Here is a 57,671-nt window from a genome sequence, read left to right as displayed (position 1 = left end):
TTGGGATACATATATGGGGATCAGTGACGACCACGATGGTTCGACACTCGCGCAGACTCAGTGGACGGAATTTCTTAGCTCTGCCGAACAGATTACTGCTATCGAAACGCAACTTGCTGCTATCGATGAAATTCAAGATCCCCTAGAAAAAGAGAGTACGCTAACAGGCTTGAATGGTTGGTTAGCGACCTTTAGATCTCACGCTATTGAGTCTGAGCAGTCACAGAAGCTTAAAGCCGACCTCATAAAATTTGAGGCTGAACTGTTTGAGAAAAAACAGAATCATGTGATGACTTACGTAAATGAAACAGGCGATGAAACAGAAGGGTCACTGCCCGTTTTAGGTTCAGCCGTTAGAAGTAATGGTAATGAACAAGTTAGGCTTTCTGCACATCAAGCACTATTAGATTTAGAGCAATGGCTGCTGGTTAACGGCTTTATTGAGCTGATCAAAAAACGTAACCAATTTGCTCAATCACTGGGGTTTAAAACCTTCTTTGATTACTCGGTGGTAAAAACCGAACAGATGACGACAGAACAACTGTTTACGATTCTGGATGACTTCGAAGCACGCACGCGTGATAGCCATCAACAAAGCCTAGCGAACTTAGCTAAGCAGAAAGGCAAAAGTGCACTCGAAGCTCATAACTTCACCTACGCTTTCGCTGGTGATGTTATGAATGACCTTGACCCGTATGTTCCGTTCTCAAAATCATTAAGACGCTGGATAGAGTCTTTTGGTCGCCTCAACATTGAATACTCTCAAGCGACATTGAAACTCGATTTACTTGATCGCAAAGGAAAATACCCTAATGGCTTCTGCCATGGCCCTATCCCTTCTTTCTATGACCAAGATGCTTGGGTTGCGGCCCAAGTTAATTTCACTAGCAACGCTAAGCCCGATCAAATAGGCAGTGGCTATGATGGGATTAACACACTATTTCACGAAGGTGGTCACGCGGCGCATTTTGCTAATGTAAAAATGAACGCCCCTTGTTTCTCTCAAGAGTTTGCGCCGACTTCGATGGCTTATGCTGAAACACAATCCATGTTCTGCGACAGCTTGTTAAATGACGCTGACTGGCTAAAACAGTACGCTCTAAATGCGGACGGGCAACCTGTGCCAGATGATCTAATTAAAGCCATCATCGACAATAAACAGCCCTTCCGAGCTTACCAAGAACGCAGCATTCTTGTGGTTCCATATTTCGAGCGAGCCCTGTACGAATTAGCTGATGAAGACCTCACGCCTGAAAAAATCACGGCACTTGCTCGTAGCAGTGAAAAGGCAATTCTTGGATTGTCTTGCAGCCCTCGTCCACTGATGGCGATCCCTCACTTATTGTCTGATGAAGCATCTTGCTCATACCAAGGTTATCTATTGGCTCATATGGCGGTGTATCAAACTCGTGCGTATTTCACTGATAAGTTTGGCTACTTAACGGATAACCCAGAGATCGGCCCTTTGTTAGCTAAGCACTATTGGCATAAAGGCAATAGCGTGAACCATAACGGTACAATCGAAAGCCTGACTGGGGAAGGTTTTAATGCCAAATATCTCGCTGACGAGTGTAACTTATCGCCAGAGGAGGCTTGGGCGATTGAGGAGCAAAAAATCAAACAGCTGTCGACAAGAGAACGTGCACCAGTCGCGGATTTGAATGCGAAGGTATCGATCGTTGATGGAGCAACTGAATTAGCGAATAATGCAAAGTCGAATGACCAAATGTGTGATGATTTTGAGCACTTTATTATTGAGCAATACGGTCGATAGATTGAGTTTTAATGCTAATGAAAAAGGCAAAAATGAGTAGTGACATAACTCATTTTTGCCCCAAATCTTCTCAGAACCAGTGAGAGGATGACCTAGCCAGTACAACAATAGACCAAGTTAATCTAATCCGTACTTTGATCTCTTATACGGAATTTTTCCGTAATTCGACCCCACAACTATATGCCGATTCACATAACAGGTTGATACCAGTTGAGTTTCATAGTAAACGGCAGCAACATAGACGGAATACAAAAACGGAAAAAATCCGTCTATAAAGCGTTATGCGCAATTATTAACAATGGAGTTATCTATTGAAACCTAGCACTGAACAACAACGTCAACGATTTGTGAAAGAGCTACTTAAGGATCTCAGCGAAGAGAATTTAGCTATTTTTGCTGGTGCAGGGCTATCGGCTCCAGCAGGGTTTGTTAGTTGGTCAGAATTGCTTCGGCCAGTAGCAGAAGAGCTCGAACTTGAAATTGAAAAAGAAACTGATTTAGTCGCTTTGGCCCAGTACCACTGTAATTCAAACCTGGCTAATCGTGGAAAACTAAATCAGTTACTCATTAATGAGCTATCTGACAATGCAACAATTACCGAGAATCATCAGATACTTGCAAGGCTTCCAATATCAACATATTGGACAACGAATTACGATAAGCTCATTGAAAATGCTTTAACAGAAACAGGAAAAATTCCTGATACAAAATATAGAATTAAGCAGTTGAGCTTTACTAAACGAGGGCGAGATGCCGTTGTTTACAAAATGCATGGAGACATTGAGCATCCTGATGAGGCTGTACTTACAAAGGATGATTACGAGGCATACCACGTCAAAATGCAGCCATTCATAAATGCACTTAGTGGTGACCTCGTAGCAAAAACATTTTTGTTCCTGGGTTTTAGCTTTACTGATCCAAACTTAGATTACATCTTAAGTCGTGTACGCGTTGCTTACTCTACGGATCAGCGGCAGCACTATTGCATTCAAAAACTTGTTGAGCCAGAGGATGGTGAACCAGAAGCTGACACGGAATACCGAGCACGAAAGCAAGAGCTATTTATTCAGGACTTACTTAGATTCGGCATAAAAACAATATTGGTATCTAGCTATACAGAAATAACGGATATTCTCAGGCAATTAGAGTGGGCTTTTAGAAGAAATACAATTTTCATTTCTGGTTCAGCGCATGAGTATGGCAGGTGGGAGCCCTCAGTTGCGGAAAACTTCATTTACTCTCTAGCAAAAGAAATATCAAGCTTAGGATTTAGAATTGTATCTGGTTTCGGTTTAGGTGTTGGTAGTTCTGTAATTACTGGGGCTCTAGAACATGTTTATATGAACGGGAGGCGCTTGGATTCTGACCAATTAATACTTAGGCCATTCCCTCAGACTGAAGTTGGTACTCGACCAATCGCGCAAGTTTGGCACGACTACCGAACAGACATGATTTCATTTTCTGGTATAGCCATTTTTCTATTTGGGAATAAATTGAAAGATGGAGAGGTGGTAGTTGCAGATGGATTGATCAAGGAATTTAAAATAGCAAAGTCAAATGGTTTGCTATTAATCCCTGTAGGAGCAACTGAATATGCAAGTAGAGAAATTTATTGCGAGCTTCTGAAAGAGGGGTATTTTGACAGTGATGCTTTCCCTGAAAGTGCAAGAAAATTTATAGACAAAATTTGCGACAAGGAATCTGAGTTGACCACGATTCAGAGTGAAATAATTGACTTACTAAAATCATTAAAATAAGGACGCTTAACATGCCTAAACGTAACTGTTTTTACAGCTTTCACTATTTGCCTGATAACTGGCGTGCGGGAACAGTACGAAATATTGGAGCAATCGATGGAAATAAGCCTACATCAGATAACAATTGGGAAACAGTTAAAAAAGGAGGGGATGCGGCGATAAAAAAATGGATTGCAAATGAAATGTCTGGAAAGTCATGCGTTGTAGTTCTTGTCGGCAGCAATACCGCAGATAGGAAGTGGATTAATCATGAAATAGTTAAGGGCTGGGACGATGGCAAAGGAGTCGTAGGAATATATGTCCATGGACTTAAAGATAGTGGTGGTAACACCTCATCAAAAGGTAGCAACCCGTTTGATTATATTGGTTATGGCAACACAGGGAAAAAACTATCATCAATAGTGAAGTGCTACAACCCTACAGGGACAACCAGCCAAGAGAAATATGATTGGATCAGCAAACACTTGGCTAATGCTGTAGAAGAGGCAATAGAAATTAGGAAAAATAACTAAATTGGATTTTTCTCAATAGCGCACAACAATGCGCTTCTGTCGGACAAATTTTACGCTGCGCTCCAAACTTGCCGCAGAGCGCAGCGTTACTTTTCCATACGTGAACTAATCCGTTGCATCCTAATTTAGTAATATAACTGACTAATTTTTGTCCAATAGTTACTTAGGACAAACCAACATACTACAATAGGAAATTTTTCCGGCTTAGTTATTCGTTATCTTCACTCAATGCAAATTTGATCTCGTCAGAAGAGAACCCCTTTCGACTTAGCATCGCGTAAGCCTTAGAGCGTTCTTTATGATCGTTTAGGTCATAAGGCTTCTTCTGCAACTGTTCTAAACAAGAAGAATAGAAATCTAGCTGCTCTTCATTAATCAATCGGTCGATGAGCGATGACAGCTCACTGGTGTCGATTTGTCGTTGTCTCAGTTCTTGCTGTATGGCAGTCAGTCCCTTGCCTTTACGAGCATACTTGAGCACCTCTTTTTCCAAATCGGCTTTCTCGGCCTTAATTTGAATGTTACTTTTCAGTTGATGCGCTTGTGGGTGCTGGTCAATCGCTACCTTAACTTGTTGATAGCTAAAGCCACGCTTTTGCAGTGTCGCAACCAGCTTTTCACGGCTCATGGTAAAGCTTGAATAGTAGTGGTTGATTCGGTCTATCAAGATGGTTTGTTCATCAATAGACTTTTCGAACGACACTTTATGGATTGCATCAGAAATCACTGAATCGGTCAGCCCCTTCTTCTTCAGTTTTTCGACAATGTATCGAGAACCGAATTCACCAGAGAAAGCTTGTTCCACGAATTGTTCTGCAAACACTTGGTCAGACTTGAGATACCCGAAGCCTTTCAATGTCCCTAGAGTTTCATCGATCCATTCTTGATTGTCGGTTTTCACTTTGAGCTTCGCCACTAACTCGCTTTCCGTCATGTCTCTCTGAGTTAAATGCCACATCGCAGAGTTCATAACACTTTCAATTCGCGTCGCTTTTCTTACCGTTGTATTTCTAGTATTCGTTTTTTGCTGTGAATCGTCCATTCGATTTCAACTTTCCAGATTAAGCCTACCCCATCATAACGTAATTCTAAGGTGGTTGAGTGACATAAAGAATGAAGCTCAACATAAGCGGCAGCCAATAAAAATGGACGCTTGTTCAGCGTCCATTTGATATCACATTAAGAATGATGGCTCTAAGCCATGCTTAGCTTTTTCGTAATAGCTTTTCATACTAGATCTTTCGTTTAGTTCTCTTCGTGATTGTAAATATGTACATCTCGTTGAGGGAATGGAATCGTGATGCCTTCTTCATCGAAGCGTTTCTTCACGGTTTCCGTTACATCCCAGTACACATCCCAATAGTCATCAGTCTTAACCCAAGGTCGTACTACGAAATCAACAGAAGACGTATTCAAGGTATGAAGCTTGATCATATGCTCTGGTTTTTTCAACACTAGAGGGTGTGCAAGAATGATGTCGTTCAATACCGCTTTCGCTTTATCGATATCATCTGAATAACCAATACCGAAAACCATATCAACACGTCTTACACGTTCTGCCGTGATGTTGTTGATCACGTCACCCCAAATCTTGTTGTTTGGGATCACCAAGCGTTGGTTATCAATGGTTTGAACAGTCGTCGATACTAAGCTCATGTCTTTTACCGTGCCTTGCACGCCTGCCACTTTAACCATGTCACCGACGTCATAAGGACGGTAGATCAAGATCATCAAACCCGATGCAAAGTTAGATAGTGTGTCTTGCAATGCGAAACCAATGATGACACCGGCTACACCGAAACCAGTAAGAAGAGGTGCTAGCTCTATCCCTATTTGAGACAGTGCGATAAGCAAACCAATAAACACGACCGCTTTAGATGCGATGGATACAAAGAAGTCCTGCATCAATACACTGAAGTCCATTTTAGAGTGCGAAACACTCTTACGAACGGTTTTGCGAGCCACGTTAGCAATAAGGCGAGTTACATACAAAATACCGAGAAACAGAGCAAGTTTAACGATAAAAGAAGGGGTATTTTCAAAAGCCCATGAACTGAACGAACGAAGCCAACCATCCAACAGCTCCAGTGCAACATCAACATCCAACACATCGGCGTTAATGTCACCTGTCGTCGCTAGCAAAACACGTTTGTACGAAGTCACATCCACGCCAAACGGTTCCATTAGCGTGATGGTTTCTTCTAAGCTCGCGACCATAACGCTAGTTCGCTCACTGAAGCGTTCAAGCTCAGTTTTAATCGTCGCTTTCTCTTCTTCACTTACATAAGATAACCGGCGTTCTAAATCTTGACGTTGTGTATCCGTGTATAGAATTGCATTAGTAAGATATTGAGAACGAGAAACAAGTGCCGTTTTGAGCTCACCTTCAGGAACAGCAACATCAACACCACGCTCTTTCGACCAATTTAAGGTCTTAGCAAGCTGCTGATAATAGACATCCATCATTCCGATTCGTTTTTGAATACGCAATTCAAGGCGTTTTTTAGCGTCACCTTCAGCTGAACGGTTTTCTTTACTCATTGAAACGATTTTAGTTTCATTCAACGACAGCAATTTTTGTAGCAGTTCGACCTGCTGAGCAAGAGTGACATCCAGCCCCTCTTTTTTATCTGACGATAGCTGTGAAAAAATCTCTTCGCGTAGGCCCTGATTCTTACGCCTTAAGATATCTTCAAGAAAGGGCTTCTCAGCATCATGCGCCGTTTCTAATGTTGCTAGATCGAGCATTAACTGATCTTGTACTTCTGCGATTTTCTCAACGCTCTGCGCATAACTTCCAAATGCGACAAACGCCAACATTAACAATAGACAACGCCAAACCTTCATCATATTAATTCCTATCACTGTCTAAATTGACCCTATAAATAGTAGTAAAAAGAATATGGATAACAAGCATTTAAACGTATGTTATGTTAAAAATTCGCAAATTATCAGCCTGCTTCTAATATTTGAGAGTTCCAATCCCCTCTTATGACCTGTAGAGTACGCATCCAACAAAGAACAACAGCCAATATCTTCATTCGAGCACAGCACTAAAGCGCCCTAAATACGATGTTGGCTCACAGCAAGAGAGCATAAAAATGAACAACGAACTTGATATTATTGAGTCTCTAGAAGAACTAGAGCAATTCCTAATTTCAGTGGAAGCTGGCGGTTTAGGCCTTGAAGGCGTTGAAGGTGTAGGCATGGCAACCAATAATTCAGATGGTCGTCACTTCGTTGCTGTATTCAATAGCAGCCATAAAGTTCTGCTTGCTCGCTGGATCACCAAAGAGGTGTTTGATAACGGTAAAGACTTGGTACGTAACGGCCCTCGCCGGACTCACTAAGCCTTTCCAATAGCACCAATGATTAAAGCCCAACACGTTCACTGACGATCTGTTGGGCTTTTTTGTATCGCCTGTCCCGTCCTGATAGTTAATAAACCACTCAATACAGAATAATTAGCGATAACTTTCAGTTGTTGTGAACTTTAGCTAGAACTCAAGGTCGTATTCGCGTGAATTGGTGTTTATGCGTCGTTTATCGTGTACCTGCCGTTTTCCGCGTTTATACATAGTTTCACTTTAACCATTTTATGACTTGTGGCACGAAGAGAACTTATCTAAGCTAACCACAATTCAATGAGCTTGCTTTAACGACTAACAGATTTGATTACTGACTAATTTGCTGAACACATCACTACTTTTCTTATCCACAAAGAACCGCCGACAAAAGCATTCGCTTTGGGCGCTCTTCCTTACCGGACTGGTTATCGTAACTTGTCTGGCGAGCACTCTGGCCGTAAAGAAAGTATCGTTATCTGCATCCGCTAATGGTCAATCAGTCCTAGTTGGTGCACAAACTCATACAGAAACCAGTAACCCTCAAACCGACATCGCTTCTTCAGAAAAAATGGCCACTCTATACGCCAGTGTTTTCGGCTTAGAAGCCTCAAAAATGTTAACGTCCCCCAATTCAAGTTCATGCAGCCTAAGTTCAAAAATGCTGACCTTTGCCGCCCCAAAAACCGGCTGGCTGATCCCATTCGTACTTATTATTGCTGTTGCGTTTAACTTACCTCCTCACATCTCGAGATTATCTAGAGACAATCATCGCTCTACTCGACCGACAAAACACCGATTGCATCTAAAGCACTGTATATTTAGAGAGTAAATAACCGGGCTACTACACCCTTTTATTTATTTTTTGGAGATACATTTGTGTACAACACACTACTAACTAAGTTTGTCGATTCATTGGCATTCTCTATGCGTACATGCGCGAAAACCTTAGTCACTGCCCTTTTGGTTATGACGTCATTTACCGCCTTGGCACAGACAACGGGCTGGCTTAGTGTGCCTGAGCATCCGCCTGTTAAAATGCGAATGATGTCGACGGGTGAACAGTCGGATGACGGCTCTAAGATCCAAACCGTGCTCGATGTCGTGCTCGACGGCGACTGGAAAACCTATTGGCGTAGCCCAGGCGAAGGTGGCATTCCGCCAAGCTGGGACTGGTCTGGTTCAACAAACATTGAGTCAGTAGATTGGCATTGGCCGATACCTAAGTATTACGAGCAGCTTGACGTCATGACGTTAGGTTACAAAAAGCACGTCAGCTTTCCTGTCACGTTAACCCTGAAAGACAACACAAAGCCTGCAATATTCAGGGCATCGTTTACCTTTCCGTCGTGTACCAATATCTGTGTGTTAACCGATTACGATATCGAACTGCCGATTGACCCACAAACCTTAGCGCTCGATGAAGAAGCGATGTTCTTGTTCAACCAAGGGATGAGCCAATCTCCACGAGAAGCTAACCGCACTTCAGTCAATGGTCTATTTTGGGACAAGAGCAAGCAGCAACTGGTTACTCAGCTGACAAGTAAAGATGGCTGGGATAAGCCGATGGTGTTGATTGACGGGCAAGAAGTGATTGATGACTTCTTCTCTCAACCAAGCGTCCACATCACCGGCAATACGATGACAGCCGTATTTGATGTGAGCAACTGGATAGGTGAAGTCGACTTAACGGACCGTACCGTGAGTGTCACTGTTTCAGATACTAATTTCGCCGAAGAGATGACGGCCCAGGTTGGCTCAGAACCGATCGCTTACCAAACAAGCAAAAACGGCTTTTTGGCGATGATAGGCTTCGCTTTAATTGGTGGTTTGATCCTCAACATCATGCCATGTGTGTTGCCAGTCTTAGGAATGAAATTAAACAGCATCATTCAAAACCAAGGTGCATCTAATCGTCATATTCGACTCTCATTCTTAGCTTCTGCGTCAGGTGTCATTACATCATTTGCGCTGTTAGCCCTAGGTATGACCGCTCTAAAAATGGGTGGTAATGCAATTGGCTGGGGAATCCAGTTCCAAAATGTTTGGTTCATCGGGTTCATGCTGATCATCACTTTGCTGTTTTCGATTAACCTGCTTGGGTTATTCGAATTCAGACTACCATCAGGTTTAAACACGTGGATGGCAACCAAAGGCGATGACTCACATTCAGGCCACTTTGTTCAAGGCATGTTTGCAACGCTGTTAGCAACGCCGTGTAGCGCGCCATTCCTTGGCACTGCGGTTGCTTATGCACTTGGAGCAAGTTACCAAGAGTTATGGGCTATCTTCATCGCGCTTGGTATCGGCATGAGTGCGCCTTGGTTGATCTTTGCGCTATTCCCAAGCCTAACCAAATTGCTTCCAAAACCTGGGGCGTGGATGTTCAAAGTTAAGCTGGTGTTTGGCTTAATGATGTTCATTACCAGCCTATGGCTAACAAGCCTTCTGAGTCCATTCATTGGTAAATTCCCTACTATCCTGCTGTCGCTATTTATCGTGATTTCAGTATTGGTTTGGATTGGCCGTAAGTTGGGTCGCAAGGTGCTTATTCCTATCGTCGCAACCACAACCTTGGTGTTTGGTGCTGCATTGATCGTAGGTAGTGTCACCGCTGATAACTGGGCAACTCCGATTGTTGACGATCTCGCTTGGCAAAAGCTGGATGCGAAGCAAATCCCTCAGCTCGTTGATCAAGGCAAAACGGTGTTTGTTGATGTAACTGCTGATTGGTGTATCACTTGTAAAGCCAACAAGATCGGCGTCATCCTTCAAGACCCTGTCTACAGCCACCTACAGCAAGAAGACATTGTTTTGATGAAAGGTGATTGGACAACACCAAGCGAAAGTGTCACTCAATACTTACAAAGTAATGGGCGATTTGGTGTGCCATTTAATATCGTCTACGGCCCGAGCTATAAAAGCGGTATTCCACTGCCTGTCATTCTCAACAGTGACACTGTCGTTCAAGCCATCGATGCTGCGAGATAACTGATGAAGACTCCCAACAATGAAGAGAAATCTAGCACGACTGCAGACAACGCAGTAAAGGGTGAGGCCAAAAAGCCAAGTCGTCTTAAGAAGTGGGGAAAGGAGCTGGTTTCAATGATATTGATCGTTGGCGTGGTTTCATTTGCCATGGACTTTTATCACAGCAGAAGTATGCCTCAGGGCGATGCGGTTCCAATTGTGGGTCAATCGCTCCAAGGCGAAGATATTGATGTTATCGAGCTAAGCAAAAATGGTAAGCCAGTCATTGTCTATTTTTGGGCGACATGGTGTGGTGCCTGCAAATTTGTAAGCCCAACCGTCAATAGTTTCAGCGATTCCCATCAGGTGGTTTCGGTCGCTCTATCGTCTGGTCCAGACGAACGTGTCCAGCGCTACTTGGATGCAAAAGAGTATGACTTCCCTGTTATCAATGATCTTTCTGGAGCAATCAGCAGAAGTTGGGGCGTTAATGTCACTCCAAGCATCGTCATCATCAAAGACGGAAAGATCAGCAGTATCGCAACAGGCGTTACTTCTCCTATAGGGCTGTGGTTAAGAACCTACTTTGCCTAACTCGCTCACAAAGAAAAACAGAGCAAAGCTAAGTGAATAAACCAACTCAGCCAGTTTAACAAACAATATTAATGTGAGCGCAACCTAATAAGCGCTCACGATTATCACGAATTAGAGAAAAGACAATATGAAAAAGCATCTGATAAGCGCACTGATTTTAGGCTCACTAATGAGTACTAATGCCTTCGCAGAATTAAACAAAGAACAAACTCAACAACTTGAAGAAATTAATCAATTCCTGAAGGAAAACCCATCGACGATCTCTGGATTGCATACCAGTTTAGAGCAGTACGTAGCAGGTCAAGAGCAAGCTAAGAAAGCCCAAGCGGAAAGCCATGATTGGTTGTACAACAATGACGCTCACCCGATCCTTGGCAATCCAGATGGCAAATCGGTCATCGTTAATTTTACCGACTACAACTGTCCTTTCTGTAAGCGCTTAGAAAAAGGGTTAACTCAACTGGCCTCTGAAAATAGCGACATTAAGGTCATCAATGTCAACCTATCATTTAAGCAGCAACAGGTTTCGGGTCTAAACACCAACGCAGCGCTATACGCGATGAAAGTATGGAAAGATAATCCAGAAGCGTTCCCAGAAGTTGATAGATTGCTGATGGCGAAAAGCGGTATTCACTCGAAAAGCTCACTAGAAGCCGTTGCCAAGAAGACGGGAACAGAGGCGGAACTAAAAACAACTCAAGAACAAAACCAGGTTCTAACCACTAACCATCAAACGTTCAGTGCACTCGGCTTAACGGGCACTCCAACCATGATGATGAACGGAAATGTTTTACCAGGGTATGTGCCTTACGACCGACTTAAAGATATCGTGGATGACGCTTTTTAGTCGAGTGTAGATAGAGATAAAGACTCGAAAGAGAAGTGAATAAAAGCCGACTCGCGCAACCCGCAGTCGGCTTTTTCATTGCTTCGAAACAATAGAACACTTTGAAACGACAGTTTTGAAGTCATGGTTTTGAAACAAAAAAAGTCGAAGTGTCACCATCTCGCAATAGATTCTTAATTTACCCTCGCTACGCTAAAAGCAGTTCTGTCGATGAGTCAAAGACGTGTTAACTCAAGACAACTGTCCTTTGACCGAGCCTTGCTCGGTCTTTTTTTACGTGTTTTAGATAACAACACAGTGCATTAACACGGAAACGTCAAACCGACTGAGCCTTAACTTAGCAAACGACAAACAAGCGCGCCCGGCTCCCTTAATGCATCCACGTTATAGCTGAGTACACGACCAGAAGATGGTGCGTGATAACGACGACATTCATTACCGAACGCATCATATTGGATGGCGAGCAGATCATCTTGTTCGACACTTTGCAAAAGCTCAACCTGCGGCAATACAAAACCACCAATATCAGCGCGGATAGAAACCACATCATTACCCTCTATCCAATCCATTCTCGGCAGTTGCATTTTGTCTGGGTTATTTAGGTTAATTTCGAACATTTCATAATAAGACAGCATGTTAAAAACACCGTCTACCGCACGTTGAATCATGTCAGGCTGAGTAAATTTCCCCATACCAACTTCCACCGTGATGCTCGGAATTCCACTTCGATTCCAAACCGTTTCTAAGATACCTGGATCGCCTGGGTCATTCAGAACACAATCTGGCGTCATCAACCTTGCCATTTCAAGGCATTGTTCAATTCGGTAGTCAGCAAAAACATAAAGTGGGTAGACCGCACCACGAGTTTGGGTATGTAGGTCAACGGCGAATGTCGCATTGTGTTTGAGTAAGCGATCCCACAAAGACGCAACAAAGCGCTCTGCCGCTAAGCCATTCGCATCACCCGGAAAAAGTCGATTAAGGTTGGCAGGGCAAGAGCCCGGATCCGAAGAGATAAAATCGCGGCTGTGGTTAAGCAAACCCGACAAGTTCACAGTAGGCACTATCGTGACCGTGCCTTTGAGAGTTTTACCGACTAAGTCTCTGATAATTTGCTGAGCAGCCAACACACCGTTGAGCTCATCACCGTGAATACCAGCGGTGATCATCAACTTAGGACCTGCTTGACTGCCTTTGAAAACAGAAACCGGCATGTTCTTGGGTTGCCCTAGCCCATCACTGGTGACTTGAAACCAAAACTGGTGCTCTCCAACGGGTAGGTCTTCAACATTCAAGGAGCCAATAACCTGCCTACCTTGTAAAACATCGCCTAAGTACTCTGTTTTCATCCAACGTCTCCATCTTGTTGAGCAAAATCTATTCTCTTCTAAGTTTTTGCATCATAGAGGATATCTTAATCAGTACAAACAGTTAATAAGATGAACAAGCTCTGACTTTCCCATAATACTCACGCATATCATCATCACTTCCCCTAAATAAAAGCTTGTGAAAGTCTGCACTTAAGAACCGATAAGTTATATAACCATTCACAAACCACTCAGTCTATTGAAATGAAAGTGCAATAAAATCAACACTTAAAAAGTTCCCTATTCACGAAAATGTAATTTTATAGAAATGAAAGCTTAATTTAGCTGCTCTAAATTAGCTTCATATCGAAACGGAGAGCACATTGCTCACGGATTTTAAAATACAAGGTAAGTGATTATGAAAAAGGCAGTTCTAGCTTCTGCAGTGGTAGCAGCACTAGTTTCAGGTTCTTCTCTAGCAGCAACAGTTTACAGCTCTGATGGTACAGAACTTAAAATTGGCGGTCGTGCGGAGGCTCGTTTCAACGTATCTGACAACAACGAAAGCGCATCTGACAGTTCTTTCAAAGACAAGTCACGAGCTCGTGTGAATATTTCAGGTAAATCTGAACTTTCTGACGGTTTATATGGATTCGGTAAGTATGAAGCAGAGTTCACTAGCGCATCAACAACAGAGTTCGAAGACGGAAGTGGCAATACTGTAAAAATTGAAAATGAATCTCTTACCAATCGCTACTACTACGCAGGTTTAGGAACCAAATTCGGTGAGTTCTCATACGGTAAGCAAGATTCTTCACAGGTAATGCTGACTGACATTACAGATACAATGGCAACATTTGGTGCAGATGCTGCTGATGCCGTTGATGGCAACAAAGATAAGCGTGAGAATAACTTCCTTTACTCTGGCGAGTTTGACGCGTTGACGGTACAAGCTAACTACATCGCTGCAAATGAAAAAGATGCAGATAGTTTTGGCCTTGCTGCTATGTATAACCTAGGCGCTTTTGACCTTGGTGCGGGTTATGTTTCTCAAAAGAATGGTAACTTCGATGACGATCAAATCAACCTTGTAGCTCAATTTTCTATGGATGCGTTTACGGTTGGTGGTCTATACACAATGGCTTCAGTTGCAGATAAAGATTACACAGGCTACGAGCTTTCAGCTATCTTCAAAGCAACTAAACAGCTATCACTAATTGGCGTATACAACTACGGCGAGTTCGATAAAGCGGCTGACGAAGAAGCAAATAACTTTGCTATTGAAGCGGTGTACAAGTTTAACGGCCACATTCGCACATATGCTGGTTACAAGTTTGAACAGCGAGACAATAAAGATGACCAACTACAAGCGGGCATCCGTTACGACTTCTAATCTAAATCGACTTTAGATACAGACTAAAAAGGTTGGGCAATGGCTCAACCTTTTTTCATATTCAAATATTCTGACTGACTTCATCAATGCTTTTTCTGGTTAAGTGGTGCTAAATCCGTATCATAGGTGAACCACATCAAATAATTAGAAGCATCATGTCACAACACCATCCGATCCAAGGCGCTAGCTGGATGCTAACCGCAGGCCTAGCCTTTGCCGTTATTAACAGCCTAACTCAAATTGCTAGCATTCATTTCGGACTTACTTCTACCACCGTCGCCGTCATTCAATACGCTATCGCGTTGTTCGCTATTCTTCCTTATCTGAAAACGCTGGGCATTCGTCGCGCGCTAAAAACCGACAACCTCAAATTGCACGTATTTCGTGTCTTCTTGTCTGTTATTGGTATTCAACTTTGGATATGGGCACTGGCTTACCCAGTACCAATTTGGCAAGGCATTGCCCTTCTCATGACGTCGCCACTGTTTGCAACCATAGGTTCAGGGCTTTTCCTCAAGGAGAAAGTTGGAGCTGCTCGCTGGAGCGCGACCTTAGCCGGTTTCGTAGGTGCGATGGTGATTCTAGAGCCATGGGCTGAAGACTTTAACTGGGCAACGCTATTACCAGTCGGTGCCGCATTCTTCTGGGCATGCTACTCACTGATGGTGAAAAAGCTCTCTTCGCAAGACAGCCCTTCAACCATGGTGGTGTACCTGCTGCTATTAATCACACCATTTAACATCCTGCTTGCCGCGCCAGATTGGCAGACGCCAAGCGGCGGTACAATTTGGGCTATCTTGATTGTTATCGGTGTTATGACGGCACTCGCTCAATGGGCGATAGTAAAAGCCTACTCGGTCGCTGATGCTTCGTTTGTGCAACCTTTTGACCACGCCAAATTACCGCTAAATGTTTTAGCAGGTTGGATTGTATTTAGTTGGGTTCCACCAGGTCGTTTATGGCTAGGGGCTGCTATTATTATTGCGTCAGTTGCATTTATAACGCACTGGGAAACTAAAAAACCTTCAAAAGTGAAGAAAGTTTAAGGTTGGTGAAATAAATAGTTCGACAGTCCGTTCTATATGGATAAGAGAATTCAAACGAGGCCGTAACCATGAAGAAACCAGTCAAGATTACACTATACCGTTGGGCAGGCAGCTGGGGTCCATTTAAAGTTAACATCCCATGTGGAGAATGTACCCTTACCAAAGACATTCTGAAGGATACTTTTGAGAATGAGTTGGCCGATGTCGATGTCGAACTGGAAGTGAAAGATTGGTTGTCTCACTGGTGGGAGCCGCTAAAACTAGGCTCTTGGCATGCTCCAATCCTTGTTGTTGAAGGCAAAGTGGTCAGCCAAGGTGAAGCGCTGAATCGCGGTGTGTTAATCCAATCGGTGATCAAAGAGTGGACCAAACGAGACAGCCTAAAAGGCAACATCGTTTATGGTAAGGCGACCTGCCCATTCTGTGTTAAAGCGAAGAAAATGCTGGATGAAGCGGGTGTTGAATACCAATACCACGATGTCGTAAAAGACAGCGCCGCTTTGTACCGTATGATTCCAGAGGTAAAAGCACACATTGGTGAGAAAACACCGGTCACCGTCCCGCAGATCTGGCTTGATGGTAAGTACATCGGTGGTGCCGATAACTTAGAAGCGTGGATGAAAGAGAATGGCTTAGATAGCATCCCTAATAATGTGGTCGACTTATCCAATCAATCTGCTGGCTGAGTTCATTAAAAGCCATTAGTCAGAAGCTTAATTGGTATTTTTTGTGTCCATCCACAACAAAACAAAGCGATAACTTTCACCAATCGCTAAAACGAAAAAGGCCTTAAACTTCATCGAGTTTAAGGCCTTTTAAAATTCCGTTTTTGAAAATGCTTATTTAGCCATTTTCTTCATCATTCGCTTAAAGAACGATGGTTTCTTTGGCTTTGAAGTGCCGTACAATGCTTCGTGCATCATGTTTTTTGCTGCCATTTGACCAAGGTATGCGTGGCCTAGTTCGTAATTCATGCTTATCTCCGCACATAATCAACTTTCTTTAGCGCGGATTCTACACTTAAAACGCCCAAAAACAAGATCTAAATCACACTTTAATGCAATATTAAGCATTCATTTGCAATTAGCCTAATTTTGTCTCTGTGCTAATCAGCATTGTTTTTGTATATCAATGAGTTAACCTAAATTCTGGTTTGAGCTTAATGCTCCATTCCTAATAACAACCCAAGACATTGATTTAGACACTGATAAAAAAAGCAGCTCAATAGAGCTGCTTTCTAAAATGCTTTACTGAGAAACCTAGCTGCGCTTTGGCTGTCTGTAAGTTTTACCGGCAATTTGGTATGTGTCTTTTTGCTTCAATTCAAACATCGTTTCAAAGAACCAAGCTGCAAATTTGATTAAGTCATCGCCTTCATTCATAACATGTTCGATGTACTCTTGCTCTTCGCCTTGTTCATTTTCTTGAAGCGTCACGTGGTAAATACGCTTTTCGCCTTCCACTTCAGCAAGTGCAAATTGACCAGTCAGTGATGCAGCAGCCTCAGCGACTTCTGTATCCTCATTGGATTTCAATAGCTCAAGCGCTTGAGGCAGGCCATCTAGTGCGCAGATAGCTTTTACCAGTACTTCAAATTCATTTTGCTGCATTTTGTTCTTACCTATTCAATGGACCGAAGCATTGTAGAAAACCATCAGCACAAATACAACGTATTAACGATGGTGCGTTAAACGATAGTGAATTTAGTGTTTAGCTATATTCCACTTCAACAGTATCGCCTTTGTTGTTCATTTTGGTTGAAGACCAAAGCACTCCGCCCATGGCTGCGCCAATAATGAGGTAGAACACGCCTAACTGTAGATGAGTCGTGACCCAACTTTCTACCAGATACCCACCCAATAAACCCGCTAAACACATCTGAATTGAGCCAGACAATGCCGACACTGCGCCCGCTTGTTTCTTATGAGGTTCTAATAACATGCTGATTGATAATGGGAACGAGATGCCTTGTGCTATCGCCAACCAAGTAAACGCCCAAACTAAGTTAAAGATGGATAACTCATGAGTAAGAAGCCAAGTTCCCGATGCCAAGATAATCAAAATAGCTAGGCTCATCAGTTGGGGCGTACTAAACCTACGATTGAGTAAGTTTAAAGCGACGCTACCTATCAGTAAGCCTGCCGAAGGGACAATCATTAATGAACCATATTCAGCGGCGGTCAGCCCCAATTGCTCTTGCATTAAGAATGGAAACAACGATAGCGATACCAAACTCGCCATGTAGCTCATCCAGTTGTAACTGGCACTGGTCAACACTTGGCGATTGGTCAACAAGCATCCGTAGTTATTCACCACTTGGCACGCATCAAAGCGGCTCTTTCCGTATGGCAAAGTTTCATGCAGAACAAAGTAACCCAGTGTGAATATCGCTAGTAGATACAATAAAACGAACAGGAACACCGCCTGCCAACCGAGGTGAAATGAAATCCAACCACCGAATACCGGCGCAATGATCGGCATAATCGACGCGGTGATCGAGATATAAGACAGTGCTTTGGTCAGTTGAAGGCCATCATAGCTGTCGCGCAGCACACTTCGCCCAAGAACCGAGGCACTACCCGCCCCTAGACCTTGCAACAAGCGACCAACCTCTAACGCCGTCATGTTGTCGGAAAAAACAACACAAACAACAGTACCAATCAAATAAACACCCTGACCTAACAAGAAGATAGGTCTTCTCCCCACGGCATCGGACATCGGCCCATAAAATAGCTGAGACAAGCCAAAACCCACAAGAAACAGCGTAACGAGCAGCTGTACATCTACCTGAGTCACACTTAAGTCTGAAGCAATTAGCGGCAATGATGGTAAATAGATACTCACCCCTACCTGCCCTGTAGCTATGATCATCATGGCTAAGAGTAGCGGTGTTTTTTTAAAGGTCGATTGGCTCAAAAAATTCCCTATTCGTTTGTTATTTGTTCATCAGATGAGTTTACATTCAAAACCAATAATTGATAATTAGCTAAATTGGAATTTAATTAAGTCCCAACAGGAAATAATATGGATTGGATTCTTAACGTAAAAAGTTATGTAAAAGTGGTGGAAGAAGGCAGCTTCAATGGCGCAGCGCGTAAACTCAATACCACCAGCTCAGCGATCAGCAAAAGAGTGAACTGGTTAGAAGAACGTATCGGCACTCAACTATTAAAGCGCACCACGCGCTCAATCAGCCAAACCGAAGCGGGGGCTCTCTTTTATCTGCGAGCCAAGGATCAGCTCGATAATTGGCAATCGATTATTGATGAAACCCGATCGGTTAACCAAACGCCTGCGGGCCTACTAAAGATAGGCGCAACCATTGCTGTTGGTTCTAAGTTTCTCGTGCAATACATGGACGACTTCTTAGAAAAGTATCCAGACATTAAAGTACAGCTTATCACCACCACGCCAGGTCAATTACCTGAGCTTGGCTTAGACCTGGTGATCAGTCGTGAACTGGAACAACTCAACTCGTTAAGCTTCAAGAAAACACCACTGTTCGAACACAAAGCTAGCTTTTATGCCGCACCAAGTTACTTGGCTAAACATGGTTATCCCATCAACGAGCAAGACTTAGAGCAGCACAACTCCTTAATATGGGGAGAGCGTCCTATTCGTGAAGTCACGCTAACTAAAGGACAGCGCATCACTTTGAACGGTAACTTTGCGACCACCAACCCTGAGGCTTTGTTTCATGCCGCCAAGCGAGGAATGGGCGTACTGTTAACCATCAAAGCGATGATCAAAGAGGATCTAAAGCAAGGGACATTAGTTCCAGTATTGCCAAATATTACCGCCGACGAAGTGATGGTTTACGCGTACTACCCTAAGCTTGATTACTCACATACGCGAACCAAGTTATTTTTGGACCATTTGAAAGACAGGCTAGACAAAGAGCGTAGCACGCAAGCTCTGTGAAATAAGTCACGTTTTAATTTGAAAAGTTATACAACACGGTCAATAATAAACTTGACGCATATAGATTATACAAGTTCGCACATATACAAGATAATACGTATACCGCTTACACAGTGAATCTGGTTAACTAGGGGTGGTGGCTATGACTCAACATACGCACAATAGCATGATAGACACAGAGCGCATTGGCCGTTTGCTGAAATTGGAAGGTATCGACCTTTTAGAGTCAGCTGTGCTTACTTTACATCAGACCTTTGATACTCAATACACCAGCATCATTGAGAAGAAGTACTTCCCTGACCAAACCGTTCCTTTGGTGATCGCCCATTCTGATCATTTATTGCATGACAAAATCAATGCGCGCCATGGTCACATCTACCAACAAGCCGTCAACCAAAGACACCCAGATTGCTCGTTTGCTCAGTACGTCGTCCAGTCATTGCCAACATCCGCATTTAGGCAGGAAATCACCTCACAAAACTCCATCGCGATCCCGACTCGAACTCAAAGTGGCGAAGTGATGGGCGTGCTGTTTTCAACGTTCACCTCGCCTCTTAGCCCTGATCAGCAACAAGACGTGATAAAGCACCATCAATTGTTCGCCGACATCATCATCCACACCTTGCGTGAAATGTGGTTTAACGATCGTTCCGAACAACTTGTAAATCAGCTTAGTTATGAGGTGTCACACGACAGCCTAACCGGGTTACTCAACCGAAGCTGTCTATCAGATACCTTAGAGTCGATTACTCAACAGAGCGTCACTCCATTTACATTGGCTTTACTCGATATCAATAGCTTCAAAGCCATCAATGACATGCACGGCAATTATATTGGCGATAAAGTCCTCCAATTTGTCGCAGAAACATTGCGGAGAACCTTACCCGAGAGCAACCTGACTTTCCGGACTGCAGGCAACGAGTTCGCCTTCATCACCTACCATTCTGATCCGATAGCCGTGTGCGAACAAATACTGGCCAAAATTAAGCAGGGCTACAGTAGCGTTGATATCAAGATAGATTTCGACGTCAGCATCGGTATTGCCAGTTCGGATGGAGACAACAAAGACGTTGAGCAAATCATCTTCAATACCAGCTTGGCGCTTAAAGAGTGTAAACACAGCCAAGATACTCATATTCAATGTTATGACACTCACTTAAGAGTTCGTTACCAAAGAAAAACCGAGCTAGTCGCAGCGCTACGAAGTGAGCTGGAAAACCCAATTTCACAAAGCTATATCCCCGACAGCAATGGAATGTACGTAGTGGTACAGCCGATTGTGGGTCAAGGTGAAACGCAATGGGAATATTTCGAGGTACTGACTCGCTGGAAAACCGCCAGACATGGAGACATCTCACCCGTAGAGTTTATTCAAGTGGCAGAAGAGTCAGGGCTGATTGTCGAATTAGGTGAACGCATTATTGAATTGGTGTGCCGCGCTAAAACCACACTAGAGCAAGGCTTGGGCTACAAGGTTAAACTTGGAATCAACTGCTCTGCGCACGAGCTTACTGATTCGAAACGTTATATATCCTACCTGACTCGAACCATTGAACAGCACCATTTTAAGGCGAATGAGTTTGTTATCGAGTTAACCGAAACCGTTCTGTTATCGCCAACACAAGAGACAAAATCCGCGCTTAACTTTCTGAGAGGACAAGGCTTCACGATTGCACTCGACGACTTTGGTACAGGCTACTCCAGTTTGAACTACATCCACAGCTACCCTATCGATTACATTAAAATTGATGCGACCTTTATTCGAGATTTGTTAACTAGTTCGACCTCAGAGAGCGTAGTATGGCTGATTGTTCAACTGGCCCATAGACTCGATGTATCTTTGGTTGCGGAAGGTGTTGAGAAGCGTGAGCAATTAGAAAAGCTGCACGCAATGGGGTGTGACAAAATTCAAGGATACCTCTACTCTCCACCTATGCGACCAGAAGCTATCGTTAGCTACGTCACTCACTCAGAACCTCTAGCCTAAACGCCGTTTACTACCTCAACCTAAAATCAAAAAGCCGCGAGCGTATCACTAAACATTTAAGTATTTAGTTCTGCACTCACGGCTTTAAAGGCTACATCATTACTCGCAACCATCTAGCTAACGGTTACCTTGACGACATATAGTCAGCTGCTAGCTATTATTCGATTGTTTTTCTAAAGCTTTCTTTAATAGCTTGTCGGCTTCATCTCTAGCAGCTACGAATGTCGCTTTTTCCTTTTTAGGCACAGAATCGGCCATTGGGATATTCGCTTTCATCGCATCAACAGGGCGACCACGTTCGATCAGTTCATAGTGCAAGTGAGCACCTGTCACTCGACCCGTTTTACCCGATAGGCCAATACGTTGACCACGAGATACCGTTTGTCCTTTACGAACAAGGATCTTGCTTAAGTGCAAGTAGCGCGTTTTATAAGTGCTACCGTGTTGAATCACCACATAGTTACCCGCATAAGGGTGTTTACGCGTCATGATCACTTTGCCATCACCCGTTGCTTGAACAGGTGTGCCAATTGGTGTCGCGAAATCCGTACCGTTGTGCGGTGAAATGCGGCCAGTCACAGGGTGTAAGCGCTTAGGGTTAAACTGAGAACTTTGGCGCCAGCTACTGCTCACTGGGTAACGTTGGAAAGCACGTTGTAAGCTATCGCCATTAGCATCGTAATATTGTCCGTCAGTGTGTAAGTATGCTGACACAACGCGGTTACGATTCATGATCTTAATTGCTTCAATTTCACGTTTTCCGGTTGCAACACCATCAACATATTGCGCTTTTTGAAGCACTTCAAACTGATCGCCAGCACGTAGGTCTCGGCTAAAGTTCAGCTTATCTTTAAGAAGAGTCACAATATGGTCAATCTCAAGACTGCTCAGGCCAACCTTGTTCGCCGACATAGAGAAGCTGCCTTGAATATCACCCACTAAAGGTTTTTGCTTCCATTCACCAGGAATAGAGATATCTTCAAACTCGTATGTACCATCTTCAAGCAGTCGGTAAACCACTTTATCTGCAACACTAAATTGAAGTTCCATTTTGGAAAGGTCGCCCGTCGCTTCATCACGCCAAAAACGCAATGTGTTACCTGGGCGAAGCGTGTCTAACGCAAGGAAGTTTAAATCGGTTTCCATCACGCTCATCATCGATTTGTAAGAAAATCCAAGCTGAGTGAAGATGCTACTCAAGTTATCGCCAGATTGAATTTGATACTCAAATGTCGGCGGCTCAATAACGGTAACAGAAGATGGTGACAGAATTGACTCAATAACGGTTGAGTCGGGCAAATCAAGATCTATCGTTTTCGTCAGATCCGATTGTGACGATTGCAAAGCAACACCAATCGCAGCAATAAGTGGCAGTCCCAAAATAGCTACTTTTTTTACAGGTGAAAGCTCAGCAAACGGAGAGGGAAATATTTTTGAATACACGGTAAACAGGTCTTTCTACGATATAAAGGCATAGGATATGCTTTTCAAACGCATAAATCATCAATGCATTGTCATAATATGATGTGAATCTTCCCAACTTAGCCTAAGTCATTGAGTTGCCGTAGATGAAGAGCCACTAGATAAGAAATAAAATTAACCGCTAAATTTAAAAATAAAAAAGCAGAAACGGCTAGTTTCTGCTTTCTATTGGTTTACGTTATTCCGTTTCGAATAATTAATAAACGAAGCGAATTAGTCGCTGGTTTTAAGAAAAGATTATGCGTTTACCGTCGACACTAAGCAGTTGTCTTCACCAAACTCATTTGGGATGTAACGGTCAGCATTCGCATCGTTCACCCATTGTTGGTCATCAACTAGGTAGCGGAATTGAAACTCGCCATCTTTAGGTAGACGAGTTTTAAACTTGTAAACCTTCCCTTTGGCCAGTTTTTTCATTGGGGTGGCTTTCCAATCAAGAAAGTCAGCAACGATGGATACAGAGTTCGCTTCCTGAGCTTCTAGCTCGAAGGTCACTTCAACTTCATCTTTCGTCTTAAAAAAACGTTTATTAATCATTCGCAAGCTCCATTTGTAATAATAAGCGGACACAAAGCTAACTGTGTCTAAATTTCATTCATCTAACTAAGATAATATGTAATTTGGCTCACATAAACAACAGATCCTTACATTCACGAAAACGTTATTGCTTACCAATTGATTGCGTATCAAAAGAAAAACTCATTAACACCTTTTCAGAAGGGGGTTCTGCAAATGATTGTTCCGCAGAATGCTGAGTAAAGCCGATAAAACCTTCCCCAGTAAGTTTATTCTGTGATTGCGAACCTGGCTGCTGAGCTACCTCCAATGTCTGAATTTGTATACGATCACCCAGTAAAAGTTGGTCGACTAACACCACACGGCTTCGTTGCTGGTCATGCTTAAACAGGCCTAGATAATAGAAAACACCGCTGCCTTGGTTAGATATCCACATCGGCGCGACAAAGAAACTCGCCTTGCCCAACGTGGCGGCTGAAAGATTATTGGTGTCTACCGTTACCACACCGCGCTCAACACCTGAGTCATAGCGTCCAAACGCGATGGCTCTAGGCTCATCAACTTCATTGATAAAAGCGTAGGCGTTAGTCTCAGGAACTTTAATTGTCCATGGATTGGTCGTCTTCAAATCAAAAACGGTTTCTACGACTGGGTCATAACTCACTTGAGAAGAAGGAAACTTCGCCAAGATCTCTTCATCACTTAAGCTAAAGCGATAAATACCCGCTACTATCACCACAACCAGCATGACAATTGGAATCAGTAGAATCAGAGGGATAGGTAAGATTTTCTTTTTCATGGGCAATTATATTCTTTTGTTTTCATCCAGTTGTGCAGACCATAAAGGGCTTTAGTATAATTATCAATACAGGGTTAACCAGAAGTGGAGCATGGATGGATATCAATCATATTAAAGACAGAAATATCAGAAGTTGCGAATGCCGCTGTGGAGCAGTCAACCTAGTATGCCGAGGTGAACCTCAACGTACATCTGTCTGCCATTGCTATGAGTGTCAGAAACGCACCGGAAGTGTGTTCGGCGTTCAGGCTCGGTTCCCAATAGAACAAGTTACACTCAGCGGTGAAGTGACCTCTTTTTCACGCATCAGCGATACGGGTAATGAAGTCACCTATCAGTTTTGTCCCAAGTGTGGCACCACCATGCTTTTGCAGTCGGTTGCCGCCGCTGATTTTTATATCGTCCCGCTCGGATTATTTAAAGAGCAAGACTTCCCACTGCCGAGCTTTTCGGTTTATGAAGAACGCAAACACGGTTGGGTTAAGTTCGACCACCAAATGAGCCATTACAACTAGTTCGTCATTGAGCGTTATCTTTATCTCGTTATTGACCGTTATCTTTATATAGCAACAGTATTAAAACAAACTGCAATACTGTTGCCTAAGATCAAATATCACCGCTTCACAGCGCTAGCGTATCTTTTGTCTAGCGTTATAATCTTGCTCCTCTATTTAACCCAGGGTGAACCACATGATTTCTAAGTTACCTCGCTGGGTTGAATACGGCGCCCTTTTGTTAGCTGGTCTTGCTGGCAGTGTTAATGCTATCGGCTTACTTGGCTTCCAACATCAAGCTATCTCCCATATCTCCGGCACCATGTCTTTGCTAGGCAGTAGCCTGCTTACACCGACCTCGGCTTCTGTTCACCTCCTATTGGTGATCATGAGCTTCATGTTAGGTGCGGCGTTCAGCGGGTTCTTTATTGAAAACCAAGCATTGAAGTTAGGACGCCGTTACGGTGTTGCACTATGTATTGAGGGTGGATTGCTGTTTTTGGCGCTGTGGACACTGTTGCAAGGCTATACTTCAGGTCAGTATTTCGCTTCAGCCGCGTGTGGTTTGCAGAACGCGATGATCACCACTTACAGCGGGGCAATCATTCGAACAACACACATGAGCGGGATCATTACCGATCTTGGGATCATGATTGGCGCTCGCTTAAAGGGGATGCCTTTTGACCGCCGTAAAGCCAAACTGCTAATTTTCATTGTGGTTGGCTTCCTGTTTGGCGGCTTAATTGGCGCTTGTCTGTTCCAACGCTTCGAAATCTTGGCATTGGCTTTCCCTGCCTCTTTTGCTTTCATTATTGCGTTTAGCTACTGGTTATACTTGACCTATCGAACTGAAACCCCAGTCAATTTATAAATATCTGGCAATATAACCTCAAACTACGTAACATCCGCAACACTTTATTCTAAACTCTTAATACGTTGCAGAGTAACCAGTATGAATATTTAGCGATATTTGATGAATAGTATTGCAAGCGATATTAATACTGGGTAATCTTGCACCCAATGAGAAAATACGGACGTTTAGTGAATAAAAATGCCAAGGATGTGGCTTTTTTACGTGTAGAAATTCGAGAACAATAACATGTCTAACAACACGAATACTGCTCAAACAGAGAAATCTAAAGGCAGTTTCTGGGTTTTCTTAATCCCATCATTGATTGGTTTATTCCTTTTCATGGCGCCAATCAGCTATCAAGGTGATCTAACCATCCCTGTAGCTATCTTAGCCAAATCAATTCAAGCGGTTTTCGGTGAATATCTAGTCCCTATCATCACTGCGATCGTTGCTTTCATGTCTGTAGCTTCAGTTTTAAGCACCATTTTTAAGCCTACATTCATTACATCAAATTCATTTTTAAACGGCCTTTTCAACCCATCTCCACTGTGGTTGTTGGTTCGTCTTATCGGTGGTGCTGCTGCATTCATGGCTTTCTTCCAAGTAGGCCCTGAGTTTATCTGGGAAGAAAACACTGGTGGTCTGGTTCTAGAAGGCCTACTTCCAACACTGTTCTCAGTATTTATCTTTGCAGGTTTACTACTGCCACTACTACTTAACTTTGGTTTACTAGAATTGTTTGGCACCTTACTAAGTAAAGTGATGCGCCCAATCTTCAACCTGCCAGGTCGTAGTGCTATCGATTGTATGGCTTCTTGGTTAGGTGACGGCAGTGTCGGTATCCTGCTTACAAGCAAACAGTACGAGAAGAAATTCTACACGCAGCGTGAAGCCGCTGTAGTTGGTACGACTTTCTCTGCAGTCTCTATCACGTTCAGTCTTGTGGTTATTGCTCAAGTAGAGCTAGAGCACCTATTCCTGCCTTTCTACGCAGCAATCTGTCTAGCGGGTATTGTGGCTGCGGTAATCATCCCTCGCCTTCCGCCACTAAGTATGAAGAAAGACACCTTCATTGATGGCAGCAAGCCGCACAAAGACGCTGACGCGATCCCTGCAGGTCACTCAACATTCTCTTGGGGTCTTGAGCTAGCAGTAAACAAAGCATCACAAGTTAAGTCAGCTAAGTCAGTATTTGCTGAAGGCATCCGTAACGCCGTGGATATGGTATTTGGCGTACTGCCTGTGGTGATGGGCCTTGGTACGATGGCACTGGTTATTGCGGAATACACATCGGTATTCTCATTCCTAGGTCAACCTTTTATTCCGTTCCTAGAGCTACTTGGTGTTCCTGAAGCGGTTGCGGCATCTGAAACCATCGTGGTTGGTTTTGCAGACATGTTCATCCCAGCAATCCTTGCGGCTTCTATCGACAACGAGATGACTCGCTTTGTTATTGCAGCAATGTCGGTAACTCAGCTGATCTACATGTCTGAAGTGGGCGCTCTGCTTCTAGGCAGTAAGATTCCAGTGAACATCTTAGAACTGTTTATTATCTTTATTCTACGTACGTTAATTACGCTTCCAGTTATCGCTGGTGTAGCGCATCTAATATTCTAAATTAGATACTACTTATGTAACTCAATAAAGATTCAGTTTATAAAGCCTCACTTTTGTGGGGCTTTTTATTTGCGAAAATATATACACAGTATTATTTGGAGTTCAATTAATTTATAAGCTCTGCATGTCATTTGATTTCATATCGTTTGTTCACCCCGCCTCTTTTTAATAGAAAACTGAACGCATAACTATCAAATTAATACATTCTTAATTCCTCCTTAAACTCCGTCTAGCCCCATTCCCCAACTCATTGAACCAAATACTAAAAGCAACAAATATGCGCTTTAGTGAATTTTGCATTGTTTAGGTTGTTGTATTTTTGTAGTCTATTTTGTGAAATTACATTCAAGTAAAATCCAATCTAGTCGATATATATAATTACAAAAACACGATTAACTTTAGTCTTCGCAAAGCCTGTGAGAAGGGGAAAACTCAATGAAATTTAGCCATAAGGTGGTTGCTGCATCATCAGCCTTGCTGCTAGTGACAGTATCATTGCTTTCAATACAACAACTTTACACTGTAAGAAGTGCAGTAGAAAACCACGTCAATGCGAGCCTGAAAGAGATGGTCTCGGGCGTGAAAAATACCGTCGTATCGGAGATGAACGCCAAGAAAGCGTTGGCTCAATCGACGACTGAAGTCATCGAGATCAACCCTGAAGATCGCGCTTACGTTAAAGAAATCTTAGAAAAGCCAAAGCTTAAAAACAGCTTCCTAGCGGTTGGTTTTGGTTATGAAGCAAACGGTTTCGTTATTGAAAATGATGATGGTTGGGATGCCGGTCCAGACTACGACCCACGAATTCGTCCTTGGTACATTGATGCTAAATCCAAAAACAGTTTAGTTGTTACCGCTCCTTATGTGGATGCATCAAGTAAGAAAGTCATCATATCAGTAGGTACTCCAGTTAAAGACAACGGCCGCTTTACTGCGGGTATGTTCTACGACCTAGAATTGACGAACCTTGCTACCTTGGTCAACCAAGTGAACTTGTTTGATGCGGGTTACCTGTTCCTAGTAACAGCCGACGGCACCACGATTGCTCACCCAAATGCGAAAAACAACGGTGAAACGCTATCAAGCTACATGCCACAAGCGACTATTCGTGAAGGCTCTCAAGAAATTGAAGTCGACGGCAAAATGTTCCTAGTTAATTTCACCCACATCCCTAGTGAAGATTGGTATATAGGTGCAATCCTCGATGAAGAGATCGCGTTCCAAACCGTTGAAGAATTGAAGAACAGCTCAATGATCTACTCGTTGATTGCAGTTATTCTCAGCATCATTGCACTGACTGTTCTGATTCGTGTGTTAATGCGTCCACTGGATGCGCTTAACCAAGCCATTCAAGATGTGGCGAGCGGTCAAGGTGATTTAACTAAGCGCCTAGATACCAACACAGACAAAGAGTTCTCTGACCTAGCGAAAGGCTTCAACACCTTTACTGAAAACCTGCAAAATCAGATCATTCAATCGAAAGCGATTGGTGTTGAAATTAAGCGTGGTACTGAAATCACGGTTAAAGGTGCAGGCGAATCAGCGAAAGCGATGAATACCCAACTGGAAGAGCTTGAACAGTTAGCGACTGCAATGAACGAGATGGCGGTTACTGCAACTGAAGTTGCAAACAATGCTCAAGGCGCAGCAGCGGCAGCCCGTGAAGCAGACGAAGCAACGCTAGACGGCACATCTGTCGTAAGTGACACCACTCAAGCGATTGATAACCTTTCAGCACGTATCGACCAAGCGGTTGCCGAAGTACAAGTACTTGAATCAGCAACAGCCAACATCGAAACAATTCTAAAAGTAATCAACGATATTGCAGACCAAACCAACCTACTGGCATTGAATGCGGCTATTGAAGCGGCGCGTGCTGGTGAATCAGGCCGTGGTTTCGCAGTCGTTGCCGATGAAGTTCGTACTCTGGCACAACGTACTCAAGAATCAACTACGGAAATCCGCAACATGATCGAGCAGCTCCAAGCGGGTGCAAGCTCAGTATCGAACGCGATGAACCAAAGTAAAGACACAGCCACTGACGCCGTTGAACGCGCTCAGCAAGCGAACTCTTCACTTGACCGTATCCGTGACGCGATTCAACGCATCTCAGATATGAACATCCAGATTGCTTCAGCGGCAGAAGAGCAGAGCTTAGTAGCGGAAGAGATCAATAACAACACTGTTAAGATCAAAGACCTTTCAACACAAGTATCAACAGCGGCCCAAGAAGCGAATACCGCAATGCAGCAGCAAACTGACAATGTTCGCCAACAAGACGAGCTATTGAATAAGTTTACGGTTTAACCAAGGTTTGGCTCAGTTGCCGTTTGGCTGAGTCGCCATTTGGTTTAGTTACCGAGCAATAGCTTAAAATAAAAAGCCCCGATTACTGATTGCCAGTAAGCGGGGCTTCTCTTTCTAGTCTATCCAAGTTAACTCGTGACAGGCTTCAATTCATTCGTCGTTAACATCATGCATTGGTTCGATTCCACCTTGATGGTTAAATCCTTACCAACACATTCAAACACATCATCCGACAGTAAATCGGTTACCGCACCAGTCCAATTTAATGAGGCTGTTTTGCTTCGCTTCGACTTGTTGATCACCACAATGCCTTTATCGCCACGGACAAACACCAACAAATCATCATTCGCTTCAACCACACGCATCGCTTCGCCATGAACATGGTTATGGAATTGAATCATGCTTTTCATGTAAGGCGCTTGCCAGTCGTTAAGCCAACGAGGCTGACCGCTCTTGTCCAGAATACCGCTGGTGCTCAGTTCACTGTAAACAAGCGGCACACCGCCGTCTCGACCAAGAATGAAAGCATGAGCCAATCGCTCATCCACTTCATCCATCACATGCTCCAAAAACACCTCGTTATTGGGAATATCATGAGTGACCGCAAACGTGATCGCTCGCATATTCGACAGAGCCTGACCAAAACAGTATGGGTTAATCAAAGACTTAAAGCTGCCCTGCTCTTCAAATGCTTTGAAGATGGTGTTGAACAACGGGAAATCGTAAGCGCCTAAGCGAGTGTGTTTAAGATAAGGCTCAAGGAACAGCTCATACTCTTCTTCTGTCGCGCCGCCATCGGTAATGATCTCACCGAAGATGTGCATTTCTTCGCAGATGTCATCCGTCCACACCTTGCGTAGGTGTGCCAGTGTCATATGCTTTGCCGCATCAATGCGAAATCCTTTCACACCAATCTCTTTCAGTGCTTTTAGGTAGGCTCTTTGTTGTGCCACCACATTATCGTTATCGAGTAGCGTTGGCAGGCCAGGATCGCTGGCGCCACCGGTAATACGCCCGTTTTGCACTTCCCACGTGTCTTTCCAGTTCTTGATACCAAACGCTTCCACGAAGTCGTTCTCATCAAAAAGAGGCTCAGAAAGGTCACCAAACAAACGTATGGATTCATAATAGTCAGCATCTTTTTGATAAGACGCCATGTCTTGCTGATTGGGATACGTTAGATCACCGCGGATACCCGATTCGTTGGCCATGTGGTTAAACACCACATCCACATAAGTACGAAGCCCATGTCGCTTTAACGTGTCGACCATCGCTTTAAAATCTTGTGTGTCACCCAACTGATTATCGATCACACGATAGTCTTGGGGCTGATAGCGTTGCCACCATTGAGTACCAGAATTTCGATCGCAACCTTTAGGGCCGCGCAGCGATTTCATCGCCGGTGATACTAAAACAGATTTATAACCCAACTCTTGGATCAGTGGGGCGTTCTTCATTACGTCAGCGTAGCACCAGTCAAAGGCATGCAATATGACATCTGTCGCTGGTTTGCTTAACATAGCTGAACTCTCCATGTTGTTCTCCTACCAAACTCGTTTACAGCTTTTTAGAAAAGGCAAAGGCTAAAAGGCAAAGCTGCAATAAATTTCCTCAAGAATGGCATTTATTATATGAGTTACTCATTAAAAACCCTCCTCCTCCTACCAATTACTCACGGTGGATGGTTGAGGGCGTAGCACCAATTATCGCATAACGTCTGGGATGAACACTCAACCGTAGTGCTTTAAAACGCGCACAAAAGTCACAAAAAAGGAGCGTATATACGCTCCTTTTATTCAATCTAACACATATTTATGACTAAGTTCTGTAAAGAACCTTCACCACATGCCAACCGAATTTTGTTTTCACAAGGTGTGGTACAAGCGTCTCGCCAGAGAAACAAACCTTATCAAACTGAGGCACCATTTGACCTTTTTTGAACTCACCTAGGTCGCCGCCCTTTTTACCAGATGGACAGGTTGAATGTTTCTTCGCTAGCGTTTGAAATTTAGCGCCCTTTTTAAGCTGCGTCATGATGTCTTCTGCTAGTTCTTTATGCTTCACCAGAATATGAAGCGCTGCTGCTGTTCTTGCCATGATAATTCTCAGTTTGTTGCTGTCTGCTTGTCGACTAACCATCGACAACGAGTATTTAGCGTGATTTTAACCCAAGAACCGCTATTCTTCACTCTATAACCGAAAACAACTGCCTTAAAGGCCATTAAAAACCGCATCGCGACTTGCTGCGGCTTCCATTTCCCTTTAAATTAATCCTTATAAATTAAGCGCGTATTAAGTAGGAGCCACTTATGGCCAAACCGATCAGTAAAGCGAGTCAGTCACAGGGAATGTTGATGTTCAAGTTGTCCCTCACTCAAAGTTTTGCGATTGGCACGCTTAAGGTCAGAGAAATCGTCCCTTTTCAGCCGATGACTCAGATCCCCTACTCCCATCATCACGTGATTGGTACAGTGACTATCCGCGACCTTACAGTTCCTGTGATTGATATGTCCGCTGCGATTGGCTTCCGTCCGATAACACCCGCTGAATACCAAGATTGTGTACTCATCGTTACTGACTGTTTGAGAACAGTTGTGGCGTTCTTGGTTCGTTCAATTGATAAAATCATTGAATGCGACTGGAAGAGCATTGAATCTCCACCCACCAGTGTGGGTCGCAATGTGTTTGTAACGGGTATTACACGTTTTGAAGACCGTATTGTGCAAATGCTCGATGTGGAACTGCTGCTTTCTAAGATCTACCCAGCTTATGAGAATGCTCATATCCCGATGCTGACCGATGTAGAAAGGGAACGCCTCAAAGCATTGAACATCTTATTAGTGGATGACTCTTTGATTGCACGTAAACAGTTATCTGATGCCTTAGACAGCATCAACATCCCTTACAGCATATGTAACAACGGCTTAGATGCCATCGACCTAATGCGACGCCAAGCCAGCGCTGGCAATGCCATTGATCTTCTGGTGAGTGATATCGAGATGCCGGGATTAGATGGTTATGAGCTTGCATTTGAAGTGCAAAACGACAGCGCTTTAAGTCACGCTTACTGTATTTTGCATACCTCACTGTCCAGTGAGATCTGTGTCGACCGTGCTAATCAGGTGGGGGCGCATGAAGCGCTTGAGAAGTTCAACGCGGGTGAATTAATCGAAGCTATGCTACGCGGCGCAAAAGTCTTAAACGGCGCCTCTACGGCTGCTTAGGCTCTGTTATAGAAGCTAAACCTGGCATAGTGCTCAATGGTTTAGCTTCTTAGTCTCTTCTTTCTTCAAATCTTAATAAGAATAGAGCTAACCGTTAGTCTTTGTTTTCTGGCATAGACTTTTTCGGCATAGAGTAGCTCTTACTCACAAATTCCACTTCCTCGACTTCATTCACATGATTGGTAAAAGAGGCCAATGCATAGAGAGTGTTCGCGACTAGGTTGGCGTATTTAAAAAGAATCGGGTCTGGCGACTTTTTGCTTTCATGATGTTCAATACTCACCAAAGCTCGCACAACTTTCTTAGCCTGACAACGACACAAGTGAAGTTCACTAGACACTCGGTGTCCACCGGGTAAGACAAAGCCTTTAACCCCCCCTTCTAACTGCTCACGGATACGATGATAATCTTGCTTGAGCTCGACCAATTCAGACTCGGTGATGGCAAGCTTACCGCGCACAGAGCCATTCAAATGGTAGATGTTTGGCTGCAAGCGTTGCAGGATCTCACGAACCTGAGGCTCTAGCTCTAAAGACAACACCAATCCAACTCGGCAACAAAGTTCATCCGACAAAATCTCAAAATCACAGATAGGACTGTCTTCATAAATAAACGGGTAACAGAACTCGTCCCAATCTCGACTTACTGGTTTCACGTACCGATCCTTACATATAAATAGTCATCAAACGCCAATATACCAAACTCTTTGATTTAGACATAAAAAAGCCCTCACATTGGAGGGCTCCTAAAGAAATCGATTAAACGAGATTACTCGTTAGATACTTTTTTGTGACCTTCTTGTAGGTGAACGAAATCCACCAGATCGTCGCCTGACACTTGGTATGCCTGACCAAAGCCTTTAACGAACAGGCCGTTCTCAGCTTTAAGGTTAAACAGAGAGAAGTCTTGAAGTTGGCTCAAACCATCAATGATTTCACCAAAACGCTCTTGCATCTGGCCAATCACTTGAGTCCAAAGTTCCGTTTCACGCTCCACAACACTTGCTTGAGCATCAAACGTTAAACGTTTACGTGCGTAAAGTTGCTTCGAGCTCTCTTCGTCTTCAATCATCATCAAAGAGACCTGAGGGTTCGCTTTCAAGTTGCGAGCATGACGAGCAATATCAGAAATTAGAACAAAGTAACCTTCTTGGTTCTGAACGAAAGGTGCGTAACTTACGTTCGGGCGACCTTCTTCATCAACCGTTGCAAGTTGAAGGGTACGGCACTCTTGGCGAAACTCTTTAATTTCTGGACCTAGGCGACCTTGTAGACGTTCTTGTTTTACTTGCTGTTCCATGGGTAATTCCTTTCTTCACTTTCTCTGATTTATTATTTTTGCCCAAGGTTGAGCGATCATTAGCGAACTAAACGATCCTCGAGCATTGATGTCTTGTTTAAGCCAGTTGGCAACCCTATGTAAGATTGCTGCTGATTATTTACTGTAAATTGAACTTAAGCTTGTTCTTTTAGCGCTTTGAAGCGTTCTACTTGGTCGGCAATAAGCTCACGCTTTTCGTTGCGGCCTAGGTAAATCTTAAAAATGTTCTCACCGGTTTCACTGAAGAAGCCGAAGTAATGACTTTCACGACCCATGAACGCCTTGCTCACCAAACCGATATGTTTAACGTTATCAAGTTTAAGGTGACCATGAAGCTCGCCCTCTTTGCCCATTAGGTTGTAGTAACCACGCGCTACCTTACCTTTCGGGAATGGCGCTTTAACTTCAAAGATAGAACCAAATGAATGCACGATAGTGGTCACAGGGCCCCAACCCACTAAACCTTCTAGAATCTCTTGAGCACGGCTGCCATCTAGCATTACCGCCATGTCGTTTGGAAAAGCAGCAACCACTTCAACCTCTGAAACACCTAGCTTCTCAGCAATTGCTGTTGGCAGTAGTTTTGGCTCTTCTTCTAAAATTAGAGCTACGCGTTGTTCTAGAGTTTCTGTCATTTCTAATGTTGTATCTGTCATTGAATATGTTCCGTATAAACGAGTAAGTTATAAACTAAAAATTCGATATTAAGCGTGCTTCAAACTTGCATGCGGGTGTACGCCCGAACCTGACGCTTTAGGCGCTGGGTGCATAGCTTGGTATTCAGCGTTAAGCACTTGAATCACACTCTGCGCTAGGCTTACCGCCCAAAAGCTGCCAGCAATAGTCAGGCTCAGATAATCTTCCGAAAGCTCAACTAAACCGTTCTTTTCCCAATGCGCGAACAAAGGCTTGAGGTAGTCGAACGTATCTTGCCCCATAAATCTCGGTAGCGTACTTCTTCTAACAACACCAGAATCGAAACCTGCCTTTAATGTTGAGAAGATAGGCTCTAATGAGCTTTGCTTAGTCATCATGGCAATAGGTAATTGACCTTGCTTTATAGACTCCATGTAGCTGTCTAAAGTTCGATGCTGCATCACACCATGACCGCCGATGTTGCCACCAGCGCCACAACCAATGGGTAGAACTTCGGCATAAGTTTTCGCTAAGCTGTTGTAAATGCTGCGTTCTCGATTATCACGAGTCCAGTGATTCACGCTTAGTTGCTTCACTTTATTTTTTGCCATGAACTCAACACCCGCCAAATACATACTCGCTTTATCTGGCGTATTGGCCGGTGGTGGGATTTTTCCTTTCTCAACGAGATTCAGCATAGGAGCATTGCCCGAAACGATCAGTTGGTAGAGGTCAATGCCGTGTGCGCCAGTAGACATGTAGTCTTCTAAATCTTGTTGGAACACTTCCATAGACTGGTGCGGTAATCCGTATAACAAATCAAGAACGATCGGAGCTTGTTCAGTGCGGCTCAATGAACTGATACGTTCCAACACCACTTCTCGGTCATCCAAGCGCTTAGCACTGCGTCGAACTTGAGTATTGAAACTTTGAATACCGAATGAGAAACGATTGAAGCCACCTTCAAGCGCACGATCAAACATCTCGTCGCCAAAGCGATTGATGCGTCCTTCCAAGGTCATTTCCACATCGTTTGCTAGTGGGAAATATTGACGAATGGCTTTACCAAGCTGCTCAACTTGTTGAGGTGACAAATCGGTGGGTGTTCCACCACCAATATAGACAGCGTGAAATAGTCCAGACTGAGCCCAAGGTGTTTTGGCTTTCTGCTTTAGCTCGACCATCAGTGCATCGAAATACTCATCCACTAATTTACGGCTGGCGGCATTTTGGAAGAAATTGCAGAACGTACAACGCACGCGACAAAAAGGAATGTGGATATACAAGCAACGCTTATCCTGTTTTTTCCCTTCACTCAGCATCAGTTCGTCAAAGAGTTCTAACTTCTTACTCGGGTCGACCGGAATTGAACTTCCTCCGGCATGGGCAGAATGCTTTTTAGCAAACGCAAAACGAAGCGGATCAGGGCTAGAAACACCCAAGATTGATTCGCCATACTTATAGATATTAAGACTCATATAATCTCTCTAAACACTTACATAGCAAAGTCTGGAAGACTATTCGCTAAAACTGAAATAATCATAAATAGACGCAAATGATAATGCAATTGATAATTGATCTTATTTAGATTCTAAGCAATAATCCGATACAGATTTTGGATTTGGTAAAGGATTGAGTGTGAACGTTCCTAGATATGTTATTGCAGGCGGTGCATCGTTAGTGATTCATGCGGCGCTATTATTTGTTGCTCAAGAATCCAAAGTATTCGCGATGCCTGCAGGTAGCCAATCGAACACGGTATCGATCAACTTCACTCCCAAGAGCGCGCCTTCTCCAGCTCAACAAAAAACCATCACGGAGCCGGTTGAACCAGAACCAATCCAAGAAACGGTCTCACAAGCTGAACCTAAACCTGTCGAACCCAAGGCCATTGAGCCAAAGCAAGCTAAGCCAACCCCAAAGAAAAAAGCGATCACCAATAAACCTCAACCAAAGAAAGTTGAGAAAAAAGTGATTGAGCAAAAGGTTGTCGAGAAGAAGCCGGTTCAAAAGAAACCAGTAACTGAGAAAAAGGTAGTTAAGAAAGAACGCCCAAAACCAGCCACTCAACCAGAGAAACTGGCCGACAAGAAAGTCGATAAGAATATGGACGAGTCTGCCAACCAGCCTCAGGAAGTAAATCAAGGCGTATCAAACCAAGAGCCGGTTTTGGTCACTAAACCTTCGTTCTCTGCGCGTCCTACCCCACCGAATTACCCTCGCCAAGCAAGACGCCGTGGCGTTGAGGGTGTCGCAACGTATGAGATCTGGCTAGACGCTGAAGGCAAACAAATTAAACAAGCATTAGTAAATTCATCAGGCGCGCTAATGCTCGATAACGCCGCATTAGATGCCATTAAACAATGGAAATTCTCACCTCACACTGTCAATGGTCGAGCGATTGCTCACCGAGTACAAATACCTGTTCGTTTTAGGTTGGATTAATCATGCAACAAATCAGTTACTTACAAGATCAACTTGGCTTAATGACTTGGCCTCTTCTTATCTGCTCAGCATTAACAGCAATGATCATCGCTGAACGTGTCTTCCAAGTCATGCTCAGCATTGGTGTGGGCAAACGTGCCATTCGTCGCGAGTTAAACCAAACCTCACCAACCAACAGCAAAGAGATTGAAGCGCTTGCTCAGTCGATTTCAGGTAAACGCCCGCTCTTGTACAAGGGCGTGTCAATGTTGCTTGCTCACCACTCTTTCTCAAAAGGGTTACGTGAAGATGCCGCTGGGATCTGGCTACAAGAAAAACGCCACCAGCTTCATGCAGGTTTAAGACTGCTTGGTTTGATCGGCGTGATCAGCCCACTCATCGGCTTGCTTGGTACGGTACTTGGTCTTATTGAGATGTTTAAAGGCGTTGCCGCGACAACAGGCAGCATCACGCCTAATGATTTGGCAGACGGTCTTGGATTAGCAATGCGAACCACAGCAGCAGGTTTGATGATTGCGCTTCCTGCTATTTCTGGTGCTCAGCTACTAGGGCTATGGGCAGATCGAGTGCTGGCTCAATTGGAGCATACATTGAACTATGTGAATGTGTGGCTAGAAGGCATGTCGATTCAAACCAATCAGTCTGATGATACTCAAGGTAAGCCTATCAACAAAACCTCTATCGGTGATGTGAGTCAAGCATGATTAAAACGCCCCACTCATCTCACACACAGAGCCTAGCGCCAGACTTAACACCGCTGCTCGACATCATTTTTATCGTGATGGTTTTTCTATTGCTTACGGCATCAGTAAAGCTGGAGTCACTGGAAGTTGAGCTGCCAAGCTCGGATGTCAAAAACGTTTCTGAAGTCCACAAGGATTCGATTAGCGTCAATATTTTAGACCGCGAACCCTACTGGGCAATTAACGGCCAAGAATACATCGACTGGGAAAATTTCAAGATTGCGCTGTTAGAAGAGACTGGTTCAACGGATAAAAAACCGATCATCATTGGCGCAGATAAAGCCGCTAACGTGGAGAACCTAGTGAAGTTGCTTTCATTCCTTCAAGAAAACGGAATACCAGCGACTCAATTGCTCACGGACGATGGCTAGAGCGACACTCAATTTTCACGAGGTTTGGCTTCTGGTTGATAAAACTAAACAAGCAGACTAAGCCTCTCTATCGATTCGAACTCACAATGCGAACGGACTGCTCACTGAGTATCTTCGCGATACAAAAAGAAAATATAAAGAACTTATTATGAACAACTTAAACGTGCTCAATAAATTAAAGACCAAGACACCTCTTCTTTCATTAGCTGCAATCAGCCTGGCACTTAGCGCACCCGCAATGGCCAACGACGCTGAACAACCTCGAATCATCAGTGCTGGCAGTGCCGTTACTGAATTGGTTTTGGCATTAGGTGCCGAAGAGCAGTTAGTCGCGATTGATGTGACCAGCCACTTCCCTCAAGGAGAAAACCTGCCAAAGATTGGTTATCACCGAAACCTGTCTGCGGAAGGCTTACTTGCCCTAGAACCAACCACATTGATTGGCTCGGATGAAATGGGACCAGACAACGCTATCTCTCAATTAAAATCGGCAGGCGTCGATGTAGAGATTGTTAACACTGAAGCAAACGTGGAAGGGCTATTAAAGCGTATCGACCAAATCGCAAAGATCACCCATACCGAAGACCACTCGCAGCAAGTGAAAACCGATGTGAATCAAAAGATCGCAGCACTGAAAGCGAACCAAGTACCAAGCAACGAAGCGAAGAAAGTTCTATTCCTGTTGCTGCATGAAGGTCGCCCTGCCAACGTTGCTGGCGGTGAAACATCACCAAACGCAATCATCGAGTTAGCTGGCGGTATCAACCCTGCCGCTCAGAGCTTAACGTCTTACAAGCCACTTTCAATGGAATCACTCGTTGAGATGCAACCTGATGTCATTTTAGTAAGCGGCCGTAGTTATCAAAAAATGGGCGGCGCAGATGCCATCCTGAAATCACTGCCTATGCTAGCGGCAACGCCTGCAGGTATGAACAAGCAAATCATTACCGTAAATGGCAGTGCTTTGGTTGGCGGGCTTGGCCTAGAAAGCCTCTCTGAAGCAAAGCGTCTAAACGCACTTATCTACCCGCTATAACTCAACCACCCTATTTCTGCTATCGCTAATTCGCTTCCCTCACCAACTGACTGACGCTGTTGTTGAAGGAGGTCGAAGTTAGCGATAGATATTGAGGCCCTTTATGTTGTTACGCTCCGTCCCACTGAAAACGTCGATGTTAGCTCTAGGTGCAACCCTAGCTTTTGTCGCGCTGTACTCGATCACTGTTGGGCCAATGAACATTAGCTTAGCGGACAGCGCCACAAGCTTAATTAAACCAAACAATGACTTAGCACCTCACATCAACTTAGTGATTCAAGAGATCCGCTTACCTAGAACCATCTTGTGCATGCTGATTGGTGCGATCCTCGCCTTGTGTGGTGCAGTGATGCAGGGTTTGTTTCGAAACCCACTTGCAGAACCTGGCATCATAGGTGTGTCTGCGGGCGCAGCATTAGGTGCTGCACTGGCTATCGTTTTGTTCTCTGAGCTATCGCTTCAATACCCTGCTTTCATGAACTTTGCTGCGGTTCCTGTGTTCGCTTTTCTTGGCGGCGCTTTAACCACGCTGCTGGTGTATAAGCTGGGTACAGGTAAATTCGGCACCTCTGTCACCATCATGTTGTTGGCGGGTGTGGCGATCAGTGCGCTCTCTGGCGCAGGTATTGGCTTCTTGAATTTCATTGCTGATGACCAAATGCTGCGCGATCTTTCATTGTGGTCGATGGGTTCATTGGCGGGCGCTAAGTGGTCAGGAATTTTGCTGGCAGCTGTCACGCTCGTTGGCTTGTTTGTTGTTTTCTACCGCCAAGCGATGTCTCTAAATGCTCTATTACTGGGCGAGTCAGAAGCGCAACACCTTGGTATCCCAGTTCAAAAGCTGAAACGAAAGCTGATTCTACTGACGGCTGCGGGCGTTGGTATCACAGTTAGCCTGTCTGGCATGATTGGTTTTATTGGATTGGTTATCCCACATTTAGGTCGCATGTTGGCAGGCCCTGACCACCGAGTTCTGTTGCCACTATCAGCGGTACTAGGCGCACTGCTGCTAACCGCCGCAGACATGTTCTCACGTGTGGTACTTGCTCCGGCTGAACTTCCTGTTGGTATTGTCACTGCGATTATCGGCGCCCCATTCTTCTTATATCTACTATTTCAACAGAAAGGGAGAATCCTTTAATGTTTCCTTCAGCTTTAAAAGCGACCGATATCGAAGTGAAGTTCGGCAGTAAAGTGATATTAGATGGCGTTTCTATTGAGATTGAAGCGGGAAAGGTAACCACACTGCTTGGGCCAAATGGCGCAGGTAAAAGCACGCTGCTTAAAGCTTTGTGCCAAGAGATATCAAGCAACGGCGATATCCAGTATTTTGGACACAGCAAAGACAAGTGGCCTTCTCACAAGTTAGCTAAGCACCTTGCTATGCTTCCTCAACACAGCACCTTGACCTTCCCATTCTTGGCACATGAAGTTGTCGAGCTTGGTGGGATTCCTCTGCAAGAATCCAACAAGAAGCTGACCAGCATTGCTAGCCAAAAAATGGATGTTGCTGATGTGACTCACCTGAGTGAAAGACTTTATCCTTCGCTATCAGGCGGTGAAAAGCAGCGAGTGCACTTGGCTCGAGTGTTAACTCAGCTTCACCACTCTGGTGACCAATGTATTTTGATGCTTGATGAACCAACCTCTGCACTGGATCTTGCCCACCAGCACAACACCTTAAAGATTGCGAGAGAATTAGCCGATAACCACAATGCCGCGGTTATCGTGGTTTTGCATGATCTCAACTTAGCCGCGCAGTATTCCGATCGATTGGTGGTATTGAAAGATGGCAATTTGGTGTGTGATGGCAAGCCTTGGGATGCACTGAAACCTTCGATGATAGAAGATGTGTATGGTTACAAAAGTATCGTAGAAAAACACCCAACCATGAGCTTCCCTCAGGTTCACCCCGCACAATAAGTCCGATTAAGGAGCGACTCGTTTTGAGTATTCGTTCTTGATAACAATGACGTAATCCTAAGCCTCGATTTGTTCGGGGCTTTTTATTGGCTCACAGCCACTCTCTCGGCTTAAACTCAATTTTATTAATAACCACAACAGCAAGCACCAAAACGACTCACCTTGAGCATTTGAGGCTCTAGAAATGAACTCTACTTGTTAGGGTTACTTAGCTTTTAACACTGAAGAGAAAAACGCACAAGAAGTGAAACGGCAGGCACAAAAAAAGCCCCCGCAGGAGCTTCTTTTATTGAGTGCTGATTATTGGCTCATACGAATCAATGATTTACCAATCAACCACTCTAGTTCTTTACCGCTAGTATCGCCAAACTGAGTTTCAGTCAGCTTGTATAGACGATCAATACCGTTTGCAGCGAACTCATGTGCGCTCTCAGCAGTAACGATATGATGAAAAAGTAAACGTAAGATTGCTAGGAACTCAGCGTCTTCAAGTGCTGCAACCCAGCTAGCTGAAAATGCGTCAAGGCCATTTTCGAAGTCAATATGTTCCACGAACATCTTGAAAATACGACCGTCTAGAGCAGCAGTAAAATCCGTTTTCTTTGGAAAGTGATGACTTATACCTGTACGAGAAACACCCGTTTGTTGACTCAACGTCGTGTATGACATCTTGTCGTAACCCAATCTTAGTAGCTGGTCTACAACGGCATCCATGATTTTCTGGATCGTGATTTCTGTATCTTCTTTACTACGCTTTGGCATATTCAGGCTCTTCTCTTTGTAAATCCATCTAACTCAATCAAATGAAGTCAGAATGAAAATCGTTATCAGCATTATGTGAGCAAGGTATTTTTTCGCAAGTATTTATAACTAAATTCACACAAATACTATGTACGAACAATTTTACAGTGATGCCTCTTTGGACACTTTGTCTAATTATTCTTCGAAAATCACCTTACAATCCTAAGTCGATAAGTTTAAATAACTACTTAGAATATGAAATACCCAACGAAAAATTCATTGTATAAATACCTATCAAGCGATAGATAGTCTTATAAAATCATTTCTGGCGCAACTAAGTGAATGATATTCTGACATATTAATAACATTCCTTTTCAACAAAACGTGAGGTAAATCACATACATATTTGGCGGCGCGAATATAGATATTCATCAAACACCTTAACAAACAACATAGCATACCAGTATAAATTAGTTCAAAGGTTTTAATTTTTGTAGATACAGTTCAAATTGCTCGTTAGAATAACCTCAGACTTTGTAAGAGGATTATTTATGAGCCAAGATATTGGTAACAACGATGTATGTGAGGCTTGCGGCTGTGCAGGCGAAATCGGGTTCATCATTAAAGAAGGCGACGATGTTGCTGAAGTAACGGTTTACGGAAACTCAAAAGCACTGATTGAAGCTGAGTTTGCTAAGTATGTTGAACTTGCTAAACAAGTGTCTAGTAACGTTGAGTTCGAAGCATCAGAGATGACTGAAGAAAGCACAGAGTTGCACGCTCGCTTTAAATTTGAAGTTAGCGCTGAGAAGATTATTTTTGAACTTAAGACTCGCTCTCTAGCGCGTTAATATAAGCATTTATATGCTTATTAAAAGACGAGTGAATTACTCGTCTTTTTTTAATTGAACCCAAGCCAGTGACCCATTTTGCTCAAAATCGTTTTCTGCAGCGCACTGAATCACTACGCCCCCCACCTCTAACACAGCCCCAATGCTATAAGCCTTGTCATCGTAATAACAAACTCGTTGCTGTTGACTGCCTTGTGTCACCACTACCGCAGCTTTACCGGGCGTTGAAATTACTTTATTGGCACTCGCAGACATTGAGCCAAACAATGAAGCGGCTATCAGAAAGACCTTAATAATTCGTATATTTACTCTAATCATTGATTTACCTATCATCTTTGCTCCATTCCTCGTTAATCTACCGCCAAATGGGTAAAACACTATGCGAGATTAATTTTTCCATTATAGTGTAAGCGTCTATCGTAATAAGAAGCCTGTTATGCTCAGAATAATTGCACTTATTATTGGTTCCTTAACCATAACAAATGTCAGTGCTGAACCACTCGATCACTATCAAATATTGAACCATCTCGATAATTACGGAAACTTATATCTACGAAATAAGCCTTATACATCACTTCCAACTGGCTTGGTGGTAGATGGTAATCTCAATATAGAGAATACTGCGATCACACGCCTACCCAAAGGGTTAGAAGTGAACGGCAGCCTTAAAGGCTCTAACAGCCAACTCGCTCGAGTCCCGAGCGGGGTTAAGATAAAAGGTTACGTCGACTTGATTGGCAGCCAAATCACCAGCTGGCCAAGAGGTGTAAGAGTGGGCGGCTTTATCAACCTCACCGACACTCCACTGGAAAGGCTACCGAATGGCTTTAGAGTAAAAGGCGATCTGAGCGTGATCCGCACTCCTTTAACCGAGTTACCCAACGGGATCGTGATTGACGGCGACCTTTATATAGGCGGTTCTGGGATTACAACATTCCCCGAGACCATGACAGTCAAAGGCAACATCTATCTGGGCGGCAACACCGTAACCAAATGGCCAACCAATCTAGATCTCGGTGGTGCAGTCGCTCGCTAATTCAGGCTAATGCTCTAATGCTCTAATGCTCTAATGCTCTAATGCTCTAATACGTTAATGCTCGATCGCAGCAACAAATGGTGATTCAGAAACAAAAAAGGAGCCCAAGGCTCCTTTTTCAATTCAATCAAGTTGCTAATCAACTAGCAAGCTAACTAACGCTCGTTAACCAATGTTCTTCACTGGGTTGGCGTAGCTATCGATCAAGTACTGACGCGCACCTTGTGGCAGGCTCGACAGTTTAGCTTCAAACTCTTGTTTAACGGCCGCTGTAATCGACTCATCTTCTTTTTCTGCTGCCAGCAAGTTTACTGGGAACAGTTTGTAGTTATCGTGGATCTGACGATCGATCTCTTCAGCAAGCGCTTCAGGGGTATCAAAATCTTGGTCGATAACCTGACCGAAGCCAACGTGAACGCGTCCTTTATTACCGATGATGCCTTGAATGATACTTTCGATATCTTCAAACTCACCCTTTTCGTAACTGCCGTTTACGTCTTTTTCGAAAAGCTCTATCGCTTTAGCCGTGTCACATGGGTCGTTCTCGTAAGAAATAGCCACAGGAACAATCTTCAATGACTTCACGTATTCAGGGAAAGCAATTTTTTGCTTACGTCCTTCAACGTGGAACATTTTCAAAATTGCTGGCTCAGTAAAATCGTTACCGTCTTTCGCACGACCTTCCTTTTGAGCGATCCAGATTGAGTTGCCCGTTTCTAGAGAGTGCTTAATGTAAGAAGACAACTGCCCTAGCGCTTTCATCATCTCACGCGGTCCTTTCAAAGAACGCTTTACGATGAAGCTCTTATTTAAACGCATCAATTCAGTCGCACATGGCTTTTTCAACAGGTTGTCTCCGATAGCGATACGACAAGTCTGATGATTATTTTGATGCAGAGCGTAATTTACCAACGCAGGATCCATAGCAATGTCACGATGGTTTGATACAAACAGATAAGCTTGGTTCGCATCCAGTGACTCGATACCAGTGTACGTCACACCGCTAGTGGTTTTCGCTAACGTGTCGCGTAAGTACTTTTTCACTTCAATCTGAATGGATTCAACGCTAGTCAGCTTGCTCCATTTCATTTTTAAGTACACACGCAAAATCGGGCTCATTAATGCTTTGAACCAAGACGCATGGTTTGAAAAACGGTAGTGCAAGATTGCACTGATAAATTCTTCATCATTAATAAGACGGTTTAGTGCCGCTGGAATTTCATCATCGCCGTAAGGGCGAATATCAACATATGGATCGGTTGGAGAGGTCATTTTTTAATTCATATAATAAAAAGCTGGCTCATTCTACGCGTTGTTTTGACTTCTCGCAGCTACAGAGCCCATACTTTTGACAAGGTCAGACCAGAAACATTGAAAATCCCCTGTTATTGTTGGCATTCTTTAAGATTAACGGTAATCTTGACGCCCCAAAATTAAGGTACTATCTATGAACTTCGCTATTGAATATACATCGGCTTACTTTTCACACTTGGTGATCACACCACGCAAGAAAGTACTTAAACATAGCCTTGTATCGGTTCAAAGTGGCTTGGTTTTGATTAAGTTAGGCAAACAAGAGTATGCCGTTGAACCAGGACAAAGCGTCTGGATTCCATACGACTGCCTAACGTCACTGACCTACTTTCCAAACACTCAGGTTAACCGTGTCGATTTTTCTGTTCGTTTGACGGATTCATTCCCAAGACAAGCGGGTTACATCACGCAAACGAACCTCTCTTCGGCACTACTAGAAAAGCTAGAACAAACCAAAGCTCGCGCTTCTAATGCCAATAATACGGAACAAGCGTTTAAAGATATGCTTTCTGTATTGAAGCAAGAAGTGTTGTCGTTTAAACCCCTGCTTTGCGAAAGTGCTCTTTCTCAGCGATTCAATCAATGGAACATTGATGATTCAAACCTGCCACAAGAGCACACTCTGGTGATGGTGATGCGAGAAGCGAAGAAGCGCATGCAGTCAGGTCAAAAACGTTCACTTGTGATTGATGATCTGTTCTCAGGTAAAGAAGAAGAGTTCGAGCAACTGTGTATGCTTGTTTTTGGTGAAGATTTATAGCTTGCCGGAAAGTGAGTGCTGGTATTAAAACTCGCAAGCCAGATACTAAAAAGCCGCAAAAACTGAGTTTTTGCGGCTTTTTTAATTCTTACTATTTAGACGTAGATAGCAATCTATCTGTGTATCTGCCTGTCTAAAATGGCAACTCAACCTGCATCATTAGGTCGGCGTCACGTGAGTCGTGCCAACGATAATCAAAGCGCATACGCGGCTGCCCTTCGACTTTCTCGCCAAAACCGATGCTGAGTTGAAGACCATGATTCATCAACCACTCTTCAGTCGACATATCATACTGCTCATCTTCAAGGTCTTCTGGAAACCACATACCCAAGCCAACATAGTTTGACTCAATGCTTTGTGTCAGCAATGGCGAGTCTTTGGTTTGAAGAACCCAGTCAGACCAATAGTCCGGTGTGCTTTCCGGTTCATCATCGCTCAGCCCACTGATTTCCATCATACGTTGGCCAAAAGACTCAATGCTGGTCGAGAAATCTAGACAATTGTCATCTTCATCAGAAGTCAGCATGATTGAATCTAAGCTAAAAAAATCACACTCAGCATACGCAGGCATACTACATGCTGCCATGATCAACGTCGCTGGTATCGCGCTCTTTAGCATAGTCCTCTGACCTCTTGATTAGTGAACTCACATTATCTGATACAGTCCACTATCTTGCAACATCTTTGTAACTGACTTTGTACTCAGTTTTGCAACATCGCTTCCACTTATCAGTGCATTACGTATGTCTGTGCTGCGAATTTTCACTTTTTCAGGGCAAGCCATTACAGACCACTGCTCGGTAATCTCATCTGATTTATAGAAAGATGAGAACTTAAAGAAGTTATCTGGGCCAATAACAAACGTCAGTTCAGCGTCACGATGTAACTTTTGCAGTTCACTGAGTACAGCAAAAGTCGTCACGCTTTCGCCGGGTGTAAATAAGCTCTTTTCGATCAACGAAAGCTCAACTTGATCCAGTGAAAGATCACTGATAAATGCATTAACTAACTGACATCTCGTATCAAAGTCTAGCATCTCTTTTCCCCAAGCATGGGCAATACTTGGAACGAGTAGAATTTTGTCAAAGTGAGCCAACGAATCAATCACACTTTTATGCCCTAGGCTCGGTGGATTAAACGCACTACCGAAAATGGCTATTTTTTCCATTGTTTATTACTGCCTTCTCTTTCTAAGCTTGTGCAAAGAGGTTTTTAAATCGGATGATTTAGGTATGATAACACTAGATTTTTAATTTGCTTGCAGGAAAGGAATACGAATGGAACAGTTAATTCGTGACGAAATGCGCGTACTACCTTCAATTGACCCTCACTTCGAAGTGACTCGTCGTGTGGACTTTATTAAAACGAAACTTCAGCAGTCAGGCTGCAAGTCTCTGATCCTTGGTATCAGTGGCGGTGTAGACTCAACGACCTGTGGCCGCTTGGCACAGATGGCCGTGGATAGCCTGAATGAAAACTCTGGCAGCAACGACTACCAATTCATTGCGGTTCGCCTACCTTACGGCGAACAAAAAGATGAAGATGAAGCACAACTTGCTCTCTCTTTCATCCAGCCTTCTCAATCTGTTTCTGTAAACATCAAAGCGGGTGTTGATGGGCTTCACGCAGCATCTCACGTTGCACTTGAAGGTACAGGTTTACTACCAACAGACTCAGCAAAAATCGACTTTGTTAAAGGTAATGTGAAAGCTCGCGCTCGCATGATCGCGCAATACGAAATTGCGGGTTACGTTGGTGGTCTTGTGATTGGTACTGACCACTCAGCAGAAAACATCACTGGCTTCTACACCAAACACGGTGACGGTGCATGTGATTTAGCGCCTTTGTTTGGCCTGAACAAGCGTCAAGTTCGTGAACTTGCAGCAACGCTAGGTGCGCCAGAGCTATTGGTTAAGAAAGTGCCTACTGCCGACCTAGAAGAGCTTGATCCACAGAAAGCCGACGAAGCAGCATTGAACCTTTCTTACGACCAAATCGATGATTTCCTTGAAGGTAAAGAAGTCCCTCAAGACGTGTCAGACCGCTTAGTAGGCATCTACAAAGCAACACAGCACAAGCGTCAACCGATCCCAACGATCTACGATTAATTGTTTGAATTAATCTTAGAATCAAAAAGGCCGGAAGTTCATTTCAGTGAACTTCCGGCCTTTTCTATTCAATGTGCTTTTCTTTCTGGCCTTCCGACCTACCGAGTTAGTCTACAACTTCGATATCAGTTTGAGGCACACTGCAACACGCCAGTATTTGCCCCATGTTGCGTTCATGCTCTTGCAACGCCGGTACATCAGGTTGATGAACTTGCCCAGACTCAAGGGTCACTTTACAAGCACCACAGAAACCCGCGCGACAGCTTGATGCGATAGACACACCTGCCGACTCAGCTTGCTCTAGTAGTGTTGATTGGTTGTTGCCTTCGAACAGGTAGCCGTTAACGCTCAACTGCAGTTGCTTCACCGCTTCTTCCGTTGATTGAGCAACACCAAACGCTTCTTGATGATAATGCTGAGGATTCAGCCCCATTTGAATCAGCAATTTCTTGGCATTATCCATAAAGCCGTCAGGGCCACACACGAATGCTTGGCGCTTATGAAGGTCCTCAATTTTGGCGACATGAGACACACTCAAACGACCTGACAAACCATCCCACTCTTTCGTTGGTTGGCTTAGTGAATAAATCACACTTAGACCAGCATGTTCGCGAGCGATCTTATCAATCTCAGCTTGATAAGGGATATCTTCTTCACTGCTGCATTGGTGATAGAACACCACATCATCAATCTGACCATGGTCGGCTAAGTAACGAAGCATCGACAACATAGGGGTGATGCCGCTTCCCGCTGATAACAGCAGTAATGGATGTGTTGGGTTATCTTCTAAGTAGAATGCGCCATCTGGATTCTGAGCAACTAGCGTGTCACCGACTTGGAAGTGATCATTGAGCCAGTTTGAGATTTGACCATCGTCCACTCGCTTCACGGAAATCGCCAAACGACCTGCGCGTGAAGGGCTAGAAGATAACGTGTAACGACGAGACACTTTCTCGCCATTAATCACCATTTCAATCGGTAGATGCTGCCCCGGCTGATAGCTTGGTAATAAATTGTTCTCTTTCGCTGGCTCTAGCCAAAAGGTTGTGAAGTCGCGAGCGATCTCTTCACGCTCGACGCAAGTTAAGTGCAGTGACTCGACCCAAGAGTCTTCGTAGTGTTCTTTCTCTTTGGTTTCAAGTACCTCAACAACGTCACCCGCTTTCACCAGACCTTCATTTTTCGCCACAAGGTTCTGACCAAAGAAAACGCCACCACGTTCATTGGCTCTGAACGTAGAAAAGGTATTGAGTGGCTCTTTTGTTGCTCTGAATTCGCCGCTCTCAACATCGACTGTCGTTAGGATACAGCGCTCACAAGGCTTCACCGCTTCGAATTCAACCTCACCAATTCGAATGCGCTTCCAACCATCTTCAGCAAACGCTTCAGTGTTTGAGACGACAAAATTGGTGCGGAACTGATCCATGGAATGCGTTTCAGGACTACGGCGATTCAACTCATCAAGCGAAGCTTGGCTGATGATTAACATCGGGTAACCATCGGCGAAACTGACATTCTGACCAAGCTTTTCTCGAACACGATTAGATTGCTCACCACAGAACAGAAGTTCTACGCGAACACCAAGCACATCGCTAAACCAATCATCCGCCTCGTCGTTGGTGGTATACGCAGTGAAGCTATCTTTCCACACTGTTGCAGGCGCTTCTTGCATCTTGAAGTTTGCATATTTTAGGCGCAGCGGTTCTTTGCCTTCGTAAGTAAAAATCAAACCGTCTGGCTGCAAGCTAGAAGACACCTTGACCATTTTAGGGTACTTACGCGCCGTCACCATTGAGCCGTCAGCCAAGGCCAACATAAAACGTCTGTCGAAGGTAAGGCCCTGTTTTTCGACCCAAGCAGAAGAGAGTGCAATCCCACCTACTGATTTAGCCGGAAACACATTAATTTGAGATAAGGAGGGCTGTTGACCTGAAAGCTCTTGCTCCAAAGCCTTTTGATCCAAAGGTGACTGCGACATAACGATTCCAATGTTTTGTTGTTTGTCCCAATGCTAACAAATGGTTATAAATAGATAAACTGGCAGGCATTAAACACTTGATACTAAGTAGGCATGATTAAACTAATAGAATGGCATTATGTTCCGGCAAACCTAAAACTCTTGAAACTAACGATGATGCTTTACACACTAAAAGTAACCCGAATTTATTCACGCTATTTTTAAGTAGATCAGCAATATGCTGCACCTTGTTTCGACAATTGACTCAATGAGCCAGGTTTGCCTAAGTGATAGCCCTGAAAATAATCTATGCCCTGCGATTGTGCAAAACGTAAATCTTCATGGTTTTCTATACCTTCAGATAACAATTCAATCTGATACTTCCGAGCTAAAAATCTAAGACGCTCCCAAAAGGTCGAATTATCACTCCGGTTTCTCATTAACGACCGATCTATTTTCACTATGTTCGGTTTAACAACCCTAATCAGTGCTTCACCAGTGTTATAACCACTGCCATAGTCGTCTATCGCGATTTTAATTCCAAGACCACGACATACTCCAAACTGGGACATCATCCTTTTCTCGTCAATGCCAACCGGGTATTGTTCATTCTCAGTAAGCTCAATCCATAAGGTTATACCCAACTTATTACATGCTTGCCAAATTGGGGAAATATCACGTAGAAAAGTGAAACTTAAAACGTGATCAGGGGAGATATTAATAGTCAGAAAATCAATCATTTTCTTCTGAGACAATAATTCCTCGGACACTCTTAACAAGAATATTTGAGTAAACCATGCAATCTTCTTAGAGTCTAACAGACAGCGAATTGACGATTCAACATCGTGCCCTTTTTCCCAACGTAACAAAACCTCAGCACCGACAGTTCCATTGCCATTAGTTATCGGTTGAAAAACAGGATAAAACAATCCCTGATTAACATCGTCAATAAGTGCTTCGGCTTGTAAATTTTCAGACAACATATTCGTATTCATAAACAAACCTCTTTTTGTGATTAATCCATACTACAGATCAATAACTAGCAAGGATTAGCATGAACAAATCATATGTAGCTTTACATGCCTACTTCTTAACCGTGAAGACAAACTGCATAAGTAGTTAAACGAACTCCTGTACAAATACACAATGCCGTTTCAAAACGGTAATCTCGAGTCTGTTACTTTTAGATAGGTTATTAAAAACGCCATAAACTATCATAGATGACTATACTTCAATTAGATCAAATTACGCTTAGGGATAATGTATGTTTGGTGACTATTTAAAGGAATTGAGAGTCTCACTAGGTCTTACTCAGAGTGAGCTTGCTGTTAAGTTAAACCTTGCAAATGAAGAGTTTCGCTCTGTAGACGTGGTAACTCTCAGTCGTTGGGAACGAGGAAAAACCAAACCAACACTTGCAAAATGCCTAAGAATCTTGCGTTGTTTACAGGTTGACCTGAGTGACTTTTATGAATTAATACCGAATCCAAACGAAACAAAGCTACTAGACGAGATTGAACAACTTCGTTTTAATAACAGGGTAACGAAGCTTTCATCATTAAGTTATGAAGAGCCACAAGAGCCACAATCAACTTTAATTACTGAGATGCCACTTCTTTTGAAAGATGATGACAAGATACTATCTAGCCTTAAAATCTTTTACGAAACAGCCATCCATACACCGAAGGGTTTTTTCGACATTAATCTATATGACTACCAACAAAACAAACGAGCTATTTTAAAAAGATTTATAACAGAAAGCGGGCAGTTGGTAGGTCACTCAATTAGTTTTATATTCGAAAGTGACTATTTTGACAAAGTTACTCATTCAAAAATCATTGATATCGACCTGACAAAATCTGTCAGTTATAAAAATTCGACTAAGTTATCGGTTTGTAATTATAATCGTTACTCTTCTAATTTCCAGATATTTCGATGTATGTTAGTTTCTCAATTTATAAACCTAATTCACTATTCAAATGTTCAACGTTATTATTTCTTTAGTGCATGGTCTGAAATCGGACAAATTTTAGAGCAACTTGGATTTAAGAAAATAGCATTTGATATTGAGTCAGAAAAAGGAGGTTTTAAATTAGGCAACCGCTCATTCGAACATTGCTTATACGAAATTGATACAGCGACACTTCTTTCTCAACCCGAAATAATAACCCTCATAAAAACAACCCAGTGGGATAACCAATACTCAATCAAAAATCATTAGGCATAGCCAAACAGCCTTTAAATTAAGATGCCTACCATCTTAAGTTTCTACACATAATAATACTTCGCCTTATGCAAAAGATTGGAGAAAACTACTGTGTTTGGCGAATACTTAAAAAAATATCGAATCGCGAATGAACTAACACAAAGTCAAGCAGCTACAAAGCTCAACTTACTCGGAGGAGATCTATCGAACATTGACACAGTTACACTTAGTCGATGGGAAAGAGGAAAAACTAAACCAACTCTTAGCCGTAGTATTCGTGTTTTGCGAGAATTTACCAACGATCTTGAGCCTTATCTATCTAAAGTTAGTCATTTACTACATCAAGACCCTAGTTCTAAAAATAGAGTTGATCAATTCGACTCTCTGATGGAAGAGAAATACCGTAGTTTAAATAATTTGATCGCCAGAGCAAATTATCAGTCAACATCGATGATCGAACACAATCCTGTTTGTGAATATCCGATTGGAAATTCTAATGATAGTGAGATTGTAAATTCTGTACTTGTTTTTCATGAGAAAACCTCTGATGAGAATATTAAGCATGGACTCTATAAAATCGATTTTTTAAACTATTGCAATGAAAAACATTTCATTGCCTATAAATATGTCGACAGCGTCACAGGGGAGCTATTAGGACATAACATAGGCACTATATTCACGACTGAAGGTATGATCTCCGAAATTGAAACACTTTCTCAAAAGTCGATTAATGAAATAGATTTAAGAAAAACCGTTCCTTATAATAAAAGCCGAAAATTAGCTTATTTTGCGGTGAGCCAGCATTCGCTGTACGAGCGACCTTTTCGTCTACAATTAAATAGAGAATTCAGGTTTCTAGCAAAACACGCTAACATTACCGACTACTACACAACAGTTGCTATAAAGAGCTCAGCAGAAGTACTCGAAAAAATGGGATTTTCTGTTGTTTCGTACGAGAAAAAATCAACCAACGGTGCAATCAAAATTGGTAAACACTATTATTCTAAAGCTTTAATGCACATAAAAACAAGCCAGCTATTTACTCAACCCGAGTTCTTGAACTTGCTTACAGGCTGTCAAACCTGTTCAAACCCATGCTCAATTAGCTCTCAGTGTTGCTAAGCGGTCTCTTTCCGCGCACATTAACAGGAGTACCAATCCATCGAAAGATGGATAAACTCCTGCTTGCTTCAATCTTTCAAAACACAACTCTACAGTTTTGACATTCGTATTCGATATTATTGAACCAATATACCTCATTATTTTCCCACTTAAATTATCAGTACAATCTATATACTATGTAATTAAGCGATTGAGTATTAAAGCATATGGTAAAAAGTTAGAATCTAATATGCTATGTTCGCTTGACTACATGTCAACCTCGCGAACAATTACATCATCTACTTCATTGTTTAGTAATGTTACATAACTGCTCTGAGTCATGCCTCTTACAGCTTTCGTGTTTTGCATGCCATCCACATTCGTTAGACTTTTGTCAGAATAAATTGCTCGTATATCTCCATCGACTCGGCCTGAAAACGTGACATCATCAGCACTAATAGAAGCAATCGCTGAGGTTGCAAAAAATAAAAACGAACATAAAACGACCTTAATATTGACAAACGACTTCATAAACACCTCAAATGCAATTGGTTACATATGAGAGTTTAGCTTATTCGCAGAAAAAAAGAAGTCCAATGCCTACCAGCCACTCTTGCATCCGTGATGTTAGATTTGTAAACATTAATTTGTTCAGAAAAGTCCATTCATAACGATCATTATATAGCATGGATACGGCCACATCAATTCACCAGACTTATGCATATTATGCACTGGTTAGCGATTTGATGGCAGTTAAACCTTAGGGAGAGACCGAAGAGTAAAACGCTAATACATATCTTGCAAGTCTTCATAGTAGTTTAATGGTTTTACATTAAGAGAATTAAATTTTATCTAACTTCGTAATATTTAATACCTGAACCTAAGATCTGGTATGTAAACCATGATTCTTGGCAACACTTGATTATTCACATCAACGTAAGCTATGTAAGATCATAGATGAATAGTTAGACAGATTTAATCGAGTGCAAAAAAAAAGCATCACCATACCTTATAAGAAATAGGTCTAGTAATACTTTAATATTGATCAGGTTACCGGTAAGAGCTTATTCTAATACTTGGCCAGGAATGATCAAATCAGGATTTTCAATATCATTACTCTCAATGATCTCTTCTAAATCGAAGCCGAACTTTCTACGTAGTTCATATAACCAATCACCTTCTTGTACGACATAAGGTAATGTCGGCTTAACAGCAACTTCGGATATACTGTTAGACATAGTATCGAAGTCACAGTCCGTATCAGTTGGGTCAGATGTGCAATCCGGAGCTTTCGTAATTTCAAGTGACGAAGGGCGAGGTTCAACTTGGTCAGACTCAATCTTACGCTTACTGTCATTGAAATAATAAGATAATCCAACCACGGCTTCTCGTTGATTTTGCCCAAAATCATCATTCAACGTTTGATTAAGTGCGATACTCGCACCGAAATATTCATTCAAAGCATACTCAGCAAGGTACTCTATTGTTGGATATTTATCTTCAAATCCGACTCCAACCTTTAAATCAATTTCTTCTCCATCATGTATACTATAAAGCAAACCTAAATCAGGTATGTACTCAGAATCATCTAATAATTTATAATGTTTGATACCTAGATTCAATTGAAGTCGGTTATATTGGTAGAGAAAATAAATAGATTGAGAATTCTCAAACATATCTCCATCAAAATTATAGCCATAGTTTGCCCCTACCCCCAAAATATGAGCAGTTGGCTTCTCAGCAACCGCTGCACCGCTGGTTAGTACTAGAAACATAAAAAAAATATTATTAATTAGTCGGTTCACAGGTTCACCTCATAAACAACATTAAACGACCCTTGGTAATTACCTGAACTGAGTGCATTTCCATCGACATCAAAACTAACATCGTATGCTACATCAACTTTGTTACTACCTTCTCCATTCACTGTAATCACTTCTGAATCAGGAAAAGATGCGGTATTAAGTACTCCGTCTTGGACAATCACCTTGTCAGGGCTTTTGCAGCCAATGGCACACGTGATTGTGTAGGGTATCTTTTCTAGCGAGTTATCAATATTTGTAAGCTCATAGTCACCTGACGTAGGGCTAAATGTCATAATAACGCCTGTAGGTAAAGTCCCTAACAAGCTAACATCATACCTCGTTGTACCAGAGATCCTTTTTGTTGCAGTATCATACTGGGGTTCAATATTCCCGTCTCCAAGTACCGTTAATGATTCAAGGATCGCAGCTTGATAATCAATCGTGATAATTAACGTCTCCGGCACTCTGGTATAAGTCATCGTACCGGTTTGACTTGTAAAAAAGTAAGTGGGTGAAAGGTTAATTGATGCCGTAAAAGTTCCAGATCCAACAGGGGCTGCGAACACATCATTACTGATATTAGGCAAAGCGAAAGCAGGTCGATAAAACTTAAAAGGCTCTATTCGGCTTGTTGCTGTGTAACCCATTCGCGACACACACAAAGTCGACTCTTGGCCCACTTTCGCACTCGAACCACTTATATTTGTAGCTGCACACTCATTGGCAACTCCCATTCCCACATTTGACCCGTAGTCTTTTGATGTGAAATAACTAGCCGAGCTACCCAAATTGTACTCAACGCCTAACAACTCCAGGCTGGTGTTAAAACTTTCGCCTGTAGAATGATTAACAAAGCTAACGTTATTAACGGGTTGGTTATCCATCGTTGCGGGATACCACTCTGTCGTTGGTTGCTCTTGCGCTATCGTCCATGCAGATGGAGATATAGCTTCACTACCGAAATAACTATTTGGCGCCGCATTGTTCCAAACCACAGAGTTGTTTGCTGTAATCGTTCCGTATACATCTGCAGCATGGCTACTATCTAAAGCCGTGAATAATAGCGCTATACTAATTAGGCTATTTCTTTTTAATAGTGATATTTTTGTTATAACTGTAATCATGGTTGGCTACCTTAACGGATAACGAATCGACATTTTGCAGGCCTTCTGCTAATTTTATGGTTTTCTTTCGACCAGATAGTATTGTATTAGTTTGTTTACATTTGTTACTAACAGAATTCGGTTTACAGTTATCAAACTGTATGTAGAAAAATGTGTTACCATTATTTTCCACATAAACTTCTGAACCGTTATATTTAACTTTGTAGTCAACATTAGTATTTTTTGCAGGTACAATATAATAAGGAGCATAACCATAATTAATACCAATTATACTTTCTTTTTTATCTCCATCGATAACGCTAGGCATGAAAGTCACTTGATAAACTTTGTCCTTCTCTAAATCATCACAATTAACCTGACATAAATTCTTTACTGATACACGACGTCTTTCCCCCGGATTTAATATCAGTTTATTGGGTAATAGCGCAAGATCCCATAAAGGTAAATTATCTTTTGTTAGCTCTACCTTTTCTAACTCTCCGTTTTCAACCTTTACTTGGCTAACGTTACCTTTTATATATTCAGGTTCAGTTTTCGAACTAGTCAGAGTAAAAACTTCATTACCATCTTCTCCAGCTATAAGAAGCATTTTATCTATGCTAAATGCATGGCTAAAAGAGGTCGTCATTAATAGAATCGAAGTAAATATTACACGTTGCATAATTTTCTCTATGTTAGTTATAAGCATATGGCGTCATCTCCATATGAACTGCATAATTAATGAGTTCATCAACATACAGTTTGTTTGCCGTAGTTAGTTGCTCAGGAGACTTAGCGAATATATACAAATAACCGCCAAGCTTTTTGTTTATAATTTCAACACCTGAGTTGTTCAGTTTGTTCTGATAGTTCAATACAATATTACTATCCTTGTATTGCCCTAAGTAGTAATAATAAACACCATCAACTAGGGCTATCTGATAACCTTCACTATTTTCTTCGAATGATGGCATACAGAAGTTATTACCTAAATTCAAATTATTAACCGATGATAACTCCGGTATTACACATTGGTTTTCCTTAGATATAATTTTGTAAGGTTGTTTATCTTTCACCTTAAATTGATACACACCTTCAACAAGCTTGTCAGTAGAAACACAACCTCCACCGATACATTCAACTCCGTCTATTGGATTTCCATTTATATCACTAAACGTCGATATAAATGATTTCAACTCAGACAACGACGTATCCAAACGGATAACAGTTCCTGGATAACTAGTAGCCGACGTATAAGACTCACCATTGTTGTAAAAATCAGAGGCTTCCGTATCAAGCTTGAATTCATATTCATAGAACTCTTTTAATGGATATACCGTCAAAGCATCTCCACTAACATAAGCATTGCTTTGTTTTCCATTCTGCTCGGAGTTAACTACCGCCAAGAATTTTCCATCCGAAGACAGTTCCCCTGTATCATTATTCGAAATAAAATAAGAAGATGACTTTT

The 57,671-nt window shown here is 42.9% G+C and carries 56 protein-coding genes (2 of these 56 cut by a window edge); 29 read left to right on the top strand and 27 right to left on the bottom strand.

Annotated elements, in window-relative coordinates:
• The 3 genes from AB4185_RS09450 to AB4185_RS09440 all read left to right on the top strand — a co-directional run.
• Nucleotides 1–1,774, top strand: partial view of a M3 family metallopeptidase gene (locus AB4185_RS09450; protein WP_372135375.1) — the 3' portion only. Its footprint begins 74 nt before the window's first position; the window shows 1,774 of its 1,848 coding nt (coding positions 75–1,848); its start codon lies off the left edge, out of view; it ends in the stop codon at nt 1,772–1,774.
• 311 nt (nt 1,775–2,085) lie between these two features.
• The gene (locus AB4185_RS09445) at nt 2,086–3,531 is read left to right on the top strand and encodes an SIR2 family protein (protein WP_372135374.1); all 1,446 of its coding nucleotides are present in this window, start codon (nt 2,086–2,088) and stop codon (nt 3,529–3,531) included.
• 11 nt (nt 3,532–3,542) lie between these two features.
• Nucleotides 3,543–4,043, top strand: a complete 501-nt coding sequence (locus AB4185_RS09440; protein WP_017050425.1) for a TIR domain-containing protein — start codon at nt 3,543–3,545, stop codon at nt 4,041–4,043.
• A gap of 208 nt (nt 4,044–4,251) precedes the next feature.
• Here the strand turns inward: AB4185_RS09440 and AB4185_RS09435 are convergent, their stop codons facing one another.
• Both AB4185_RS09435 and AB4185_RS09430 read right to left on the bottom strand, forming a co-directional pair.
• Nucleotides 4,252–5,085: a RecX family transcriptional regulator gene (locus tag AB4185_RS09435; RefSeq protein WP_371724962.1), complete on the bottom strand. Its 834-nt coding sequence runs from the start codon at nt 5,083–5,085 to the stop codon at nt 4,252–4,254.
• Nucleotides 5,086–5,288: 203 nt separating this feature from the next.
• The gene (locus AB4185_RS09430; RefSeq protein ID WP_017064335.1) at nt 5,289–6,893 is read right to left on the bottom strand and encodes a mechanosensitive ion channel family protein; all 1,605 of its coding nucleotides are present in this window, start codon (nt 6,891–6,893) and stop codon (nt 5,289–5,291) included.
• Nucleotides 6,894–7,144: 251 nt separating this feature from the next.
• On the opposite strand from AB4185_RS09430, the gene AB4185_RS09425 reads away from it, so the two are divergent.
• From AB4185_RS09425 to AB4185_RS09410, 4 genes are all read left to right on the top strand, one after another.
• The gene (locus tag AB4185_RS09425) at nt 7,145–7,393 is read left to right on the top strand and encodes a hypothetical protein (protein ID WP_017062732.1); all 249 of its coding nucleotides are present in this window, start codon (nt 7,145–7,147) and stop codon (nt 7,391–7,393) included.
• A gap of 921 nt (nt 7,394–8,314) precedes the next feature.
• A complete protein-coding gene (locus AB4185_RS09420) occupies nt 8,315–10,378 on the top strand; it encodes a protein-disulfide reductase DsbD family protein (protein WP_372135377.1) in 2,064 nt (687 codons plus the stop codon).
• A 3-nt stretch (nt 10,379–10,381) separates the two neighbouring features.
• A complete protein-coding gene (locus AB4185_RS09415; protein WP_102332666.1) occupies nt 10,382–10,951 on the top strand; it encodes a protein disulfide oxidoreductase in 570 nt (189 codons plus the stop codon).
• 127 nt (nt 10,952–11,078) lie between these two features.
• Entirely contained in the window at nt 11,079–11,798 is a 720-nt protein-coding gene (locus tag AB4185_RS09410) for a DsbA family protein (RefSeq protein ID WP_102332667.1), read from the top strand.
• A gap of 332 nt (nt 11,799–12,130) precedes the next feature.
• On the opposite strand, the gene AB4185_RS09405 is transcribed toward AB4185_RS09410, so the two are convergent.
• Nucleotides 12,131–13,147, bottom strand: a complete 1,017-nt coding sequence (locus AB4185_RS09405; protein ID WP_372115280.1) for a succinylglutamate desuccinylase/aspartoacylase family protein — start codon at nt 13,145–13,147, stop codon at nt 12,131–12,133.
• Between the two features lie 376 nt (nt 13,148–13,523).
• On the opposite strand from AB4185_RS09405, the gene AB4185_RS09400 reads away from it, so the two are divergent.
• From AB4185_RS09400 to AB4185_RS09390, 3 genes are all read left to right on the top strand, one after another.
• A complete protein-coding gene (locus tag AB4185_RS09400) occupies nt 13,524–14,498 on the top strand; it encodes a porin (RefSeq protein ID WP_017064330.1) in 975 nt (324 codons plus the stop codon).
• Between the two features lie 155 nt (nt 14,499–14,653).
• Entirely contained in the window at nt 14,654–15,544 is an 891-nt protein-coding gene (locus AB4185_RS09395) for a DMT family transporter (protein WP_017068384.1), read from the top strand.
• A 68-nt stretch (nt 15,545–15,612) separates the two neighbouring features.
• Nucleotides 15,613–16,230 carry a glutaredoxin domain-containing protein gene (locus tag AB4185_RS09390; RefSeq protein WP_017062739.1) on the top strand — a complete coding sequence of 206 codons (618 nt, stop codon included), beginning with the start codon at nt 15,613–15,615 and terminating at the stop codon, nt 16,228–16,230.
• A gap of 153 nt (nt 16,231–16,383) precedes the next feature.
• On the opposite strand, the gene AB4185_RS09385 is transcribed toward AB4185_RS09390, so the two are convergent.
• From AB4185_RS09385 to AB4185_RS09375, 3 genes are all read right to left on the bottom strand, one after another.
• A complete protein-coding gene (locus AB4185_RS09385) occupies nt 16,384–16,518 on the bottom strand; it encodes a hypothetical protein (RefSeq protein WP_010431176.1) in 135 nt (44 codons plus the stop codon).
• A gap of 285 nt (nt 16,519–16,803) precedes the next feature.
• Nucleotides 16,804–17,154: a hypothetical protein gene (locus AB4185_RS09380; protein WP_017057980.1), complete on the bottom strand. Its 351-nt coding sequence runs from the start codon at nt 17,152–17,154 to the stop codon at nt 16,804–16,806.
• Between the two features lie 100 nt (nt 17,155–17,254).
• Nucleotides 17,255–18,460, bottom strand: coding sequence for a multidrug effflux MFS transporter (locus tag AB4185_RS09375; protein WP_372135373.1), 1,206 nt, complete (start codon nt 18,458–18,460; stop codon nt 17,255–17,257).
• A gap of 108 nt (nt 18,461–18,568) precedes the next feature.
• On the opposite strand from AB4185_RS09375, the gene AB4185_RS09370 reads away from it, so the two are divergent.
• The gene (locus AB4185_RS09370) at nt 18,569–19,465 is read left to right on the top strand and encodes a LysR family transcriptional regulator (RefSeq protein ID WP_102332670.1); all 897 of its coding nucleotides are present in this window, start codon (nt 18,569–18,571) and stop codon (nt 19,463–19,465) included.
• A gap of 142 nt (nt 19,466–19,607) precedes the next feature.
• Complete coding sequence (locus AB4185_RS09365; protein WP_372135372.1) at nt 19,608–21,452, top strand: putative bifunctional diguanylate cyclase/phosphodiesterase; 1,845 nt, start codon at nt 19,608–19,610, stop codon at nt 21,450–21,452.
• A gap of 150 nt (nt 21,453–21,602) precedes the next feature.
• Here the strand turns inward: AB4185_RS09365 and AB4185_RS09360 are convergent, their stop codons facing one another.
• From AB4185_RS09360 to AB4185_RS09350, 3 genes are all read right to left on the bottom strand, one after another.
• A complete protein-coding gene (locus tag AB4185_RS09360; protein ID WP_372135371.1) occupies nt 21,603–22,895 on the bottom strand; it encodes a peptidoglycan DD-metalloendopeptidase family protein in 1,293 nt (430 codons plus the stop codon).
• A gap of 276 nt (nt 22,896–23,171) precedes the next feature.
• The gene (locus AB4185_RS09355) at nt 23,172–23,471 is read right to left on the bottom strand and encodes an isoamylase early set domain-containing protein (RefSeq protein ID WP_009845720.1); all 300 of its coding nucleotides are present in this window, start codon (nt 23,469–23,471) and stop codon (nt 23,172–23,174) included.
• 124 nt (nt 23,472–23,595) lie between these two features.
• Nucleotides 23,596–24,249, bottom strand: coding sequence for a hypothetical protein (locus AB4185_RS09350; RefSeq protein WP_017064322.1), 654 nt, complete (start codon nt 24,247–24,249; stop codon nt 23,596–23,598).
• 32 nt (nt 24,250–24,281) lie between these two features.
• Here AB4185_RS09350 and AB4185_RS09345 point away from each other — a divergent pair, with 32 nt between their 5' ends.
• From AB4185_RS09345 to AB4185_RS09330, 4 genes are all read left to right on the top strand, one after another.
• Nucleotides 24,282–24,764 carry a GFA family protein gene (locus AB4185_RS09345; RefSeq protein WP_170926836.1) on the top strand — a complete coding sequence of 161 codons (483 nt, stop codon included), beginning with the start codon at nt 24,282–24,284 and terminating at the stop codon, nt 24,762–24,764.
• A 175-nt stretch (nt 24,765–24,939) separates the two neighbouring features.
• Nucleotides 24,940–25,614, top strand: a complete 675-nt coding sequence (locus AB4185_RS09340) for a YoaK family protein (RefSeq protein ID WP_017062746.1) — start codon at nt 24,940–24,942, stop codon at nt 25,612–25,614.
• Nucleotides 25,615–25,842: 228 nt separating this feature from the next.
• The gene (locus AB4185_RS09335; RefSeq protein ID WP_372135370.1) at nt 25,843–27,213 is read left to right on the top strand and encodes a YjiH family protein; all 1,371 of its coding nucleotides are present in this window, start codon (nt 25,843–25,845) and stop codon (nt 27,211–27,213) included.
• Nucleotides 27,214–27,648: 435 nt separating this feature from the next.
• Nucleotides 27,649–29,520 carry a methyl-accepting chemotaxis protein gene (locus AB4185_RS09330; RefSeq protein ID WP_372116390.1) on the top strand — a complete coding sequence of 624 codons (1,872 nt, stop codon included), beginning with the start codon at nt 27,649–27,651 and terminating at the stop codon, nt 29,518–29,520.
• Nucleotides 29,521–29,648: 128 nt separating this feature from the next.
• Here AB4185_RS09330 and AB4185_RS09325 read toward each other — a convergent pair whose 3' ends face one another.
• Both AB4185_RS09325 and ppiC read right to left on the bottom strand, forming a co-directional pair.
• Nucleotides 29,649–31,055, bottom strand: coding sequence for an alpha-amylase family glycosyl hydrolase (locus AB4185_RS09325; RefSeq protein ID WP_017062749.1), 1,407 nt, complete (start codon nt 31,053–31,055; stop codon nt 29,649–29,651).
• Between the two features lie 283 nt (nt 31,056–31,338).
• Nucleotides 31,339–31,659, bottom strand: a complete 321-nt coding sequence (ppiC, locus tag AB4185_RS09320) for a peptidylprolyl isomerase PpiC (protein ID WP_017630085.1) — start codon at nt 31,657–31,659, stop codon at nt 31,339–31,341.
• Nucleotides 31,660–31,829: 170 nt separating this feature from the next.
• Between ppiC and AB4185_RS09315 the strand changes: the two genes are divergently transcribed.
• Entirely contained in the window at nt 31,830–32,744 is a 915-nt protein-coding gene (locus AB4185_RS09315) for a chemotaxis protein (RefSeq protein WP_017062751.1), read from the top strand.
• A gap of 94 nt (nt 32,745–32,838) precedes the next feature.
• Here the strand turns inward: AB4185_RS09315 and AB4185_RS09310 are convergent, their stop codons facing one another.
• From AB4185_RS09310 to hutW, 4 genes are all read right to left on the bottom strand, one after another.
• Nucleotides 32,839–33,399: an ATP:cob(I)alamin adenosyltransferase gene (locus tag AB4185_RS09310; protein ID WP_017062752.1), complete on the bottom strand. Its 561-nt coding sequence runs from the start codon at nt 33,397–33,399 to the stop codon at nt 32,839–32,841.
• 113 nt (nt 33,400–33,512) lie between these two features.
• Nucleotides 33,513–34,043, bottom strand: coding sequence for a heme utilization protein HutZ (gene hutZ / locus AB4185_RS09305; RefSeq protein ID WP_372135369.1), 531 nt, complete (start codon nt 34,041–34,043; stop codon nt 33,513–33,515).
• A 155-nt stretch (nt 34,044–34,198) separates the two neighbouring features.
• On the bottom strand, nt 34,199–34,720 hold the full coding sequence (gene hutX / locus AB4185_RS09300) for a heme utilization cystosolic carrier protein HutX (protein WP_016784265.1): 522 nt from the start codon (nt 34,718–34,720) through the stop codon (nt 34,199–34,201).
• Between the two features lie 48 nt (nt 34,721–34,768).
• Nucleotides 34,769–36,178: a heme anaerobic degradation radical SAM methyltransferase ChuW/HutW gene (hutW, locus tag AB4185_RS09295; protein ID WP_372135368.1), complete on the bottom strand. Its 1,410-nt coding sequence runs from the start codon at nt 36,176–36,178 to the stop codon at nt 34,769–34,771.
• A gap of 160 nt (nt 36,179–36,338) precedes the next feature.
• On the opposite strand from hutW, the gene AB4185_RS09290 reads away from it, so the two are divergent.
• The 6 genes from AB4185_RS09290 (at nt 36,339) to AB4185_RS09265 (ending at nt 41,218) form a co-directional block, all read left to right on the top strand.
• On the top strand, nt 36,339–37,145 hold the full coding sequence (locus AB4185_RS09290; RefSeq protein ID WP_372135367.1) for a TonB family protein: 807 nt from the start codon (nt 36,339–36,341) through the stop codon (nt 37,143–37,145).
• 2 nt (nt 37,146–37,147) lie between these two features.
• Nucleotides 37,148–37,849, top strand: coding sequence for a MotA/TolQ/ExbB proton channel family protein (locus tag AB4185_RS09285; protein ID WP_065583702.1), 702 nt, complete (start codon nt 37,148–37,150; stop codon nt 37,847–37,849).
• Nucleotides 37,846–38,259, top strand: coding sequence for a biopolymer transporter ExbD (locus AB4185_RS09280; RefSeq protein WP_017062756.1), 414 nt, complete (start codon nt 37,846–37,848; stop codon nt 38,257–38,259). The genes AB4185_RS09285 and AB4185_RS09280 overlap by 4 nt, the downstream gene beginning before the upstream one ends.
• Nucleotides 38,260–38,407: 148 nt before the next feature.
• Nucleotides 38,408–39,295 (top strand): hemin ABC transporter substrate-binding protein, encoded by an 888-nt coding sequence (locus AB4185_RS09275; protein ID WP_017062757.1) that lies wholly within the window; start codon nt 38,408–38,410, stop codon nt 39,293–39,295.
• Between the two features lie 103 nt (nt 39,296–39,398).
• Nucleotides 39,399–40,436, top strand: coding sequence for an iron ABC transporter permease (locus tag AB4185_RS09270; RefSeq protein ID WP_017064312.1), 1,038 nt, complete (start codon nt 39,399–39,401; stop codon nt 40,434–40,436).
• The gene (locus AB4185_RS09265; protein WP_050620596.1) at nt 40,436–41,218 is read left to right on the top strand and encodes a heme ABC transporter ATP-binding protein; all 783 of its coding nucleotides are present in this window, start codon (nt 40,436–40,438) and stop codon (nt 41,216–41,218) included. The genes AB4185_RS09270 and AB4185_RS09265 overlap by 1 nt, the downstream gene beginning before the upstream one ends.
• A gap of 300 nt (nt 41,219–41,518) precedes the next feature.
• On the opposite strand, the gene AB4185_RS09260 is transcribed toward AB4185_RS09265, so the two are convergent.
• Complete coding sequence (locus AB4185_RS09260; RefSeq protein WP_017062760.1) at nt 41,519–41,980, bottom strand: TetR/AcrR family transcriptional regulator; 462 nt, start codon at nt 41,978–41,980, stop codon at nt 41,519–41,521.
• Nucleotides 41,981–42,510: 530 nt separating this feature from the next.
• On the opposite strand from AB4185_RS09260, the gene AB4185_RS09255 reads away from it, so the two are divergent.
• Complete coding sequence (locus tag AB4185_RS09255; RefSeq protein ID WP_017062761.1) at nt 42,511–42,810, top strand: YfcZ/YiiS family protein; 300 nt, start codon at nt 42,511–42,513, stop codon at nt 42,808–42,810.
• 36 nt (nt 42,811–42,846) lie between these two features.
• On the opposite strand, the gene AB4185_RS09250 is transcribed toward AB4185_RS09255, so the two are convergent.
• Nucleotides 42,847–43,143 (bottom strand): YnjH family protein, encoded by a 297-nt coding sequence (locus AB4185_RS09250; RefSeq protein ID WP_102332681.1) that lies wholly within the window; start codon nt 43,141–43,143, stop codon nt 42,847–42,849.
• A gap of 103 nt (nt 43,144–43,246) precedes the next feature.
• Here AB4185_RS09250 and AB4185_RS09245 point away from each other — a divergent pair, with 103 nt between their 5' ends.
• Nucleotides 43,247–43,846 carry a hypothetical protein gene (locus AB4185_RS09245; RefSeq protein WP_017062763.1) on the top strand — a complete coding sequence of 200 codons (600 nt, stop codon included), beginning with the start codon at nt 43,247–43,249 and terminating at the stop codon, nt 43,844–43,846.
• A 165-nt stretch (nt 43,847–44,011) separates the two neighbouring features.
• On the opposite strand, the gene AB4185_RS09240 is transcribed toward AB4185_RS09245, so the two are convergent.
• Complete coding sequence (locus tag AB4185_RS09240) at nt 44,012–45,118, bottom strand: 1-acyl-sn-glycerol-3-phosphate acyltransferase (protein ID WP_137001459.1); 1,107 nt, start codon at nt 45,116–45,118, stop codon at nt 44,012–44,014.
• Between the two features lie 175 nt (nt 45,119–45,293).
• Here AB4185_RS09240 and AB4185_RS09235 point away from each other — a divergent pair, with 175 nt between their 5' ends.
• Nucleotides 45,294–45,920: a hypothetical protein gene (locus tag AB4185_RS09235; protein WP_017064307.1), complete on the top strand. Its 627-nt coding sequence runs from the start codon at nt 45,294–45,296 to the stop codon at nt 45,918–45,920.
• Between the two features lie 133 nt (nt 45,921–46,053).
• Here AB4185_RS09235 and AB4185_RS09230 read toward each other — a convergent pair whose 3' ends face one another.
• A complete protein-coding gene (locus tag AB4185_RS09230; RefSeq protein ID WP_017064306.1) occupies nt 46,054–46,539 on the bottom strand; it encodes a hypothetical protein in 486 nt (161 codons plus the stop codon).
• 27 nt (nt 46,540–46,566) lie between these two features.
• Nucleotides 46,567–47,088 carry a nicotinate-nicotinamide nucleotide adenylyltransferase gene (locus tag AB4185_RS09225; RefSeq protein ID WP_017064305.1) on the bottom strand — a complete coding sequence of 174 codons (522 nt, stop codon included), beginning with the start codon at nt 47,086–47,088 and terminating at the stop codon, nt 46,567–46,569.
• A gap of 109 nt (nt 47,089–47,197) precedes the next feature.
• Here AB4185_RS09225 and nadE point away from each other — a divergent pair, with 109 nt between their 5' ends.
• Nucleotides 47,198–48,028, top strand: coding sequence for an ammonia-dependent NAD(+) synthetase (gene nadE / locus AB4185_RS09220; protein WP_017062768.1), 831 nt, complete (start codon nt 47,198–47,200; stop codon nt 48,026–48,028).
• A gap of 106 nt (nt 48,029–48,134) precedes the next feature.
• Here nadE and AB4185_RS09215 read toward each other — a convergent pair whose 3' ends face one another.
• Together AB4185_RS09215 and AB4185_RS09210 are read right to left on the bottom strand one after the other, a co-directional pair.
• The gene (locus tag AB4185_RS09215; protein WP_372135366.1) at nt 48,135–50,006 is read right to left on the bottom strand and encodes an MOSC N-terminal beta barrel domain-containing protein; all 1,872 of its coding nucleotides are present in this window, start codon (nt 50,004–50,006) and stop codon (nt 48,135–48,137) included.
• A 209-nt stretch (nt 50,007–50,215) separates the two neighbouring features.
• Complete coding sequence (locus tag AB4185_RS09210) at nt 50,216–50,980, bottom strand: EAL domain-containing protein (RefSeq protein ID WP_017062770.1); 765 nt, start codon at nt 50,978–50,980, stop codon at nt 50,216–50,218.
• A gap of 269 nt (nt 50,981–51,249) precedes the next feature.
• On the opposite strand from AB4185_RS09210, the gene AB4185_RS09205 reads away from it, so the two are divergent.
• Nucleotides 51,250–52,206, top strand: a complete 957-nt coding sequence (locus AB4185_RS09205; RefSeq protein WP_372135365.1) for a helix-turn-helix domain-containing protein — start codon at nt 51,250–51,252, stop codon at nt 52,204–52,206.
• 96 nt (nt 52,207–52,302) lie between these two features.
• Nucleotides 52,303–53,313 carry a helix-turn-helix domain-containing protein gene (locus AB4185_RS09200; protein ID WP_372099858.1) on the top strand — a complete coding sequence of 337 codons (1,011 nt, stop codon included), beginning with the start codon at nt 52,303–52,305 and terminating at the stop codon, nt 53,311–53,313.
• A gap of 246 nt (nt 53,314–53,559) precedes the next feature.
• Here AB4185_RS09200 and AB4185_RS09195 read toward each other — a convergent pair whose 3' ends face one another.
• The 5 genes from AB4185_RS09195 to AB4185_RS09175 form a co-directional block, all read right to left on the bottom strand.
• Nucleotides 53,560–53,823: a hypothetical protein gene (locus tag AB4185_RS09195; protein WP_017062773.1), complete on the bottom strand. Its 264-nt coding sequence runs from the start codon at nt 53,821–53,823 to the stop codon at nt 53,560–53,562.
• Between the two features lie 533 nt (nt 53,824–54,356).
• Complete coding sequence (locus AB4185_RS09190) at nt 54,357–55,097, bottom strand: LysM peptidoglycan-binding domain-containing protein (RefSeq protein ID WP_065584792.1); 741 nt, start codon at nt 55,095–55,097, stop codon at nt 54,357–54,359.
• Nucleotides 55,094–56,221, bottom strand: coding sequence for a hypothetical protein (locus AB4185_RS09185; protein WP_372135364.1), 1,128 nt, complete (start codon nt 56,219–56,221; stop codon nt 55,094–55,096). The genes AB4185_RS09190 and AB4185_RS09185 overlap by 4 nt, the downstream gene beginning before the upstream one ends.
• The gene (locus AB4185_RS09180; RefSeq protein WP_241910041.1) at nt 56,178–56,882 is read right to left on the bottom strand and encodes a hypothetical protein; all 705 of its coding nucleotides are present in this window, start codon (nt 56,880–56,882) and stop codon (nt 56,178–56,180) included. The genes AB4185_RS09185 and AB4185_RS09180 overlap by 44 nt, the downstream gene beginning before the upstream one ends.
• Nucleotides 56,883–56,895: 13 nt before the next feature.
• A protein-coding gene (locus AB4185_RS09175) for a CS1-pili formation C-terminal domain-containing protein (protein WP_372135363.1) crosses the window boundary here: on the bottom strand, nt 56,896–57,671 show its end. The gene runs 2,026 nt beyond the window's last position; the window shows 776 of its 2,802 coding nt (coding positions 2,027–2,802); the start codon falls outside the window, past its right edge; it ends in the stop codon at nt 56,896–56,898.

It is taken from the genome of Vibrio sp. 10N.286.48.F5 (assembly GCF_041469785.1).
Lineage (GTDB): Bacteria > Pseudomonadota > Gammaproteobacteria > Enterobacterales > Vibrionaceae > Vibrio > Vibrio crassostreae_C.
Note: the sequence above shows the minus strand (reverse complement) of the source record. Positions and strands in the feature narration are given on the sequence as shown.

Bases quoted from the DNA above. Each gene is read 5' to 3' on its own strand.
- AB4185_RS09365 (WP_372135372.1), top strand. From the start codon at position 19,608: ATGACTCAACATACGCACAATAGCATGATAGACACAGAGCGCATTGGC.
- AB4185_RS09255 (WP_017062761.1), top strand. From the start codon at position 42,511: ATGAGCCAAGATATTGGTAACAACGATGTATGTGAGGCTTGCGGCTGT.
- AB4185_RS09385 (WP_010431176.1), bottom strand. From the start codon at position 16,518: ATGAATTACGAACTAGGCCACGCATACCTTGGTCAAATGGCAGCAAAA.
- AB4185_RS09335 (WP_372135370.1), top strand. From the start codon at position 25,843: ATGTCTAACAACACGAATACTGCTCAAACAGAGAAATCTAAAGGCAGT.
- AB4185_RS09275 (WP_017062757.1), top strand. From the start codon at position 38,408: ATGAACAACTTAAACGTGCTCAATAAATTAAAGACCAAGACACCTCTT.
- AB4185_RS09265 (WP_050620596.1), top strand. From the start codon at position 40,436: ATGTTTCCTTCAGCTTTAAAAGCGACCGATATCGAAGTGAAGTTCGGC.
- AB4185_RS09250 (WP_102332681.1), bottom strand. From the start codon at position 43,143: ATGATAGGTAAATCAATGATTAGAGTAAATATACGAATTATTAAGGTC.
- AB4185_RS09430 (WP_017064335.1), bottom strand. From the start codon at position 6,893: ATGATGAAGGTTTGGCGTTGTCTATTGTTAATGTTGGCGTTTGTCGCA.
- AB4185_RS09330 (WP_372116390.1), top strand. From the start codon at position 27,649: ATGAAATTTAGCCATAAGGTGGTTGCTGCATCATCAGCCTTGCTGCTA.
- AB4185_RS09240 (WP_137001459.1), bottom strand. From the start codon at position 45,118: ATGACCTCTCCAACCGATCCATATGTTGATATTCGCCCTTACGGCGAT.
- AB4185_RS09355 (WP_009845720.1), bottom strand. From the start codon at position 23,471: ATGATTAATAAACGTTTTTTTAAGACGAAAGATGAAGTTGAAGTGACC.
- AB4185_RS09210 (WP_017062770.1), bottom strand. From the start codon at position 50,980: ATGAATACGAATATGTTGTCTGAAAATTTACAAGCCGAAGCACTTATT.
- AB4185_RS09195 (WP_017062773.1), bottom strand. From the start codon at position 53,823: ATGAAGTCGTTTGTCAATATTAAGGTCGTTTTATGTTCGTTTTTATTT.
- AB4185_RS09400 (WP_017064330.1), top strand. From the start codon at position 13,524: ATGAAAAAGGCAGTTCTAGCTTCTGCAGTGGTAGCAGCACTAGTTTCA.
- AB4185_RS09260 (WP_017062760.1), bottom strand. From the start codon at position 41,980: ATGCCAAAGCGTAGTAAAGAAGATACAGAAATCACGATCCAGAAAATC.
- AB4185_RS09280 (WP_017062756.1), top strand. From the start codon at position 37,846: ATGATTAAAACGCCCCACTCATCTCACACACAGAGCCTAGCGCCAGAC.
- AB4185_RS09440 (WP_017050425.1), top strand. From the start codon at position 3,543: ATGCCTAAACGTAACTGTTTTTACAGCTTTCACTATTTGCCTGATAAC.
- hutZ (WP_372135369.1), bottom strand. From the start codon at position 34,043: ATGGAACAGCAAGTAAAACAAGAACGTCTACAAGGTCGCCTAGGTCCA.
- AB4185_RS09285 (WP_065583702.1), top strand. From the start codon at position 37,148: ATGCAACAAATCAGTTACTTACAAGATCAACTTGGCTTAATGACTTGG.
- AB4185_RS09410 (WP_102332667.1), top strand. From the start codon at position 11,079: ATGAAAAAGCATCTGATAAGCGCACTGATTTTAGGCTCACTAATGAGT.
- AB4185_RS09415 (WP_102332666.1), top strand. From the start codon at position 10,382: ATGAAGACTCCCAACAATGAAGAGAAATCTAGCACGACTGCAGACAAC.
- AB4185_RS09370 (WP_102332670.1), top strand. From the start codon at position 18,569: ATGGATTGGATTCTTAACGTAAAAAGTTATGTAAAAGTGGTGGAAGAA.
- AB4185_RS09325 (WP_017062749.1), bottom strand. From the start codon at position 31,055: ATGGAGAGTTCAGCTATGTTAAGCAAACCAGCGACAGATGTCATATTG.
- AB4185_RS09395 (WP_017068384.1), top strand. From the start codon at position 14,654: ATGTCACAACACCATCCGATCCAAGGCGCTAGCTGGATGCTAACCGCA.
- AB4185_RS09205 (WP_372135365.1), top strand. From the start codon at position 51,250: ATGTTTGGTGACTATTTAAAGGAATTGAGAGTCTCACTAGGTCTTACT.
- AB4185_RS09230 (WP_017064306.1), bottom strand. From the start codon at position 46,539: ATGCTAAAGAGCGCGATACCAGCGACGTTGATCATGGCAGCATGTAGT.
- hutW (WP_372135368.1), bottom strand. From the start codon at position 36,178: ATGAGTCTTAATATCTATAAGTATGGCGAATCAATCTTGGGTGTTTCT.
- AB4185_RS09185 (WP_372135364.1), bottom strand. From the start codon at position 56,221: ATGATTACAGTTATAACAAAAATATCACTATTAAAAAGAAATAGCCTA.
- AB4185_RS09435 (WP_371724962.1), bottom strand. From the start codon at position 5,085: ATGGACGATTCACAGCAAAAAACGAATACTAGAAATACAACGGTAAGA.
- ppiC (WP_017630085.1), bottom strand. From the start codon at position 31,659: ATGGTTAGTCGACAAGCAGACAGCAACAAACTGAGAATTATCATGGCA.
- AB4185_RS09390 (WP_017062739.1), top strand. From the start codon at position 15,613: ATGAAGAAACCAGTCAAGATTACACTATACCGTTGGGCAGGCAGCTGG.
- AB4185_RS09245 (WP_017062763.1), top strand. From the start codon at position 43,247: ATGCTCAGAATAATTGCACTTATTATTGGTTCCTTAACCATAACAAAT.
- AB4185_RS09380 (WP_017057980.1), bottom strand. From the start codon at position 17,154: ATGCAGCAAAATGAATTTGAAGTACTGGTAAAAGCTATCTGCGCACTA.
- AB4185_RS09180 (WP_241910041.1), bottom strand. From the start codon at position 56,882: ATGCAACGTGTAATATTTACTTCGATTCTATTAATGACGACCTCTTTT.
- AB4185_RS09340 (WP_017062746.1), top strand. From the start codon at position 24,940: ATGATTTCTAAGTTACCTCGCTGGGTTGAATACGGCGCCCTTTTGTTA.
- hutX (WP_016784265.1), bottom strand. From the start codon at position 34,720: ATGACAGATACAACATTAGAAATGACAGAAACTCTAGAACAACGCGTA.
- AB4185_RS09215 (WP_372135366.1), bottom strand. From the start codon at position 50,006: ATGTCGCAGTCACCTTTGGATCAAAAGGCTTTGGAGCAAGAGCTTTCA.
- AB4185_RS09425 (WP_017062732.1), top strand. From the start codon at position 7,145: ATGAACAACGAACTTGATATTATTGAGTCTCTAGAAGAACTAGAGCAA.
- AB4185_RS09225 (WP_017064305.1), bottom strand. From the start codon at position 47,088: ATGGAAAAAATAGCCATTTTCGGTAGTGCGTTTAATCCACCGAGCCTA.
- AB4185_RS09315 (WP_017062751.1), top strand. From the start codon at position 31,830: ATGGCCAAACCGATCAGTAAAGCGAGTCAGTCACAGGGAATGTTGATG.
- nadE (WP_017062768.1), top strand. From the start codon at position 47,198: ATGGAACAGTTAATTCGTGACGAAATGCGCGTACTACCTTCAATTGAC.
- AB4185_RS09420 (WP_372135377.1), top strand. From the start codon at position 8,315: ATGCGTACATGCGCGAAAACCTTAGTCACTGCCCTTTTGGTTATGACG.
- AB4185_RS09350 (WP_017064322.1), bottom strand. From the start codon at position 24,249: ATGAAAAAGAAAATCTTACCTATCCCTCTGATTCTACTGATTCCAATT.
- AB4185_RS09270 (WP_017064312.1), top strand. From the start codon at position 39,399: ATGTTGTTACGCTCCGTCCCACTGAAAACGTCGATGTTAGCTCTAGGT.
- AB4185_RS09405 (WP_372115280.1), bottom strand. From the start codon at position 13,147: ATGAAAACAGAGTACTTAGGCGATGTTTTACAAGGTAGGCAGGTTATT.
- AB4185_RS09235 (WP_017064307.1), top strand. From the start codon at position 45,294: ATGAACTTCGCTATTGAATATACATCGGCTTACTTTTCACACTTGGTG.